43 protein-coding genes and 1 riboswitch (2 of these 44 running past the window's edge) are annotated in these 57,671 nt (G+C 43.6%); of the genes, 32 read left to right on the top strand and 11 right to left on the bottom strand.

Annotated features, from left to right (window positions below):
• Positions 1 to 1,830, top strand: the 3' portion of a protein-coding gene (locus MHH63_RS20495) for a HEAT repeat domain-containing protein (protein ID WP_341172053.1). Its footprint begins 1,536 nt before the window's first position; the window shows 1,830 of its 3,366 coding nt (coding positions 1,537–3,366); its start codon lies beyond the left edge, outside the window; the stop codon is at positions 1,828 to 1,830.
• Positions 1,831 to 1,911: 81 nt separating this feature from the next.
• Here the strand turns inward: MHH63_RS20495 and MHH63_RS20490 are convergent, their stop codons facing one another.
• Together MHH63_RS20490 and MHH63_RS20485 are read right to left on the bottom strand one after the other, a co-directional pair.
• Positions 1,912 to 3,687: an ABC transporter ATP-binding protein gene (locus MHH63_RS20490; RefSeq protein ID WP_036684845.1), complete on the bottom strand. Its 1,776-nt coding sequence runs from the start codon at positions 3,685 to 3,687 to the stop codon at positions 1,912 to 1,914.
• Positions 3,674 to 5,485 (bottom strand): ABC transporter ATP-binding protein, encoded by a 1,812-nt coding sequence (locus MHH63_RS20485; RefSeq protein ID WP_341172052.1) that lies wholly within the window; start codon positions 5,483 to 5,485, stop codon positions 3,674 to 3,676. Before MHH63_RS20485 ends, MHH63_RS20490 begins: the two co-directional genes overlap by 14 nt.
• Before the next feature lie 238 nt (positions 5,486 to 5,723).
• On the opposite strand from MHH63_RS20485, the gene MHH63_RS20480 reads away from it, so the two are divergent.
• The 3 genes from MHH63_RS20480 (at position 5,724) to MHH63_RS20470 (ending at position 10,218) form a co-directional block, all read left to right on the top strand.
• Entirely contained in the window at positions 5,724 to 6,425 is a 702-nt protein-coding gene (locus tag MHH63_RS20480) for an ABC transporter ATP-binding protein (protein ID WP_036684849.1), read from the top strand.
• Between the two features lie 13 nt (positions 6,426 to 6,438).
• Entirely contained in the window at positions 6,439 to 9,084 is a 2,646-nt protein-coding gene (locus MHH63_RS20475) for an FtsX-like permease family protein (RefSeq protein ID WP_341172051.1), read from the top strand.
• Between the two features lie 759 nt (positions 9,085 to 9,843).
• The gene (locus MHH63_RS20470) at positions 9,844 to 10,218 is read left to right on the top strand and encodes a hypothetical protein (RefSeq protein ID WP_341172050.1); all 375 of its coding nucleotides are present in this window, start codon (positions 9,844 to 9,846) and stop codon (positions 10,216 to 10,218) included.
• Positions 10,219 to 10,361: 143 nt separating this feature from the next.
• Here the strand turns inward: MHH63_RS20470 and MHH63_RS20465 are convergent, their stop codons facing one another.
• On the bottom strand, positions 10,362 to 10,808 hold the full coding sequence (locus tag MHH63_RS20465; RefSeq protein ID WP_076308491.1) for a GNAT family N-acetyltransferase: 447 nt from the start codon (positions 10,806 to 10,808) through the stop codon (positions 10,362 to 10,364).
• Between the two features lie 21 nt (positions 10,809 to 10,829).
• Positions 10,830 to 11,819, bottom strand: a complete 990-nt coding sequence (locus MHH63_RS20460; protein WP_340011924.1) for a DUF4003 family protein — start codon at positions 11,817 to 11,819, stop codon at positions 10,830 to 10,832.
• Positions 11,820 to 12,042: 223 nt separating this feature from the next.
• On the opposite strand from MHH63_RS20460, the gene MHH63_RS20455 reads away from it, so the two are divergent.
• Positions 12,043 to 12,885, top strand: coding sequence for an aldo/keto reductase (locus MHH63_RS20455; RefSeq protein WP_340011925.1), 843 nt, complete (start codon positions 12,043 to 12,045; stop codon positions 12,883 to 12,885).
• Positions 12,886 to 12,929: 44 nt separating this feature from the next.
• Here MHH63_RS20455 and MHH63_RS20450 read toward each other — a convergent pair whose 3' ends face one another.
• Entirely contained in the window at positions 12,930 to 13,496 is a 567-nt protein-coding gene (locus MHH63_RS20450) for a TetR/AcrR family transcriptional regulator (RefSeq protein ID WP_076305173.1), read from the bottom strand.
• Positions 13,497 to 13,688: 192 nt separating this feature from the next.
• Between MHH63_RS20450 and lpdA the strand changes: the two genes are divergently transcribed.
• The 3 genes from lpdA to MHH63_RS20435 are packed head-to-tail and all read left to right on the top strand — an operon-like array spanning position 13,689 to position 16,844.
• Entirely contained in the window at positions 13,689 to 15,083 is a 1,395-nt protein-coding gene (lpdA, locus tag MHH63_RS20445) for a dihydrolipoyl dehydrogenase (RefSeq protein ID WP_341172049.1), read from the top strand.
• The gene (locus tag MHH63_RS20440) at positions 15,080 to 15,709 is read left to right on the top strand and encodes an HlyD family efflux transporter periplasmic adaptor subunit (protein WP_076128586.1); all 630 of its coding nucleotides are present in this window, start codon (positions 15,080 to 15,082) and stop codon (positions 15,707 to 15,709) included. The genes lpdA and MHH63_RS20440 overlap by 4 nt, the downstream gene beginning before the upstream one ends.
• Positions 15,693 to 16,844, top strand: a complete 1,152-nt coding sequence (locus MHH63_RS20435; RefSeq protein ID WP_341172048.1) for an ABC transporter permease — start codon at positions 15,693 to 15,695, stop codon at positions 16,842 to 16,844. The genes MHH63_RS20440 and MHH63_RS20435 overlap by 17 nt, the downstream gene beginning before the upstream one ends.
• 20 nt (positions 16,845 to 16,864) lie before the next feature.
• Here the strand turns inward: MHH63_RS20435 and MHH63_RS20430 are convergent, their stop codons facing one another.
• Positions 16,865 to 17,317, bottom strand: a complete 453-nt coding sequence (locus MHH63_RS20430; RefSeq protein ID WP_081387515.1) for an NAD(P)H-dependent oxidoreductase — start codon at positions 17,315 to 17,317, stop codon at positions 16,865 to 16,867.
• Positions 17,318 to 17,499: 182 nt separating this feature from the next.
• Between MHH63_RS20430 and MHH63_RS20425 the strand changes: the two genes are divergently transcribed.
• Positions 17,500 to 17,721, top strand: a complete 222-nt coding sequence (locus tag MHH63_RS20425; RefSeq protein WP_341172047.1) for a hypothetical protein — start codon at positions 17,500 to 17,502, stop codon at positions 17,719 to 17,721.
• A gap of 2 nt (positions 17,722 to 17,723) precedes the next feature.
• On the opposite strand, the gene MHH63_RS20420 is transcribed toward MHH63_RS20425, so the two are convergent.
• Entirely contained in the window at positions 17,724 to 18,662 is a 939-nt protein-coding gene (locus tag MHH63_RS20420) for a helix-turn-helix transcriptional regulator (protein WP_341172046.1), read from the bottom strand.
• Between the two features lie 99 nt (positions 18,663 to 18,761).
• On the opposite strand from MHH63_RS20420, the gene MHH63_RS20415 reads away from it, so the two are divergent.
• From MHH63_RS20415 to MHH63_RS20380, 8 genes are all read left to right on the top strand, one after another.
• Positions 18,762 to 19,211, top strand: coding sequence for a VOC family protein (locus MHH63_RS20415; protein ID WP_076128596.1), 450 nt, complete (start codon positions 18,762 to 18,764; stop codon positions 19,209 to 19,211).
• Between the two features lie 240 nt (positions 19,212 to 19,451).
• Positions 19,452 to 21,149, top strand: coding sequence for a hypothetical protein (locus tag MHH63_RS20410; RefSeq protein ID WP_076302912.1), 1,698 nt, complete (start codon positions 19,452 to 19,454; stop codon positions 21,147 to 21,149).
• Between the two features lie 113 nt (positions 21,150 to 21,262).
• The gene (locus MHH63_RS20405; protein WP_076220374.1) at positions 21,263 to 23,143 is read left to right on the top strand and encodes a PAS domain S-box protein; all 1,881 of its coding nucleotides are present in this window, start codon (positions 21,263 to 21,265) and stop codon (positions 23,141 to 23,143) included.
• A gap of 233 nt (positions 23,144 to 23,376) precedes the next feature.
• Entirely contained in the window at positions 23,377 to 23,721 is a 345-nt protein-coding gene (locus MHH63_RS20400) for a YojF family protein (RefSeq protein ID WP_076128602.1), read from the top strand.
• Between the two features lie 23 nt (positions 23,722 to 23,744).
• Positions 23,745 to 24,398: a bacillithiol biosynthesis deacetylase BshB2 gene (gene bshB2 / locus MHH63_RS20395; RefSeq protein ID WP_038574105.1), complete on the top strand. Its 654-nt coding sequence runs from the start codon at positions 23,745 to 23,747 to the stop codon at positions 24,396 to 24,398.
• A 239-nt stretch (positions 24,399 to 24,637) separates the two neighbouring features.
• Positions 24,638 to 26,509, top strand: a complete 1,872-nt coding sequence (locus MHH63_RS20390; RefSeq protein ID WP_179088351.1) for a flagellin N-terminal helical domain-containing protein — start codon at positions 24,638 to 24,640, stop codon at positions 26,507 to 26,509.
• Between the two features lie 164 nt (positions 26,510 to 26,673).
• Complete coding sequence (locus MHH63_RS20385; protein ID WP_341172045.1) at positions 26,674 to 28,047, top strand: hypothetical protein; 1,374 nt, start codon at positions 26,674 to 26,676, stop codon at positions 28,045 to 28,047.
• Between the two features lie 80 nt (positions 28,048 to 28,127).
• On the top strand, positions 28,128 to 28,784 hold the full coding sequence (locus tag MHH63_RS20380) for a M48 family metallopeptidase (protein ID WP_038574107.1): 657 nt from the start codon (positions 28,128 to 28,130) through the stop codon (positions 28,782 to 28,784).
• Positions 28,785 to 28,841: 57 nt separating this feature from the next.
• On the opposite strand, the gene MHH63_RS20375 is transcribed toward MHH63_RS20380, so the two are convergent.
• A complete protein-coding gene (locus tag MHH63_RS20375; protein WP_076305179.1) occupies positions 28,842 to 30,539 on the bottom strand; it encodes a PucR family transcriptional regulator in 1,698 nt (565 codons plus the stop codon).
• A 541-nt stretch (positions 30,540 to 31,080) separates the two neighbouring features.
• On the opposite strand from MHH63_RS20375, the gene MHH63_RS20370 reads away from it, so the two are divergent.
• The 8 genes from MHH63_RS20370 (at position 31,081) to MHH63_RS20335 (ending at position 39,778) form a co-directional block, all read left to right on the top strand.
• Positions 31,081 to 31,791 carry a DUF2877 domain-containing protein gene (locus tag MHH63_RS20370; protein WP_341172044.1) on the top strand — a complete coding sequence of 237 codons (711 nt, stop codon included), beginning with the start codon at positions 31,081 to 31,083 and terminating at the stop codon, positions 31,789 to 31,791.
• Positions 31,792 to 31,794: 3 nt separating this feature from the next.
• A complete protein-coding gene (gene fdrA / locus MHH63_RS20365; RefSeq protein ID WP_341172043.1) occupies positions 31,795 to 33,339 on the top strand; it encodes an acyl-CoA synthetase FdrA in 1,545 nt (514 codons plus the stop codon).
• A 1-nt stretch (position 33,340) separates the two neighbouring features.
• The gene (locus tag MHH63_RS20360; protein WP_076098692.1) at positions 33,341 to 34,771 is read left to right on the top strand and encodes a YlbE family protein; all 1,431 of its coding nucleotides are present in this window, start codon (positions 33,341 to 33,343) and stop codon (positions 34,769 to 34,771) included.
• An 89-nt stretch (positions 34,772 to 34,860) separates the two neighbouring features.
• On the top strand, positions 34,861 to 36,402 hold the full coding sequence (locus tag MHH63_RS20355; protein ID WP_341172042.1) for a xanthine permease: 1,542 nt from the start codon (positions 34,861 to 34,863) through the stop codon (positions 36,400 to 36,402).
• A 34-nt stretch (positions 36,403 to 36,436) separates the two neighbouring features.
• Positions 36,437 to 37,702 carry a tetratricopeptide repeat protein gene (locus MHH63_RS20350; protein WP_339281685.1) on the top strand — a complete coding sequence of 422 codons (1,266 nt, stop codon included), beginning with the start codon at positions 36,437 to 36,439 and terminating at the stop codon, positions 37,700 to 37,702.
• Between the two features lie 36 nt (positions 37,703 to 37,738).
• On the top strand, positions 37,739 to 38,689 hold the full coding sequence (gene arcC, locus MHH63_RS20345; protein WP_076105343.1) for a carbamate kinase: 951 nt from the start codon (positions 37,739 to 37,741) through the stop codon (positions 38,687 to 38,689).
• Between the two features lie 192 nt (positions 38,690 to 38,881).
• Positions 38,882 to 39,463 carry a hypothetical protein gene (locus MHH63_RS20340; protein ID WP_076128618.1) on the top strand — a complete coding sequence of 194 codons (582 nt, stop codon included), beginning with the start codon at positions 38,882 to 38,884 and terminating at the stop codon, positions 39,461 to 39,463.
• A 21-nt stretch (positions 39,464 to 39,484) separates the two neighbouring features.
• Entirely contained in the window at positions 39,485 to 39,778 is a 294-nt protein-coding gene (locus MHH63_RS20335; protein WP_076128620.1) for a transposase, read from the top strand.
• 69 nt (positions 39,779 to 39,847) lie between these two features.
• Here the strand turns inward: MHH63_RS20335 and MHH63_RS20330 are convergent, their stop codons facing one another.
• Positions 39,848 to 41,569 carry a cellulase family glycosylhydrolase gene (locus MHH63_RS20330; RefSeq protein WP_341172041.1) on the bottom strand — a complete coding sequence of 574 codons (1,722 nt, stop codon included), beginning with the start codon at positions 41,567 to 41,569 and terminating at the stop codon, positions 39,848 to 39,850.
• A 341-nt stretch (positions 41,570 to 41,910) separates the two neighbouring features.
• Positions 41,911 to 42,111, top strand: a riboswitch (cobalamin riboswitch).
• 163 nt (positions 42,112 to 42,274) lie between these two features.
• Here MHH63_RS20330 and MHH63_RS20325 point away from each other — a divergent pair.
• The 6 genes from MHH63_RS20325 (at position 42,275) to MHH63_RS20300 (ending at position 53,727) form a co-directional block, all read left to right on the top strand.
• The gene (locus MHH63_RS20325) at positions 42,275 to 47,896 is read left to right on the top strand and encodes an S-layer homology domain-containing protein (RefSeq protein ID WP_341172040.1); all 5,622 of its coding nucleotides are present in this window, start codon (positions 42,275 to 42,277) and stop codon (positions 47,894 to 47,896) included.
• A gap of 71 nt (positions 47,897 to 47,967) precedes the next feature.
• A complete protein-coding gene (locus MHH63_RS20320) occupies positions 47,968 to 48,957 on the top strand; it encodes a DUF4430 domain-containing protein (protein WP_076190128.1) in 990 nt (329 codons plus the stop codon).
• Positions 48,957 to 49,847, top strand: a complete 891-nt coding sequence (locus tag MHH63_RS20315; protein ID WP_076130087.1) for an energy-coupling factor transporter transmembrane component T — start codon at positions 48,957 to 48,959, stop codon at positions 49,845 to 49,847. The genes MHH63_RS20320 and MHH63_RS20315 overlap by 1 nt, the downstream gene beginning before the upstream one ends.
• Positions 49,820 to 51,490, top strand: a complete 1,671-nt coding sequence (locus MHH63_RS20310) for an ABC transporter ATP-binding protein (RefSeq protein WP_341172039.1) — start codon at positions 49,820 to 49,822, stop codon at positions 51,488 to 51,490. Before MHH63_RS20315 ends, MHH63_RS20310 begins: the two co-directional genes overlap by 28 nt.
• Positions 51,472 to 52,200, top strand: a complete 729-nt coding sequence (locus MHH63_RS20305) for an ECF transporter S component (protein ID WP_036684891.1) — start codon at positions 51,472 to 51,474, stop codon at positions 52,198 to 52,200. The genes MHH63_RS20310 and MHH63_RS20305 overlap by 19 nt, the downstream gene beginning before the upstream one ends.
• Before the next feature lie 510 nt (positions 52,201 to 52,710).
• Complete coding sequence (locus MHH63_RS20300; protein WP_339281691.1) at positions 52,711 to 53,727, top strand: Abi family protein; 1,017 nt, start codon at positions 52,711 to 52,713, stop codon at positions 53,725 to 53,727.
• A 184-nt stretch (positions 53,728 to 53,911) separates the two neighbouring features.
• Here the strand turns inward: MHH63_RS20300 and MHH63_RS20295 are convergent, their stop codons facing one another.
• Together MHH63_RS20295 and MHH63_RS20290 are read right to left on the bottom strand one after the other, a co-directional pair.
• Positions 53,912 to 55,108, bottom strand: coding sequence for an MFS transporter (locus MHH63_RS20295; RefSeq protein ID WP_341172248.1), 1,197 nt, complete (start codon positions 55,106 to 55,108; stop codon positions 53,912 to 53,914).
• A gap of 147 nt (positions 55,109 to 55,255) precedes the next feature.
• Positions 55,256 to 56,167: an ArsR/SmtB family transcription factor gene (locus tag MHH63_RS20290; RefSeq protein ID WP_076190133.1), complete on the bottom strand. Its 912-nt coding sequence runs from the start codon at positions 56,165 to 56,167 to the stop codon at positions 55,256 to 55,258.
• Positions 56,168 to 56,486: 319 nt separating this feature from the next.
• Here MHH63_RS20290 and MHH63_RS20285 point away from each other — a divergent pair, with 319 nt between their 5' ends.
• On the top strand, positions 56,487 to 57,671 hold the 5' portion of the coding sequence (locus tag MHH63_RS20285; RefSeq protein ID WP_256721082.1) for an MATE family efflux transporter. It continues 168 nt past the right edge of the window; 1,185 of the gene's 1,353 nt are visible here — the first part of the coding sequence; the start codon lies at positions 56,487 to 56,489; its stop codon lies beyond the right edge, outside the window.

Below are 57,671 nucleotides of genomic sequence, written 5' to 3'. Positions count from 1 at the left end.
TTGGAGAAGAATTTACCCCGGGGAGTAGAAGAGATTATCTTCGACGAAATTTATACATTAGCTGTACAGGCCAACAAAAGAGAAGATTACAATCTGGTGTTAAGCCTAGCTAGCTCTTTCGGTAAAAGAGGTTACGGCATCATAAAACTTCAGAATCTGTTAAAGGAAGCAACGAGGGCAAAGGCGGATTCTACAGCCATACAAGCGGCCAGATACTGGCTTGCGCCTCGTACAACGCGTGATGCCAGAGTTAAGGAATTATTAGATTTAGATAAATCGTATATTACGATCCATGAAGTGTTCCAGCATCTGCATCTGAAGCGTCAGGAATGGCTCGATCCTTTTATTTCAGGAGCTGTCATTAAGGGCAAGTTCCTATCAGGCAAAACTATCTATCTTGTGCCGGCCGCGGATGGATTCTACAGATGGCTGCCACGTCAGCAACAAGCTTTAAGTGCCTTATTAGAAAAAATTGCATACGATGCCAAACGTAATCTTTGGGAGCGTGCAAGCGTTATTAAGATCATGGCAAGCATGCCTGATCTCGGTTCGGATAGGTTACTTGGGCTTATGCAGGATAAGGAAGTAACTGTAGTAGAAGCTGCACTTCATGCCTTTTCGCTTATGGAAGAACCGGAGAAGGCACTTCCCGTTCTGCTGGAGAATCTGGATGGGGACCGGGCCCGTGTAGCCATGTACTCGATACCCAGATGCATCCGCAGGGTGAATCCGGTGTTACTGGTTACCATGCTGAAAGAGCTTCTGAATCGGGATAAGCTGAAGATCACTGTCAGAAAAGAAGCCATCCGCTTACTGGGCGCTTATAGAAGCGATGACAGCCTTCCGCTATTAATGAATGAGTTCGAGAAACCCAATGCACACAAGGATGTAATCATAGCCATAGGGCATGCTGCGAAACAGCTTTTAGATGATGAACGCGCTTGGGATATGTTAAGTACAATGGCTTCTTCATCAGAAAGTGACATTGCAGGAAGTTTATTATCTCAACAGCCTAATGCTCTTCCGCTAGACTTTAGACCACGTTATCTAGGATTAATCCTTGAAATCGCAAGGCACCAAGATGCGTATATTGGCAGATATGCTTTCATTTCTATGATGCGGTGGACAAATGGAAATGAAGGGATTGTTGCAGCTGCCACCGCTCAGTCTATTACGGATTTGGAAGACAGCACTAGATGGGAAACTGCTATGAACACGCTGGTAGAAACCTGTCGCGATGGTAAGATCAATGAGGTTGTAGTTGGTGTATGTCAGAGACTGGTTAGTGCAGCGATAAGGGATGAATGGAACGCCACTGCCAAAAGAGATTTGCCTCATCGGCAACGTCTACTGAAATTAGTCAACCAGCTGATAGCGTTGCCAAAAATCACCCGGATGCACCTTATCCCTTTGTATACGGATCTGATTGACTGTCTGGCATCTGATGAGACCTTACAGCAAGCTGTGATGAAATTGTATATAGCAGCAATAGATTGGAATAATGTGAAGGAATCCGCCAATTATCTCAATCGGATGGTTACCACTATTTCAAAGCAGCCCCAGCTATTAAGCGATGTCTATAAGCAGGTCGCGTATAATTTAGAAGAGAGCACGGGATACTGGAGTCCGGAAACTTTATTGGAAATTGTAGATGTTCTAGGGTCTGAGAGCCGTTATGAATCTCAGTATATTGGACTTTCGTTGCTTGAAGTTGCCGGAAGTGCTCTATTGTGGAGTCCAGAGCCTGCAGAGCGTCTGCGGTTGTACAGAAATCACACGAACCTTGCGGTTCGCTCACTTGCGCTAAATATTTGGACGGCGATAGATTAGTTTTTGATATTTTTTGAAAATAATAAAACATCAAAAAGCTCAGGCTGCAAATCGGCCTGAGCTCTTTTGGTGTTTATTCGATTAAGCTTCCATCTTCTGTGCTGTGTAGAGGCGGTAGTAAAGGCCCCGCTGTGCGATAAGCTCATCATGTGAGCCGCTTTCCGCGATGCCTTTGTTAGATACGTACATAATACGATCGCAGTTTTTTACGGTGGAGAGGCGATGCGCGATAATGAACGAGGTGCGTCCCTTAAGCAGTTCATTCAGCCCTTTTTGCAATAAGCGCTCAGTCTTCGCATCAATGGAAGAAGTGGCTTCATCCAAGATGAGAATGCGCGGATCTGCCAAAAGTGTTCTTGCGAACGAAATGAGCTGCCGCTGTCCTTGAGACAGCTTGGAGCCACGTTCATTGACCTCTGTCATGTAGCCTTGATCGAATTCACGGATGAATTCGTCGGCGCAAACGGCCTTTGCAGCGGCGATTACTTCTTCTTCGGTCGCATCCAGTCGGCCGTACCGAATATTGTCCAGAATGGTACCGGAGAAGATGAAGCTATCCTGTAACATAATCCCCATCTGGCTGCGAAGAGATTTTAACGTCACCTGCGAGATATCCTGGCCGTCGATCAGAATCTGACCACTGGAAATGTTATAAAAGCGTGAGATCAGATTGACGACGGTTGTTTTGCCCGCACCTGTGGGTCCTACCAGCGCGATGCTTTCTCCCGCTTTGACCTTGAAGGAGATATTCTCCAGAATATTAAGCCCCGGGTCATAGGCGAAAGTTACATCGTCGAAGGTGACATGGCCCTGTACAGATGGCAGTGTTTTTGCATCCGGGATATCACTGACGGTAACCGGTTCATCCAGCGTTTCGAAGATACGCTCAAGATAGGCAACGGCGTTGATGAAGTTATTGTACAGGTTCGAAAGATTCAGAATCGGCTGCCAGAAGCGGGCAGCGTAGCTGCTCATCGCCAGAATGACACCGAGGGTCATGTCTTGAGGACTCAGTGTTAGTAGGCCTACAAGGAAAATTAATGATGTAACGATCGTAGACAAGTTGTCTACAGAGAACGGAATAAGTAAGTTGTAACGTTGAGCCTTCATCCATTCTTTACGGAAATTACCCGCGAGACGTGTGAAGATTCCTTCGTTACGTTGTTCCCGGGAGAACATTTGTGTCACACCAATACCGCTAATGCTCTCTTGCAGATAGGCGTTCAGGTTGGAGCTTTTGTTGGACACTGCTTGCCATGCCCGGCGTTGCCGGGTTTTGATCAGCAGCATGATGCCAAGGAAGACTGGCAGTCCGGCAAGGATGACAAATGAGAGTCGTACATCGACAGCGAACATGAAGGCTGCGATAAAGAGCAAATTCACGATTTCTAGAATAAAGTTGATAATCCCGTTGGACAGCACATCTGAAACGGCGTTGACGTAGTTTACGACCCGGATAAGGATCTTGCCCTGTGGACGGTCGTCATAATATTTAAAAGGCAATTCTTGCAGATGCTTAAACAAATCCGTTCGGATGTCAAAAATAATATCCTGCCCAACACTCGTCATGATGCGCGAGCGTATCGTAGCCAGATAAACGCTGACCACGATGGTCACAAGCATCAGTGCAGCCCAACCCAGCAGTGCAAGCTTCTCTTTTGCCGGAATGGTCACGTCGATGACATGTTGCATGATCAGCGGAGCCGACAGTGAAATGGCTGCTGAAAGTGCACTGAGCACGAACGCAACAATCATTGGCGTTTTCTTTCGTTTGATATATACCATCGCACGCCGGAAGTGTTTTATATTAAACGGCGATTCAAGATTTTCATCGACGTCAAATTTATTCCTTGCCACTTGCGGTCACCTGCCTTCCAATACCCTCGTTCTGCAGTTTAAACACTTCGTAATAGTAACCACGTTTCGCTAGCAGTTCAGTGTGTGTCCCTTCCTCAACTAGCTTCCCGCCATCCAGAATGAGAATACGGTCGGCTTGCGAGGTAGTAGATACACGCTGCGCAATAATAATTTTCGTACAAGGATAGTCCAGTTCACGTAGACTTTTTTGGATATGCTCCTCCGTCTCAAGGTCGACCGCAGAGGTCGTATCATCGAGAATCAGAATAGGACGGTGTACCGCCAAAGCACGCGCTAAGGCAATACGCTGCTTTTGCCCCCCCGACAGTCCGACTCCGCGTTCCCCGACAACGGTATCATAACCTTCAGGCATTTTGGTAATGAAGTCGTGTGCGGCTGCGAGCTCTGCATAACCCATTGCATCTTCTTCCGGAAGATCAGGATCGCCATAGGCGATGTTTCCATCAATGGTATCAGAGAACAAGAGTACATCTTGGGTCGCCATGCCGATATTTCCACGAAGTTCATCAAGCTCCAGCTGCCGAACATCAACACCGTCTACGAGTACGCGCCCTTCAGCTACATCGTAGAAGCGAGGGATGAGGTTGATGATTGTTGTTTTGCCTGATCCTGTCGCGCCCATGATTGCTACAGTTTCACCGGGTTCAACGGTAAAGCTAATATCGTCCAGTACGATAGCGCTATCATATTTGAAGCGGACATGATCGAATTCAATACGGCCTTCATAACGGCGTTTGTCAGTGATAGTATGCTCGTTAACAATATTTGGCCGGGCATAATAGATATCTACGATTTTGGACAAGCTCGCAAAAAAGCGCTGAATGTCGTTGATAATGATACCGATGTTGCGCATAGGGTTGGATATAGCCCAAATAAGTGAAGAGAAGGCCATAAACTCACCGAAGGTGATCCGGCCGTTCATAAGGAACAAACCACCAACCAACATAAGGATTACGTTGAAGCCCTGAGCGAAGGATTCCAGATAAGGAAAATAATCAAGCCATACAAGGGCAGCCTTTTTGTTCGCTGTAGAATAGTTGACATTCTTCTCTGTGAATTTTTCGACCTCGAAATCTTCACGGGCAAAAGCCTTGACCACACGGTTGCCTGAGATATTCTCCTGTGTAGTCGTGTTAAGCTGGGACAGCCGTTCACGCAGGTCAATATACATAGGACGGACGCGTTTAGCGAATATGTAAGCCACGATAAAAATGGGTGGTGACAGGATAAGCATCCACAGCGTCAGTTCCGCATCTATGGTGAAAAAATAGATAACGGCGGCAAGGAAGATCGTTAGCGATTCAATGATCGTCTTAAAAATCCAGGCCATAGAGTGACGGACCATGTCCAGATCGCCTGTCATCTTGGTCATGAGATCGCCGGTACGATTATGATCGTAGTATTTTCTGTCCTGTCCCTGAATTTTGTTGTACAAATAAATGCGGACATTGTACATCATATTTTGCGAGGATATCTCGTACTGCATGGTCGTGAAATATGCGAGACCTGTGCGCAGTAGAGAAAATCCGATCATGCCCAGACAGAGCATAATCAATAATTGCCGTTCTTGTGTAAGATTCTGCAGGGCGTTGTCACCGGCTATAAACGTATCGACAATGCGCTGACTGATGTACGGATTCACGATTGTAAGACTTGAGCCCACCACCGAAAGGCAGAGTGCCAGAATGTATCGCGTCCGGTTTCCCTCTAGGTTCTGCCATAGCCATTTCAGTTCGAACATCTGATCACCTGTTTCTGATTGTTCTTGTTCCTTCACTCTTGCCTGAAAAGAGTAAATAAAACAAAGTGATTATAACATTATCAAATGACTAAGTATCGTTTACGGTAAAATTTCCTTGTTACATTATTGTTACAAAAAAATGAACTTATTAATGATGTGAATTTCACCTTGTGTAATGAGGGTTTGCCATTCGGGCTTGGGCGTTCTAATTATGATAAACTGAGACAATGTAGAGTAATTAGACTTAGTTCGGATAGGGACAGGAGGAAGAGGAATGAGTTTTGTTGCTGTAAAAGGGGAGTACAAGCGTTACAAGATGGGCGAGAATGTAATTGTCGCGAATGACGGGATTGATTTTGAGATAAAAAAAGGTGAATTTGCCGTGATCGTCGGCCCAAGTGGTGCGGGTAAATCTACGGTGCTTAATATTCTGGGTGGCATGGATTCCGCCGATGAAGGTCAGGTCATTGTGGATGGCATTGATATCGCCAAGTTTAGTGCCAAGGAGCTGACAGGCTACCGCCGAAATGACGTAGGTTTTGTATTTCAGTTCTATAATCTAGTACCTAATCTGACCACACTGGAAAATGTTGAGCTTGCTTCGCAGATTTCCCCGCGTGCACTAGATGCACGTAAGGTGCTGGAGGATGTGGGTCTGGGCGCGCGGTTAGATAATTTCCCGGCTCAGTTGTCCGGTGGTGAGCAACAACGTGTCGCTATCGCCAGAGCGTTGGCTAAACAGCCGAAGCTGCTGCTCTGCGACGAGCCGACAGGAGCGCTTGATTATAACACAGGCAAGCAGGTGCTGAAGCTGCTGCAGGATACTTGTCGTAACACCGGGACAACGGTCATCGTAATTACACATAATCTGGCGATCGCCCCGATGGCTGACAGGGTTATAGAGATTAACAACGCTAAGGTACGGAAGATGGTGATCAATCCTTCGCCGGTATCCGTTGACGATATTGAATGGTAAGGAGAAGGCATCTATGAAAAAGCGAGCATTGTGGGAAGATATTTTTCGTGAAATTGGGCATACCAAAGCCCGGTTTATTTCGATTTTTGCAATTATTATGTTAGGCGTCAGCTTTTTTGCCGGAATCAAGGCCACTGGGCCAGATATGCTGAATACAGCTGGAACCTTTTACAAAGAGCAGCGCTTGATGGATCTGAAGGTGCAGACTAACTACGGCCTGACCGAAGACAACATCGGGTTACTCAGAAATGTACAGGGGATCGATGAGATTCAGCCGAGCTATAGTGCAGATGTATTCATAGGTGATAATGCCTTAATACTTAAAGTCAATTCTTACAACACGGATAAACCACTTAATCAATACCGTATTATTGAAGGCCATCTACCGGAGCGTTCCGGTGAAATCGTGCTGGACGATAAGCTAGCGGAAGAATATGCGTTGGGTGACAAGGTATCTTTCAGTGGAAACGGTACGGATGCGGAGTTGTCGAACAGCTTCGAGACATTGGAGTATACCGTAGTTGGCTTTGTTAGAAGTCCACAGTTTATTGAGCAAAGTACCCGGGGCACCAGTGGGATCGGCAAAGGTACGGCGGATGCGTTCGCCGCGATCCCGGAGTCAGATTTCAAGCTTCCGGTGTATACGGAAGCCTATCTGTCCTTTAAGGATACAACCGGGGTGAAGGCTTATTCGCCGGAATATGAAGATCTGATCGAACAGCATACCCATGCTGTAGAGCAGGCGATGTCCGGCGTGCCGGAAGCACGGCTTGCTGAGCTGCGGGCGGAAGGCGAGAAAGAGCTTTCTGGTGGCCGCGCAAAGGTGGCCGCCGCCGAGCAGCAGCTTGCGGATTTGCAGCGCCAGCCGGAGGAAGTGCAGCAGGAACAGGCTGCAAGTATGAAGGCAATTGCTGCCGGACTTGCTTCTGCCAAGGAGGAATTGGCGGCAGGGGAGCAAAAGCTTGCAGAGCTGGAGCAGCTTAAGGTCTACGTTACTGACCGAAGCGCTAATCCGGGATATGCCGAATATAAAGATAACGCTGATCGGTTGTCGGCGATTGCCAGTGCGTTTCCTGTGTTCTTTTTCCTGATTGCTGCGCTGGTCAGCTTGACGACCATGACACGGATGGTTGAGGAGCATCGCCTGCAGATCGGGACACTGAAAGCACTTGGTTATGGCAACCGCGACATTATGGCCAAATTTCTGGTCTATGGTACGCTTGCCAGTCTGGCGGCTTCAATTGCGGGTCTTGCGGTTGGTTTTACCCTGTTTCCGGGTATTATCTACGATGCGTATAGTGCAATCTATAATTTACCGGATATCACGAAGAACTTCTATCTTTCGTATTCGATCATATCCGTTATCGTAGCGTTAATATGTACTACGTTGACGGCGTGGATTGCTTCACGGGTAGAATTACGCAGCAATGCTTCCGTATTGATGCGTCCGAAGGCACCAAAGAGTGGCCAGCGTATTTTACTGGAGCGGATCACTTTTATATGGAAGCGATTGAGCTTTGTCCAAAAGGTTACCGCACGGAATCTATTCCGCTATAAGCAGCGGATGTTCATGACTGTATTCGGCGTGGCTGGCTGTACAGCGCTGATCCTGACGGGATTTGGTCTCAAGGATTCAATTGGCAGCATCGCCGGGTCGCAATTCGGCACGATTATGAAATATGATGCACTTGTGGCACTGCATGAAGATGTGTCTGCCGATGTGCTAAAAGCCTACGACCAACTAATCACTGGTGAATCTGCAGTAACTGGGACGCTGAGTGTGGCGCAAGAACGGATGACCGCACATGCTAGTGGTGTAAATGACCAAGAGGTTCATCTGTTCGTTCCTACCTCCGTTAACTCTTTATCCGATTTCGTGGAGTTGCGTGATCGAAAAAGTGGAGAAGGACGGATGCTTACGGATGATGGGGCTATTATCTCAGAGAAGCTAGCTAAGCTGTATGGGCTGGAGTCTGGCGATAAATTGACCGTGGTGGACAAAGATAATGAAACATTCGAGATTGAGGTCGCGGCGATTACAGAGAATTATGTAATGCACTATGTTTATATGACACCGGCGTATTATGCTTCTGTGTTCGGAGAAAAACCAGTATTCAACACAGAACTTCTGAACTACACCGCACATGATAAAACATGGGAAGACAAATTTGGTGAGAAGCTGACGGCTAATGAGGGCGTCGCTGCCATCAGCTTTTCCAGCAGTGTAGGCTCCGCCTTCGATGAGACTATGAAGAGTATGGACGTTGTAACCTTGGTGCTCATTGTTTCAGCGGCGGCATTGGCTTTTGTCGTCCTCTACAATTTGACCAATATCAATGTGTCCGAGCGGATCCGGGAGCTGTCAACCATTAAGGTACTGGGCTTCTACGACAAGGAAGTAACCATGTATATTTACCGCGAAAATATGCTGCTTAGCCTACTCGGTATTGTGGCTGGATCGGGTCTCGGCATAGTGCTGCATAGCTTCGTCCTGAAGACGGCCGAGCTGGATGCGACGATGTTCGCTCCGATCATCAAGTGGCCAAGTTATATTTATGCGGCGCTCCTAACCCTATTGTTCTCCGGTATAGTCATGGCGTTCATGCATATTAAGCTCAAACGAATCCATATGATAGAGGCTTTGAAGTCGGTGGAATAGCATCTAAAAATGCCATAGCTGCGGCTCTTTCTATGAAATAGCTTCACTGGAGTCCGAAACTATGCCTCAAAGGCGATAAATGAGCAAATAGCGTCCTCTGAGTCCGCAAGGAACAGGGGATGGTTAGGACCCGACGCTATCGTTCGCTATCGTTCGCTATCGATGCCATCCGACGATTTCTGACGATATTGGATGCTATCGGAAAACTATGCCTGACGCTATCGGACGCTATCGGACCCAGATGACCTTAAACGCCGGATTATCCGCCATTTGGGATGTTATCGGACTCCATAGCAGCTATTGGCATAAAAAACGCCAGAAATGAGGCTCTTTCTATAGAATAGCGACACTGGAGTCCGAAACTATGCTTCTAAGGCGATAAACGTGCAAATAGCGCCCCCTGGGTCCGTAAGTAACTGGAGATGGTTAGGACCCGAAGATATCGGAGCCATCAGCTGCCATCCGACGTTTTCTGACGATATTGGATGCTATCTGAAACTATGCCTGACGCTATCGGACGCTATCGGACCCAGATGACCTTAAACGCCGGATTATCCCCCATTTGGGATGTTATCGGACTCCATAGCAGCTATTGGCATAAAAAACGCCAGAAATGAGGCTCTTTCTATAGAATAGCGACACTGGAGTCCGAAACTATGCCTCAAAGGTGATAAATGAGCAAATAGCGTCATCTGAGTCCGGAAGCACAGAGAGCTTTGATTTGGCGATGTGCATGAGGGTATATGCGTAGATTTAGAAGTGGTTGCAGAAGTAGAAGTAGAAGTAGAAGTAGAAGTAGAAGTAGAAGTAGAAGTAGAAGTAGAAGTAGAAGTAGAAGTAGAAGTAGAAGTAGAAGTAGAAGTAGAAGTAGAAGTAGAAGTAGAAGTAGAAGTAGAAGCAGAAGCAGAAGCAGAAGCAGCAGCAGCAGCAGCAGTAGCAGTAGCAGCAGTAGCAGTAGCAGCAGCAGAAGCAGTAGAAGTAGAAGTAGCTGTAGCAGTAGAAGTAGAAGTAGAAGTAGCTGTAGCAGTAGAAGTAAATGTAGATGAAGAAGTAGAAGTAGATGCAGATGTAGATGTAGATGTAGATGCAGAAGTAGATACAGCTGAACCGAATACTCGGAGCCGTTTCGCCTAGCTCCTCCTATCCGCTCCTAGCTTCGCCAACCTAAACTGCAGACAACTAAACAACAGAGCTGCGTTCTCAAACGAGAGAATCGCTGCTCTGTTGTCTTTTTACAATATTAAAATGCATTGAACTGTCTCCTGCATAGGAAAAAGCTACTTAAGCGACATGTGCAGGATAGGAAAAGGATTACCTTGTTCGTCGAGTGCTGAACGCTCAAAAACCTGAAATCCCATATGCTCATAGAAACCTAAAGCTTGGGGATTTTGCTCATTCACATCCACGAGGTGTACGGCGAGTTTCTGCATGACATAAGCTACTAGCGCTTTTCCAACCCCTTTTCCCATTGCAGTAGGTTCTACGAACAGCATTTCAATCTTTTTATTCTGAACCCCTATGAAGCCAAGCAACTGTTCCTCATCATCTGTAAAAGCAAACAAATCGCTTATGCCCTCAAGCGCCTGCGTGACCAGCGGCCGCAAAGCATCAATATCCTGCTCGGATAGAAAAAGATGAGTATGCCGCACGGATGATTCCCAAATGTTCAGTAGACGGTTTAACAATTCTTCATTTCTAGTTGTGAAGATTTTTATTGAGTCCATATCTTTCCCTCACGATTCAATCTAATTCGAAGAAGAAGCTGCAGCCGCAGCTGATGCAGCCGCTGCCCCGGCAAGAGCAGCCTGTTGCGCAATTACAATATTGGTAATGTTGGTAGAAAGCATCGTAGTTAATACGCCGTTTTGCACATCCTCCACAGATCTGAAGGCTACCAGTGCAGAAGACAAGAGCAGTAATTCCTGCTTGCCAATAGACCAGTTCCCGAAGCCCTTTTTTATACGCAAAAATTCGTAAGTCTCCGAGACATCAGTAACGATGTCCTCCTTGTTGCAAGGGAGCAGGGATAACACGCCCAGTGAGGAGAGGGTATATTCCTTGTCTAGCCGGATACCCTGTGCACGAAATGCATCTCTTAATGCCAATACACGGTCCGCTGCTTGAGGGGCTTCTTCCCCAAGAACCAATACCTGGGTCAGGGCTTGCACACTGTTGCCTGACATAAACTCGGGCTTAAGCGTTACATAGAGCTGCTCCATGCGGTCCACGCCACTCTCAACATCGATATCGGAAAGACCAAGCATCGCGGAGAAGATATAATCGTCCTGTCCGGTAAGGAAACGATGTTTTGCCTTCATACTATCGTAAAATAGCTTTGCCCGTTCTACCGTACGCTGATATTGATCCGATGTTTCATTAGCAGCGATTTGATAGGCAGCAACGACGAGATAATCAGAGGCTCTGAATTTGGCTTCCTTCATTAAATCATACACGGCAAGTGTGTTTGCAAGCAGAGTTTCCTTCTCGTCAGAAAGAGAGAGCAGGGCAGCAATGCTGATCACCGAAGTCCCTCTAAATTGAGAGAAAATCCCGGTACTCTCCTTAATTAGCTCATAGCTGGCACGGATGGCTTCGTCATCTGCAACTTTGTCTTCTACAGCATACAATAGTGCCGCTAACCGATTAACCATTGCATTTTGCCATGGGAAAGCTTTTTTGATCCTCTGAGCGTTGTCTGCGAACAATTCAAGCCTAGCTGGATATTGCTCCTTCATTGGATACACCTCTTATCTCTACTTTTAATTCATAACATTACGAAAATCCTGTGTTGTAGATTCATTTTACTATAAAAAATAAATCGGATGCCCACGAAAGCGGCTTACTAATAGGCTAGAGGTTGTTCAGGTGACCCGATGATTGAGTTTACTATGAGAATGTTATAATAATTATAAGATGGATCGACAGAGGTTTAAATGACAACAAAGGAGAAGAGCGACGATGACTGAGAGAATACCTGAAATCGTATTGAACGATGGAGTGAAGGTGCCTGCGATTGGTTTTGGTACCTACGCGTTAAACGGAACTGAGGGAGCACAAAACATCACTAAGGCGATTGATGTTGGCTATCGTCTGATCGACACTGCGTTTAATTATGAGAACGAGGGTGCTGTAGGCCAGGCTGTTCGGCAAAGTTCTGTGCCTAGGGAAGAGCTACTCATTACTTCCAAACTGCCAGGACGCCATCACTCTTATAAAGAAGCGTTGTCTACTATACAGGAGTCTTTATTCAGAGCCGGATTGGATTACTATGATTTCTATCTCATCCACTGGCCTAACCCTAGAGTGAATTTATATGTTGAGGCCTGGCAGGCGATGATCGAGGCACGTAAGCAAGGGTTGATTCGCTCCATCGGTGTATGTAACTTTTTGCCGGAGCATATTGAACGTTTGATACAAGAAACTGGTGTAGCGCCGAGTATGAATCAGATTGAGCTGCATCCTCACTTTAATCAGGAAGAGCAACGTGCATGGAACAGAGAGCATGGGGTAGTGATTGAATCGTGGAGTCCATTGGGACGGGCTAGCAGCATACTGGAAAATGAGAAAATAGCGGAAATAGGCAAGGTTCATAATAAATCGATATCGCAAGTTATCTTACGTTGGCATATACAGCTTGGGGCTATTCCCATTCCAAAGGCTTCTTCTCTAGAGCATCAGCGTGATAACCTGAATATTTTTGATTTTGAATTATCGGAAGCTGAGATGACCGTTATTTCCGGATTAACCTCGCCAACAGGTCGCATAGCTGATCAAGATCCCGCATCGTATGAAGAATTTTAATAAATTTAACTACAACACGCCATTTATTGGCGTGTTTTTTTATATTAGACTCTTACTAGCGCTTTGGCATACTGTTTGCCAGATGAGAGTAGGTTGTCGCTCAGTTCAGGATCTTTAACCGTCCGTGCAAGAACAAGGGAGCCAACCATAGTACTGAACAGTGCGCTACCTTTGGACGCGTCAATTCCTGCCAGATCAGAGATAAAAGCAATCATCCGTTCCAGTTCCTGCGTGAATACCTGCCGAACTTCTTCTGAGGAACGGGATATTTCGCTAGAAAGGGCAGGGATAATGCAGCCCATCTCCATTTTGTCGCGGTGATACGGACTTAAATAATAATCAATGACAGCATCGATTTTGGGGTTCTGCTCTTCCTGGTCAGCGACCTTCTGCAGAAGTGCGATGGTATCGCTGATGGCATACCGGCAGGCTTCCGCGACAAGCTGTTCTTTATTGTCAAAATGGGAATAAAACCCGCCATGAGTTAATCCGGCCCCCTTCATAATGAACGGAACGCTTACATCGTGAATACCGTTGGTGCGAAAAGCCTGAGCAGCACTTTCAACGATTTTATTTCGAACTTTTATTTTATGACCTTTGGGATACGGCATTGTAATCACTCCACAGCTTCATAGTTCTACTTTTAAAATATTATAGGCGTCATAATAAAGCCTGTCAATTTAGCGATTCTGAGAAAGTTAGCTCGTGAAAGGCGAGGTAAGGTTATTGACTGTTTTAAAATATGATGGTAATAATATATTACGATCATCATATTTAAAAAGTTCAACAGGAGGTATCAGGAGATGAGTAAGCTTGAAGCCGTAGAAACATTAGTCATTGGATCAGGTCCGGGAGGTTATGTGGCGGCGCTGCGATCTGCACAGCTTGGAATGAAGACAGCGATTGTTGAACGCAACCAGCTTGGCGGAGTCTGCACGCATGTTGGATGTATCCCATCCAAAGCATTAATTGCTGAATCACATCGCTATGATTTGCTCAGTCCTTTCAATTTTGCAAGTGCGTCAGCATCTTTTAAAAATGCTCAGGATTTTAAACAAGGAGTTGTGAATAAGCAGGCAGGTGGAGTCAGTTATTTATTAAAGACTGCTGGGGTGAGCATTTTCGAAGGAGAGGCTAGCTTGGTTGATGAACATACAGTTATGATCAGTCAGTCTGGACAGGAGCAAACCTTATCCTTTAAAAACGCTATCCTGGCTACAGGATCTCGTCCGATTGAGCTGCCAGCCTTTCCTGTTGGCGGACGTATTTTGTCTTCCACAGAAGCGCTGTCGCTCCCTGAGATTCCAACTAGCCTAGTAGTTATAGGTGGGGGCTATATTGGTGTCGAGCTGGGGCAGATGTATGCCAAATTCGGAACAAAGGTAACGATTCTGGAAGGGGGAGAACAAGTGCTGCCTGGATTTGAGGCGGAGCTTGTGAGCCCTGTTGGAAAGCAGCTGAAAGCCGATGGCATGAAGATTATTACCGGAGCGACAGCTGTGAACGTAGTAGAGAGTGCAGATACCATTACACTGCATTATTTAAAAAATCAGGAACAGCAGCATGTTACAGCGGAATATGTGTTAGTTACTGTGGGCAGAAAACCAAATACAGACGGCAATTTAGGACTAGATCGCATAGGCTTGCCAGTGACGAGTAGGGGATTGATTGCGACGGACGAACAGTGCAGAACAGCTATCCCGCATATTTTTGCAATTGGAGATATTACGGCAGGCCCGACTCTCGCTCACAAGGCATCCTACGAAGCCAAGATTGCGGCAGAGGCCATTGCAGGTCTCTCCTCCGAAGTTGATTATCGAGCCATCCCGCTCGTTGTTTTTTCGCACCCAGAGCTGGCCAGTGTCGGCTTAAGTGAAACAGAAGCAAAGACAAAAGGCATTTCGCTGGTTATTGGCAAATCCTCCTTTGGGATTAACGGGAGAGCCTTGGCCTTGAGGGAGACGGAAGGTTTCGTCAAGCTTGTAGCGGACCTAAATTCAGGAGTCGTAGTGGGTGCACAAATCGTTGGAGTAGAGGCATCCACACTCGTGTCGGAGCTTGCTCTTGCTATTGAGATGGGAGCCACTGTGGAGGACTTGGCGATGACCATTCACCCTCATCCCACATTGGGAGAAGTAATTATGGAGGCTGCTGAAAATGCAGTTAAAAAAATGGTGATGAAAGAGAGTGGAAAATGAAGATAAAAGCAGGGCTATATATAGGAATTGCGATTGTGCTGATTGTTGGAGGGGCGCTTCTTGCTGTAAAAGGAAAGGATGCAGTCAGTCAGGCTGAGAGCAGGAAACAAGGGATTCTGGATGCGGAGCAGAAGACAATATTTTATCAGAATAGTCCAGGGTCAATTGTCGAGGTCGGTGTGGCTGCAGGTGATTCTATAAAACAGGGAGAGGTGCTGTTTAAGGTTAAATCTGCTGAAGGAGAAACGGATGTAGTTGCGCCGGAGGACGGATCAGTCAACAAGATTATTGTAAAGCCGGGGGATCTAGTCCAGCTAGGAATGCCAATGGCGGTTTTGCAAAAAAACAGCTTTTATACAGATCTCTACATACAAGAAAGTGAAATCCAAAAGCTAGAGGTGAATCAAAGTATTGGCGTTCATTTTCCATATTTGGAGCACCCAACGGAGGTGACAGGTGTAATTACATCTATCGCAGCCGCGCCTCAATTTGCGAGCTTACGTATGTCACGTGAAAAAGGGCAAGCCGATTTAAGCATGTTTCTTGTCCGTGTAACTATGGATGGGAATGCTGATTTGCTTCCGGGGATGACAGCGGAGGTGAAGCTCGATGAAGTCACTGATTGACGAATGGAAGTACGTGGTGGGCAGTAAGTATTTACGCCTGATTTTTATAGGTCCGCTTATTGCGGCCCTGTTTTTTGGCTTAATGTTCTTGAAGAACCAAATCAGCGAATCGCATGTTATTGTCATTGATGAGGATCACAGTTCGTATTCACGACAGCTGATCTCAAAGATAAATGCCTCTCCATATATGAACGTAACAAATGTGTACTCCAGCCGCCTGAACCCAGAGACGTTACTGGCAAATGAGCAGGCTGTAGCGGTCATCATGCTTCCCAAAGAGTTGGGGCAACATCAGCAGCAGGGGATATCAACGAATATTGGCATCTTAATGGATAATACAATGCCTTCAGGGCTAACAGGCATCCGAACTGCGATTCAGGAAGTCATCCAGACGGAAAATGTGACTCTTTCTATGACCCGGCTCCTCCAAAAGGGGATGGATGCCGAAACCTCTAAAGGGCTTGCTTCTCCGTTATCTCTCCAGCAGCGGATGTTATTTAACCCGACCACAAGTTATGTGGGTTTTATGGTCATTGGATTTGTGAATATTGTGGTGCTGATGATTACAACAAGCGCAGCGGGTTCAATTGTCCCTCGGTTGCGACAGGAGGGGAAACTCTTTGCAAACGGGAAGTCTCCTTGGCAGATTTGGGTTCGCAGTGTACCTTACGCTGTTTTGACCACTATTTCGCTGCTCCTATGTTACGGCTTATTAAAGCAGGTGGGGGGAATGCGCTTTGAAGCGGAGCCTTATCTGTTTATTATTCCGCTGTTTGTATATGCCTTTGCCTTGTCGCTTATGGGCCTGTTGATTGGTTATACTGCCAAAGACGTATCCAAAGTTAATTTACGAACCAATTTCGTGTTGTATCCGTCGTTTCTTGCTACTGGAATCCAGCTGAGTCCACTTGCCTTTCCAGAGTTCTTTCAAATTTCCGCATGGGTATTACCTATGAACTGGCTTAATCGCCTTATACGTGGAATGGCTTTTCGGGATGGTGCGCTAACAGCCTACAGTCAGGAGCTGGGGGCGCTGCTGATTATTATCGGCGTTGTATCCTTATTCATTGGATTGCTGGTGCTTAGGGAGATGAAGAAACCAGAGATTCAGTTCTTAGAATCAGTCAGCGCTTGAGTAATTTGATCTAGTCTAGTTTAGTCCAGTCGTGCAAACCGTTGTTCTGTTTTATCAAGATGTTTCACCCGTTCTTCTAAGCTGCGATCTGACATCCCGGCATAATTATACCAACGAAGATTCTTACGTATTCCCATTTTGCGAAAGGTGCCTCTGAATAGAATTTTGGTGATGGGGTTGCCAAAAATCCAGCGATAAAAGAAGTCGGGCGTGTTCATTACGGTCAGCAGGGACACTCCTTTAATATTCGGGAGCAAGCATTTGAAGGGCCGCCCAGGTTTAGTTTCTTCGTAGACAATGCCTTTTGCGAATACCTTATCAAGAAAACCTTTGGTAAGAGCGGGCATGGCTTCCCACCATATAGGGAAAATGAAGACAATATGATCCGCTGCTATAAGACGCTGCTGATAATTGGCGACTAGCGGGTCGGGGGTTCTCTTTTGCCGCCAAGCAGTGAGTTCTTCGTGCGACATGACGGGATCAAATCCATCGGCATGCAGATCGTATTCGCACGGAGTTTCTCCCCGATAATAAAAAAGAAGTGCTTTTTCTTACAACACCTCTAGGGAAAGAAATATTCGATTTGCATTTAGCCCTACATAAGCAGATGAATAAAGGGATAAACCGGTTTCTACAGAGATATAACACAGATGAATTGTTATTTATAATCCAAGCCTTCGAGGATACTTTGGAAGCGTCATGGGTTCATTCGGAATCGGTTGCTGAAGAAGAACTATTAAACACTGGAGAATCTCTTGAGGCAATGAAAAACGATGAAATGAGTCAAATCGTAGACATGCTTAACCAACTGGATACGCGTAACCTCAAAAAGGCTAAGGCAGTTCTACAAGCTATGTTTTTTACCCCTTTTGATTAGCTTTATATTTTTTGATAGTGATTTACGAGTTGCTCTAATTTATCTTTGATTATTTGTTTTAAGGCTTCAGGTTTCACGGATGTAACAGCATGACCATATCGCATAAAATAATTAGCCAAGAAATCCTCTTCACCTGGATTATAGAATCCCTTAATGACTGTTTTCGGACCCACCTCTATTTCCATAGAAGGATAATGTTCTTTATAAAAAATATCCTTTGCTTGTTCCGCAATCCCAACTTCAAAGTCAATACTTTTCGCAGACTGATAGATTTCTAATGAACGACTAAGAAGTTCTTCTATAGAATAACGAGTTTTGTTTTCCTTTTCTTCAATGAAGGTTATTCGATCACATCTAAAAACTCTATATGTATTCGTCGTAAGCTCTATTCCAGTGGCATACCATTGACCAAACTTAGCGGAAATCCTAAAGAATTGAACAGGGTAGCTTTTTGTTTGGTTTTCTTTTGTATATTCAATGTTACAGGCACTCTCATTTAGAATACTTGCTAGGATTTTATCTAAAAAACGGCTGACATGCTTATGCTGATACATTTCGAATTGCAGGACCTTTTTCATTTTGTGAATCTGGTTGATTTGTGTACTCGATAGACAGTGCTCAAACTTTTCGTTTAGCTTGTTAACACTTAAATGAAAGGGTGTAGATTGATAAGATTCTAATGTCAGCATGGCAAAATACAGCGCATAGACTTCATCTATCGTGAAAATAATAGGGGATAACAATCTGTTTTTTAAAAGTCCATAACGTCCGTGTCTTCCATGTTCCGCGAAAATAGGCATACCTAATTGTTCTAATGAACTGATATCGCGTAGAGCTGTACTTTTTGAAATAGCGTATTTATCCATGAGATCACTTAAATTAAAGAATTCTCGATTGTTTAAGTACCTCATCATGTCATTTAATCGTTCTGATTTTTTCATATATAAAACTCCTTATAAAGGTGTCATGTTTTGATACCTTTATATAGGATAATAAGTTTAAGGCCAGATATCAAATATATAAAAGGAGAGATTTATACTATGAGTACAACACTAGAAGTAGCTATTTTTTTATCGATGAATGGAAGAGCTAAGGAAGCTATAGAATTTTACAAAGAACATTTTAACGCAGAGGAATTGCTACGTGTCACCTATCAACAACTAGCAGAGCGTGACAGCTCCATACAGCTTACGGATGAAAATAAGGATTATATTACTCACTCTGTCCTGTTAATCGGAAAAACAAAAATAATGATAGCAGAAGATACAATGAATACGAATGAGAAATATACAGTGGGCAATAACACTTCATTATGTATTCAAAGTGCTGACTTAGAGGGGATTGAAGGTTTTTATAAAAGCTTAATCACAGACGAGCGCGTGAAAATTATTGCTCCTTTATCTAGCAATGTGTTTAGCAAAGCCTACGGTATCATTGAAGATCCCTTTGGTATTCAAATCCAACTCATGTTTGATGAAAGATTACATTAAAAAAGCTTCCTACTTCTAAAACAAACTAAGTTTAATATTCAGCCGACTAAATTTCAGGTGTATTGTCCTGAGTTTGGCCGGCTTTTTTCTTGAGAGACGGGTTGTCCCAACCAAACGATAGAACGCAGATCGCGAGACTGTGCAGATTGTGCTTTTTACGTTCATTTCAAAATTAAGGCGGCACAGCAAATTACCGATAAATATAATAGCTAATGATTATATCTAATGGAGGAAAGACGGATGAAGAGGATTTTTAGTATATTGCTGATGTTATTACTGGTTACACCAGCACTCGGCACTACAACCTTTGCGAGCAATACGGTGAAGGCTAAGGTAACCGAGAGCAGTACATATTTTGATGGAGAACAGCGGAACCTGAATGGGTTCAACATATCGAATAACAATTATTTCAGACTACGCGATTTGGCAGAGTATTTCTCGGGAACGAGCAGCCAGTTTGATATCACTTGGAATAAAGCGAACAATGCGATTGAGATCATAACTGGACAAGCTTATACGCCCGAGAAGAAAACAACAAGTAACTATTATAGCCGCAATAAAAATTATGCTGCTACGCTTTCAAGCTCTAAGGTGCTAGTCAACGGACAGTTACAGTCTATTACGGCGTACAATATTGATGATAACAATTATTTTCAGTTGAGAGATTTGGCGGGTAAAATCCCGTTCGATATTGAATTTGACGTTCAGTCTGACCGCATATCGTTATTTTCCAAAATCCCAGATCATGCTTACCGGGTAAAGACGGCGGCTGTAGCTGAGAGTAACGGGGAATCTTCTTATTTTCCTAGATGGAAAAGTACGGCCTCTTCTTATCTTGTGAATAATAAGGATGGGACTGTAAGTGTTATTGAGGCGAACAAAGAGTTTACGATTGAAACGTACAATGAGAAGTACGAACTAACAGGCAATAAGAGCATTCCTTTTGAGCTTCCGGTGTTTGGTGGATTCTTTAGTGGGGAGAAGTATAACTATATTGCTTTTGGCCAAGAGAACCGCGAAGAGAATGATAGCAAGGAAGTCATTCGTATTGTCCGTTATGATAAAAGCTTCAATAGAGTAGACAGTGTCTCCATAAAGGGTGGGGAGAGCTATACCGTTAGCCCTTTTGATTCAGGCTCCGGCAGGATGGCTGAAGCTGGAGATACGCTTGTATTTCACACTTCACGTACAAGATACACGACAGAAGATAAATTAAATCATCAATCCCAGCTTACCATTATTGTAAATACTAAAACCATGACCGTGACCAATGATCTGGGAAGATTCCAGAAGAATCATGTCAGTCACTCTTTTGACCAATATGTATTGTTTGATGGTACTGCGCATGTTCTAGTCGATCATGGCGACGCTTATCCCCGTTCGATTGTTCTGAATAAAGGAGACGGAGCCAGTTATAACGAAGTGGATTTATTTAATATTCCCGGCAAAATCGGAGCGAACGCGACGGGTGTTTCTATAGGCGGATTTGAGATGTCCCCGGCGAACTATATAGTCGCTATGAATTCGGTAGATCATTCCCTAGTCAAAGAGTATACATCTTTTGAGATGGTGGGTTTAGAAACGGACCAAAGGGATGTCATGCTTAGTGTGTTGCCCAAGTCCAACCTGAGCAGTAATTCGGTGAATCACATTACCTTGGCTAAATATGTAGGCACGAACCTGATCGCGTCCATCCCTAAGCTAGTAAAAATCACAGACGACAAAATGATGGTGCTGTGGCAGGAGTTTGATAAAGAGAATCATCCGGGTGATCTGAAATATGTTCTTATAGATGGAGCGGGAAAAGCTACTAGCGACATCCAAACGATCAAGCATTTTGCCTTATCAGAGTGCAGTCCTATTATTAGTGGAGACAAAATCATTTGGTATACGAACAATAAAGGATCCAGAGTGTTCTATTCGATCCCGTTAAATTAACGGATTCAATTAACAACAAAGTGGGTAAATTAGACTATAAGCTATAAATAGGACCTTCTAAATAGAAGGTCTATTTTTTCACGCAAAAATTACATCATCCCATGGAGGTCGCTATGCATCGCGTAAATCTAAACCAGGAACAATTCAACCAACAGGTGATTAATCACGCCTCCTTTGGGATCGCCCTTTTATCGCCAAATGGTTTGATTCTGACCGTAAACCCGGCCTTTGAGCAGACTTTTGGTTATTCCACTGAAGAGTTTGAGGGTATGCGGTTAGAAGACCTTTCTCACCCCGAGGATTTCGGCAACCTTCATGATTTAAAAGCAGTTTTGGGTGAGGAAACAGAAGTTCAGATGGAAAAGCAGTTTATCACAAAAAATGGAGATTATATTTGGGGACAGCTCACGCTCCACCTATTCAGCGACGAGTCGAACCAGCCAGCATACTTCATTTGCCAAATCGTTAACATTACAAAGCAAAAGGAATCCGAGCAACGCCTTCAGGAGTCTGTTGAACGGTATACGTCGCTTAAAAAATATAACCATGACGCCGTCATTTCTTTTGACCTTGACGGTCGAATCATTAACACCAATAGTATGGCGGAAAAGATAACGGGCTATGCCATCGAGTCCGAGTTGATCGGGATGAAGCTTGCGAGTCTGATTGGAGAAGAGAATGTCCAGCGCATTCTGGAAAGAGCCCTTTACGATAATACAGTTGAGCAGTATATCAATAAGCTTGTCACTAAGGACAGCGAAGTCGTTGAAGTGCTCACCAGTATTGCACCTATTTATGTGAACAATCATAATATCGGATTTTATCTTATATGCAAGGACATTTCCGAGCAAAGGCAATTGTCGCTAGCTAAGGAAGCCGCAGAGTCCACGAATAGAGCTAAAAGTGAGTTCCTGGCTATGATGAGTCATGAAATTCGCACTCCCATGAACGGGGTGATAGGCATGACTGATATTCTGCTTGAAACAGAGCTTAATGAAGAACAACGTGAATATGTAGAAATCATTCGCAAAAGCGGAGGAATCCTGCTCAATATAATCAATGATATTCTTGATCTTTCAAAAATTGAGGCAGGCCGCAGCGAGCTACAAGAGGATACATTCGATCTGCGAACTTGCCTCAAGGACAGTTTTTCTGTTATTGCAATAAAAGCTGAACAAAAACATCTGGAGCTCACCAGCATCATAAATCATGATGTTCCTGACTTTATTTACGGTGACGAGGAACGCTTGAAGCAGGTGTTCTTGAACCTGCTAGGGAATGCTGTGAAATTCACACCCGCGGGCAGCATATCGGTAAAAGTGAGGCTTGTAAAGGATGATCCCTTCCTGCTGGCCTTTACGGTAACCGATACTGGCATTGGAATTGATCCTGATCGACTTACTGATATTTTTGAACCGTTTGAGCAGGTGGATAGCTTTATGATGCGGAGACATGAAGGCACGGGTCTTGGCCTTGCCATCAGCCGCAGAATTGTCGAAATGATGGGTGGTGAGATCTATGCGGAGAGTGACGGCAAGAGCGGTACGTCGGTTACCTTCACAATCAGGCCCAAGAAATCAGTGGTAATTCCTAGCCAAGAGGCTAACATTAACAAGCTTCATACCGCACGTGAGGCAAGAATTTTACTTGCTGAAGACAACTCTATCAATGCGCTAGTGCTGACCAAAATACTCGAAAAAATGGGTCACAGTGTTATCGCCGTCACAAACGGCATAGATGCGGTTGAAGCAGCACGGAAAGAACCCTTTGATCTTATTTTATTGGATCTTCACATGCCCGTTATGAACGGTATAGAGGCTATGAAGATGTTAAGAGATGAGCATCAAGAGAAATGTCCGCCCATCATCGCGGTCACGGCTAATGCTTTGAAGGGTGACCGTGAAAATTGTCTAGCTGCCGGAATGGACGAGTATATCAGCAAGCCTGTAAAGCGTGAAGTCATCATAAAGATGTTAGATCAGTTTGTGATCTAATATAAACAGCATAACCTCTCAGTGATATTATCCCCTTCAGGTGAACAGTAAAAAGCCAGTCCATTACTGTTACACTTGGAGGGGATCGCTCTATCCATTGAATTACATAGCATTGCACGTTATACTTTGAAAAGAAATACGGACCCGCTTATCATATAACAGATCCGTCCTTCTATAAGGTATGGATCTTATTTTTTGTATGTATATATTCAGTCAGAGACGGAGGCGCAACATTGCAGCTAATCAATCAATCGGAAGTACAAGATAGGATCGACCTGCTTAAAGATCAGGATCTATATATCCATCTTGAGATGACAACGGGAGCCTACGCTGCCCATTTAGATAGTTCGAAGCATCCAGCCGCTACTTTTATTACCAATGCTGTTATTCGATATTCCCATGGTTCGATTTCCGGCAACGGTCCTTATCGGGTCGGCTTAAAAATGTCGCAGGGCTGGGTTTACTCGGAAGGGCTAACTCACTATGAAGAGAGTGAGACAGGCAGATTGATTATGGCTGGACATGATGCTCAAGGCAAACTGATCGTATCGTTACAATTAAGCCGAGAGCCGTTCTAATGGAAGAGGAGATGAAGAGTTCTGTGGAAAAACATATTCTTGTTATTTTGCCACATCCGGATGATGAGGCCTTCGGTATATCAGGTACCCTTGCCAAACATATACAAAATGGGACCCAAGTTACCTACGCATGCCTAACGCTTGGAGAAATGGGCCGAAATATGGGCATCCCGCCCTTTGCGAATCGGGTAACCCTCCCGGAAATACGTAAGAAGGAGCTGGAGGAATCCTGCGAGGCTATTGGCATACAGGATTTAAGAATGCTTGGTTTTCACGACAAGACGATAGAATTCGAAGATCAAGTCTTGCTCGATGGGCAGATTGATGCGCTCTTGAAAGAGCTTAAACCTTCGTTGATCATCACTTTCTATCCAGGGTACAGCGTACATCCTGATCACGATGCTACTGGAGCCGCAGTGATCCGAACCGTTGCAAGACTTCCAAAGGAAGAAAGACCTCCTGTTCACTGTATAGCTTTTGCTAATAATATTGTAGAGATTGGGGAGCCAAAGGTTATCAATGATGTGAGAGATTTCCTCAAGCACAAGATGGCGTCCATTCAGGCGCATCGTTCCCAATTCCAAGCTGCTGAGCTGTTGGGCAGCAAACCTTTAAATGATAAAGAGATCCAAGCTCGTTTTGGAACAGAACATTTCTGGATTTATCCGTTTGAATGATAATGATCTAGTCAGAATTTTAGCGGTGATCTGTTGTCGGTGCTTAACCGGTGATAGATCGCCGTTTTTGTATGTGAATATTCAACTTTTCAGCGGGGGACGGTGGGAATTTAAGGCGAGGCCTTAAGACACGGGTAATTTGACCTAAAAAATTACTAAGGACTATCCGATATAGAAGATACTAACAATTGAAAGGTGATTAAATGCGAATCGGTCACAACATCACGTCTTTAAATAGTTTGAACAGATTAAATAAAAATAATAAATCTATTACAAGTTCACTAGAGAGGTTATCTTCTGGACTTCGGATAAATATAGCGGCAGATGATGCTGCAGGATTAGCAATTTCTGAGAAAATGAGAGCACAGATTCGTGGATTGTCTCAGGCAGCAAGGAATACACAGGATGGTATTTCACTAATTCAGACTGCTGAGAGTGGACTTGGAACTATACAAGATCCTAATCTGCTAAGACTACGGGAGCTTGCAATACAGGCTTCAAATGATACCTTAACAAATTTTGATCGAACATTGATTCAAAAAGAAGTTGAGCAGATAAAGCTTGGGATAAATGATATTGCTAATAACACTCAATTTAATGGAATTCATTTATTGAATAATGACCTCGAAGTAAACACGAATATTACCCCAGTACAGGGCAATATAAGTACGAACTGGACCGCTAACATACCTGCCAGAGATTTATCTAAGACTTCAGATGGAGGTTACGTCGGAATAAGAATTCCCGGTAATAATCCCTTCAAATTAGATAGTATGGGTAATCTGGTTTGGTCACAAGCAATTCCTAATATGGATGTGTATAGTATTAAGGAATCTAGTGATGGTGGTTATATTTTATTAGGAAATGATTTCTCAGCAGGGGCAATTTCCGATCAAAGGATAAATATAATTAAATGGGATGCGAATTTGAATGAGCAGTGGAGTACAGGGGTATCTGGTGTCTACTCCATTATGGGGAATGAAGTAATTGAGACTAGTGACGGTTCCTTTATTGTGGCAGGGACGGGTTCCGGTATTCAAAATTGGGATGGCCTTATGGCTAAATTTAATAGTAGTGGTGTGCAACAATCCACCTCGATAGTGGGTTCTTCACAATCCAATCCGGTTGGCTATGGAAGCGAAGAATTTAATTCTATTATTGAAACTGCTGACGGCGGTTATTTGGCTATTGGTTCATCAAGTCTCAAACTAAACGGTTCTTATACCGATAAGTCAAGCTGGGTTGTGAAATATGATAGTAACTTAAATCCGTTATGGGACACACGAGTCGGTGCTGCTGGGGATGATGAAGGTTACCGGGCCATCGCAACCAGTGATGGAGGGGCCATAATTGTTGGTTCTTATAACGACTCTACTAAAACTAGTGGATTAATCTATAAACTAGACAGTAGTGGAAACGTATTGTGGGAGAAGAATATCTCAAATGAAACTTCCAACTCCAGTCAACTTACTAGCATTACAGAAATGAAAGATGGGAATTACATCGTTGGAGGAATAGTAGATAATAATTATCGTCTTTCCATCTTTGATCCACAGGGTAATGAATTGGCTAATGTTAATCTAAATGGTGGGGGCTCTACGGATAGACTAAATAACATTATTAGTAATGATGACGGAAGTTACACTTTTTCAACTACAACTGGGATAACCAATTTCAATGTATCTTACGGATCAAACCCTGGTACCACATATGATTACAAAACAGTAAATCTTCAGGTGGGAGCAAACTCTGGGAATAACTTCGCTGTTAAATTAACAGATGCTAGAACTACTGCTCTGGGAATTGCGGATATAGATCTTTCAACTAGACAAGGTGCCGAATTAGCGATTTCGAAAATAGACAAAGCTATAAATACCGTTTCATCCAGGCGTTCAATGTACGGCGCGTATCAAAATGCATTAGAACATATCCATAATAACCTAACCAATTACGAAGTAAACTTAACAGCAGCTGAATCACGAATAAGAGATGCGGATATGGCAAAGGAAATGATGAAGCTTACCAAATACAATGTCTTATCTCAAGCATCGCAAGCGATGTTGGCTCAAGCTAATCAACAGCCTCAAGGCGTGTTAGAGTTGTTAAAATAGGGCTATACATACAGTCTATGCATTTCAGTGCATAGGCTTTTTTAGAATCTATGATGATATAAGAAATGATTTACAAAAAAATTTCCAGAGACTATTATATTTCTATGCGTAATATTTTCCTTTTTTAACTAGATTATTGTAAGAATTTATCTTTGGAGGTTCAAATGAAAAAGCACGACAAAATCATTTCCTTCATCTTCATGTTCATTATGATGGTGACGGCTATTTTCTGGGTAAACTCGACCACTAGTTGGTCTATGATGGGTACCCTTGCTTCCGTGGCCTGTTTCGTACTTTTTGTATTATTGGGACTCCGCACTATACCTGTTTTGACAGATTTTGTTCTGACAAATCCAGCACCTGAAGTAACTCTGGAAAATAAAACACGGGACAGAAAGCAGGCTTGGCTATATATTATCGGCTGGGTAGTGGCTAGTCGGGTCTTGCTTATGATTATCGGTTATATATTTTTGATCATACAGAATGGCTATTCCGGTGGTTTGTTTAGCAAAATAGCTGAGACCTGGCATATATCGGGGATCGACGCTTCACATTATTTGGGCATCGCGGAGAATTGGTATGTGACGGAGGGAGATCCGAAATACCATATTGTGTTTTTTCCTTTTTTTCCAAATCTAATTAAAGTAGTTCAGGTATTTGTAGGGAATTATCTCGTCGCTGGATTCATCGTTTCTAATATTTGCTCGCTTGTCGCTGCCTTGGTCGCCTATGAGCTTGCCGCACTAGACATGCATCGAAAGAGTGCTATGCGAGTAGTAAAGTATATTTTTATATTTCCGGCTGCGTTCTTTTTCTTCATCCCAATGACCGAATCTTTATTTCTGGCCTTATCGCTGTTGTGTTTATATTTTGTGAGAAAAAAAGAATGGCTCATCGGATGTTTATGCGGTGCACTTGCAGCGTATACGCGTTCTCCAGGGGTACTGTTGATTGTACCGGTTGCGATTGAATTTGCACGAGAACTTATCGGGAATTATAAATTACTAGAGAAAAAAGCGTTTATACATAAACTGACCACCGCCATTGGCTGTCTTGCTATCATATCGATGGGTTTGCTGGCTTATCTTTACATCAACTACTATGTTACGGGAAATGCTTTTCAGTTCAGTATTTACCAGAGGGAGCATTGGTCACAGAAGTTCTATCTCTTTTTCGATACCGTAAGATATCAGATGGAATATGCGGTGGGCACCTTTAAAAGTGGAGATAGCCGTTCTTTTCTCGGCATGTGGCTGCCTAATTTAATCGCTATATTCTCAGCACTAATTATCATGTTTATGGGAGCAAGAAAACTACGGCCATCCTACACTGCTTATTTTATCGTGTATTTTGCTTTCGTAGTGGGAGCTACCTGGCTGCTGTCAGCCCCGCGTTATTTGCTTGTTGCATTTCCGCTAGCTTTTGCTGCCGTTGCGCTCACTAATGAAAAGCCGAAGGATGTTGCACTCACTGTTATATCTGTTGTGGGTAGTATACTGTACTTGGCAATGTTTGTAGCGGGATATCCGGTGTATTGAGGAATCGTGTTAAAATAGGAGAACGCCTAGGTGCGTTCTTCTTTTTTATTGCGAATAATCTTATAGAAACGATGGTGGGTATGAAGATTGATTACGACAATCAGGTGATCGAGTTTAATGTTCAATATGGAAACGGGAAAAAAATCTCCATTCATATAGATTCGTCAGGGCGCATAACACTCAAGGTACCTAAGAAAACATCTGAAGAGACGATTAAAAGTGTGGTTGAGCGTAATGGCAAAATGATTGTGGAGAAGCTGCAAAGTCTCGAAGCGGCTCGTGAAACGCCAAAGATGATCAGAGCGTACGAAGATGAAGGAAAGTTCCTGTATCTAGGCAAATATTATTCTCTGCATGAGCTTATAGAGACAGCGGAGCTAAGTGAAGAACAACTTCAGTTAAAGCTGAAAAAGTTCTATTTCTCTAGCTGCAAGAAGCTTATAGGAGAGCGGATCACTAGGTACCAGACGCAGCTTAGAGTAAAACCTAAGAGTATCGAGATTGTAGAGTCCAGGACCAAATGGGGAAGCTGCAGCTCCGATAAAAAGCTAACCTTTAACTATCGTCTGGCCATGGCTCCCGTGGAGGTTATCGATTATGTGATCATCCATGAGTTATGTCATTTGCTGCATATGAACCATGATCGCTCCTTTTGGCGACGGGTTGGAAGCCTAATGCCGGATTATAAGGAGAAGGAAGAATATTTAGCAAGATATGGACGGGCTATGACGTTATGAAAAAAGGGTATTCCAGTGCAACTAGAGTAATGGTTGCCGGGAATACCCTTCGTTATTTTAACCCCTTTGCAGCAATCGATAGAGGTTAAGTGCCAGTTGAATCTCGAATAGCTCATCTGAGTTTTTCAGATCTATATTTAGCAAATCTTTGATTTTATCAATCCGGTAAATAAAGGTGTTGCGGTGAATAAACATCGCTTTGGCGGCTTCGGTTACATTCTGATTGTACATAAAATAATACTCCAAGGTAGACATGAATCTCGTGTTCATCGTCTGGTCATGTTCATGGATGCCTCCCAGAACTTTGTTAAAGAATGTCTCCATTTCCGTAGGCTTAATATTGGAATCCAAAAAATGATAGACAGAATAATCCTCGAAGTGAGCAATGCTCCGGCTGTCTTTATTAAACCGCTGCATGAGCCGCATAGCTTCTTGGGCCTCGAAGAAGCTTCGATGGAGCGAAGCAAGTGTCTTATACTGACTGCCAATGCCGATGAGAAAATGATTTTTAGTCATTTCCTGAGCCAGCAACTGCAGCACCTCTTGAGCAAAGGCTTTCGTATCGCTTACGGAAATTGGCGGTTTATTTTCATTTTTTCCGATCAAGATGATGATTTGCTGATTGCGATAGTAACAGATTAGCTCTCCACCTGCATTACTGGACAAGCCATAGATCAAATTGACACATTTTTTGACCATATGCTCCATTTCGTATTTTCTATAAACCATGTCCGTGTAGTTTTCCAGCTGTGTAGCTTCAATATGGATAACTGTACAGTAATACGCATAGTTAACTTTAAGCCCATGCATAGCAGATAGGGAATGCAGTGTTTCTGTTGAAGTAATATTGCCAGCTAATAAGTCGTCGAAGAAGTCCTGCCTAATTTTATGCTTTACCTCTTCGATTTCCTTGGCTTTGATCCGGTCCAGTGCAAGCATCGTGGATACATGCTCTAACGCGGTGTAGTCAAATTCAACCAGCTTGCGTACCGTTTGCAGAACGACGATATACGCGTAAGCGTTACTGGATACAGAAACCGGCATAATGCAGCACTTGTACGGCTGTCCCTGAGAATAGTAGGTGCGTTTGATGGATTTTTTGATTTCAGTAATATACTTTGGGAAAGCTACCGTGAACTCTGGTGGAAAAACAGGCCTGTTCTTCACCAGTGGCAGGAATTCCTGAAGTGGAGATGGGTTATCCTTATGATCTGTATAGCAGAGTAGGTTCCAGTCTCTATCTAATATAAGAACAGGGTTATGGATCGTGTCGGACAATTCCGCCGATATTTGCTCAATACCGCCTCCTTCGAGTGCGATTTTGAACAGCGCATTATGAAGGTCGAGCGAGCGTCGGTTCACAGCATCGTAATCCGCGTTGGTCTTTTCGTTAATGATCGCAATGACTCTGGACAAGGTGTATTCAAAAGGGAGCTCCAGTAGCGGGAGTCCATGCTTATCAGCAAGCTCGATCATATTCTGCGGGATAGCATCGAAATATCGCTTCATTTTGATGCAGAGTCCTGCACAGTTATTCTCCACCAGCTCATGAATGAATTTGTTCTGCAGCTCCGTGCTGTCTTTGAAGATATATCCGGTGGATAAAAGCAGCTCGTTCGAGGTCAGCCAGTCAAATACGTCCGGATTCTCGATGATATTAACTACGGAGATTTGATTGTTTAGGCCAGAATGCCCCGCAACGATCTTTATGCCTTCGATGGATTTGATTTGTAAGATATCTTTTATCGTTAGCATCAATTCACACCTCTCATCTTCGCCCATTGTGCAATGTGCATAGTGATTACTTGTTGTTTTTAGTGTTCTTGTATGATGACCCCCAGTGTACGGAGGACTACAATAAGGGTGTCAGGTAACGTTTATCCGTTAAACTGTGATATATTTCACAAAAATATCCTTTTTCACACAGAAAGCAGCTCAATCTTCATCATTCTTGGAATTTTATGAACTGAGTGTAACATCTTCTATCATTCATCATCAACCGTTAAGGTTTTTTTATGAGAACGCTTTCTATATAGGATAACCTGACAGTAAGTGACCAAACCATTATCTACTTCCTTCTCAAGGGGGCGATCAAACGGAGCATTCTCAGAGCAAGTGTACCTCTTATTTAAAAGCTGGGATATCCAGTGATAGCGCGTTCTTTCATCGGATTCGAGAATCAAGATTTTTCGGAAATGTACACAGCATATTTGAGCGGACGATAAATGTAAGGTGCAAGGCAACTGATGAATTATATACCATTGCGAGCAGTAGGATAGATAATGCGCCTAATACTTTGATCACAGAGGTTAGTAGTTTTTCGGATCTTGGACTGGTTGTGGGAGATGAAGTTTTTGCGGAGAATGATCAATTATATATTGGCACTAAGCTTTCAATATCGATCAAGGAACTGACAGTTTGGCAGAGCTCTTTATCTATTTTTCCAATAGAACTAAAGACGCTAAGAGATAATTTGGCTGCGGCAAGGGCTTATATCAATAGCTATGGAAAATCAGGCGGTATGAAGCAGTTTGCGGGTTCTAGCAGCTTTGAGAGAGAAACGATGCGGCTGCTGGAAGAGCGATCTTCAGGTCTTCTCAATGCCTTGGCGAATGACAGCATGGAAGAGGCTACTCATTATGCAATTCGACTAATGGGGTTAGGCTCAGGGCTGACTCCGTCGGGAGATGATTTTTTAGTTGGATTGTTTGCTGCGATCCATCTGCCTCAGAGTCCTATTAGTAAATATCAGCCGTGGTGCAGGGAAGTCGTGAACGAAGCAGCTGAATTAACGAATGAAATAAGCTATATGGCTCTGAAAAAAGCGGCTTGGGGTCAGGTGAGAGAGTCAATGGGTCAGATGCTGCATTCGCTCATGTATGAGAGTAAGGAAAATATGCTTCTTGGCTTATCGGCAGTGCTGGATATAGGTTCTTCTTCCGGAACAGATATTGCCTTGGGGATCATTAGCGGTTTGAATCTTAATCTAGAACAACGTTGGAGGTAAGATATGTCGACTAAAATAGTAATTAAAAGAAACACATACTTTGATTCCGTCTCGCTCATGTCGTTGTCGACCAAAGCGAATCAAATAGAGGGTGTCGAACAAGCTTTTATCGCAATGGCTACTCAAATGAATAAAGAGGTATTAGCGAATGTAGGGCTGATAACCCCTGAGCTAGAGGAAGCTAAGAATAGTGACCTGATGATCGTAATCAAAGCAACATCCCCTGAACTGGCTGAAGTTGCCTTTGAAGCAATCGAAGAGCTGTTTATTAAAAAAGACAGTGCAGTTGGCGGTACAGCGCTTAAATATCCAACAATTGAGTCGGCAGTGAAGAATATGACAGCAGCTAATCTTGCAGTGATTTCAGTCAACGGAGCGTTTGCAGCCAGAGAAGCAAGAAAAGCGCTGGAGAATAATCTCCATGTCATGATGTTCAGTGACAACGTAAGCGTAGAAGACGAAATTGAATTAAAAAAAATAGCACATGAGCGTGGATTGCTGATGATGGGGCCGGATTGCGGAACCGCGATCATTGGAAATATGGCCTTATGTTTTGCCAATAAGGTTCGTAAAGGCAATATCGGCATCGTGGGTGCATCCGGCACAGGAAGTCAGGAAATCAGCGTGCGGATTCACGATTTTGGCGGAGGCATCTCACAGTTGATTGGCACAGGCGGCAGAGACCTAAGTGTACGTGTCGGCGGAGTAATGATGCTTGATGCTATGAAAGCGCTTAACGAAGACGAAGCCACTAAGGTCATTGTGTTGATTTCCAAGCCACCCGCCAAAAGTGTGGAACAAAAAGTGCTGAATGAAATCAAAAATATGCATAAGCCTGTCGTGGTCTGCTTTATCGGAGGAACGGAGGAAGCTGTTCTGGAAGCAGGTGGACATTTTGCCAAAACAACCAAAGAGGCCGCGCTAAAGGCGGTAATTCTATCCGGCATTGATGAGAGTCAAATTGACAAGCATCCGCTAAACCTTCCGCTGATTGAGGAGATTAAGGTCAAGCTGAAGCCAGAACAGAAGTATATTCGTGGGTTATTCTGCGGCGGTACTTTATGTGATGAAGCAATGTATCTAGCGATGGAGAAATACGACGATGTCTATAGCAACATTCCAAAAGATCCGGAATATCAGCTGGCTGATATCCATATCAGCCAAGGACATACATTTATTGACTTTGGGGATGATGGGTTCACTAACGGCAAACCACATCCGATGATTGATCCTTCTTCACGGATTGCCAGATTCAAGCAGGAAGCAAAGGACCCGGCGGTGGGCGTGATCATTATGGATTTTGTATTAGGCTATGGATCGCATGAGGATCCAGTAGGTGTTATGGTGCCTGCAATTATTGAGGCTAAGCAAGCAGCGGAACAAGAAGGCAGACATTTGGAGATTGTCGGCTATGTACTTGGAACCGATCTGGATACACCTTCCGTCCAAGAACAGCTTGATAAGCTGGTATCCGCGGGCGTTACCTATGCAAGCAGTAATACGAATGCAGGACTTCTTGCCAGAGGTTTTGTAGAGAAGGGAGTATAACATGAGCAGAATCAATGAGTTATTTAAGAGTGAACTTCACGTAATCAATGTCGGCCTAGAAATGTTCAAGGATGATATCCTGAAGCAAAAAGGCAACGTAACCCATCTGGAATGGAAGCCACCTGGTGGAGGTAAGCCCGAATTAATTGCCGCACTGGATGCGTTAGAGCAAGAGGGGATTGCTGCAAAGATTGAGGCTGCCAACAAGCTGGCTGTAGAGCGAATCGTGAATTCACAACCGGTATTGGTTGGTTTTGATCAAGCGATCAATGTCGTACCAGGGATGACTAAGACTACGATATTACATGCAGGGCCTCCGATTACCTGGGATAAGATGAGTGGTCCCATGAAAGGTGCAGTTACCGGCGCTTTGGTCTTTGAGGGCTTGGCGAAGGATCTGGATGAAGCTGCCGAACTAGCGGCATCAGGTGAGATTACGTTCTCCCCTTGTCACGAGCATAATTGTGTAGGGTCCATGGCAGGGGTAACCTCAGCCTCTATGTTCATGCACATTGTAGAGAATAAAACGTATGGCAACATCGCTTATACGAACCTTAGTGAGCAACTGTCGAAAATCTTGCGGATGGGTGCAAACGATGAAACGGTCGTTGCCCGTTTGATCTGGATGAGAGATGTGCTTGGACCGATGCTGCGTGAGGCGATGAAGTTCTCTGAGAACGGCATTGATCTGCGGCTCATGTTATCACAGGCGCTCCATATGGGAGATGAATGCCATAACCGCAACAACGCTGGAACGACTCTTTTGATTCAGGCATTAACGCCGCTTATCCTGAGAACGGATTTTACTAATGAGCAGAAAATCGAAGTGTTCGATTTTGTGGCAATGAGTGATTATTTCTCCGGACCAACCTGGATGGCTCTTTGTAAATGTGCGCTTGATGCTGCCCATGGCATCGAGCATAGCACCATCGTAACAACGATGGCCCGCAATGGCGTGGAATTCGGTATTCGTGTCAGTGGAATGCCAGGCAATACCTGGTTTACCGGCCCTGCGCAAAAGGTTGTCGGACCGATGTTTGCAGGGTATAAGCCGGAAGATTCGGGACTCGATATCGGTGACAGTGCGATTACCGAAACGTATGGTATAGGTGGCTTCGCCATGGCAACCGCGCCGGCGATTGTAGCATTAGTTGGGGGAACCGTAGATGATGCCATGAACTATTCTGTGAAAATGAAGGAAATTACTACGACGGAGAATCCAAATGTGACGATTCCTTTGTTGAACTTCCGCGGAATTCCTACTGGAATCGATATTCGTAAAGTGGGTCAAACCAGCATTATGCCAGTGATCAACACGGCTATTGCCCATAAGGATCCAGGCATCGGAATGATTGGAGCCGGAATCACTCATCCTCCAATCGAGTGTTTCGAGCAAGCCATTCTCGCTTTTAGCCAGAGCATGCATTCATAGAACCACCCGCCCTTCAGGCCTATTCAAGGGCCTGAGGGCTTCATAAGCCATTGGTATGTAAGCGCTAACGATCTAGGGGGAGATTTATTATGGATCAAGTATTTATGAAGATGTTCTGGAAAAAGGGAGATTGGGCTGCATTTTTCGGGTTGCTTGCTAACAATTTAACCAATCTGCTTACGATGATTTCACTGTTAATTTTTGTAGTAGGATTTCCGGAAGGTATGGTTTACGGCAGAGTCGTTCCTGCGTTTGGACTCGCGATTTTTATCGCAAGTATTGCTTATGGCTGGTTTGGATATCAGCTAGCCAAAAAAACAGGCCGAACGGATATAACCGCATTACCTTCAGGACCTAGTGCTCCATCGATTTTTACGGTAACTTTTCTAGTGTTAATTCCCGTATTTAGAGAAACCAATGATGCATCATTTGCGCTGCAAATTGGTCTCGTATGGTGCCTGTTCGAAGCTTTGATCCTTATTGTCGGCTCATTTCTGGGAGATGTGCTGCGTAAGGTTATTCCAAGAACCGTACTTTTATCTTGTTTGTCTGGACTTGGATTGTTATTGCTGGCCATGAACCCGATGCTGCAATCCTTTGAAACACCAGTGGTTGCCTTTGTTGTACTTGTGATCATCTTTATTAACTGGTTTGGCAAATCGCCGATATTCAAAAAAATTCCTACAGGATTTCTGCTGCTGATTGCTGGAACCGCACTGGCTTGGATATTCGGCTTGCAGAATCCAGAAGCGATCACAACGGCTCTTTCAACACTGGGGTTTAATCCACCTGAGGTGCATATTACCAGCTTAATTCAAGGGATTCCGCATGCCTTGCCATACCTGGCTTCTGCAATTCCATTGGGACTGGCGAATTATATTTTTGACCTTGAAAATATTGAGAGCGCACATGCTGCGGGAGATCCTTATAACACTCGTAACGTCATGCTAACGAACGGGGTTGCTTCAAGTATTGGTGCTTTTACAGGTAATCCGTTCCCGGTAACTGTGTACATTGGTCATGCAGGCTGGAAATCTATTGGGGCTGGACTTGGTTATACCATAGCTTCTGGTTTCTCCATGTTAATTATTTGTCTCTTTGGTATAGGGGCACTGCTGTTGTCTATCATACCTGTTGTGGCGATTGTTCCGATTCTGGTCTATGTCGGAGTCGTTACGGCGAATCAGGTGGTTCGAGAGACACCTAAAAATGAAGTGCCCGTTATCTTTATCACCTTGTTCCCATGGATTGCTAACTGGGCTTTAACGCTTGCGAACAACATTTTTAATGCGGCTGAAACTTCGGCTTCTAAGGTGGGGATTGATCTCTTATTAAGTAAAGGGGTTTATTACAACGGCCTGATGCATTTAGGAAATGGTGCACCGCTTAGCAGCTTGATTTGGGGCTCCATCACTATTTTCTCTATCCTGAATAAACCACTGCGGGCTGCTGTCTTTGCTGTAATCGCGTCTGGCCTATCTTTATTTGGGATCATTCACGCGCCGACTGTTGGATTTGCTCAAGCTTCACTTATGCCGTTCGTATACTCCTATTTGATGGTTGCAGGATTATTTGTTTATAAGCATTTTTCAGACCTTCGTGACCCAGCGAACAAGCTGCAATCCGAATAAATAATTGATAAAAAGAAATAGGAGAGCTAAAGCCATGACTAATCAAACTCTGTCAGAAGATTTAATTCAAGCAGCGGATCGCGGGGATTTAGCTGCCGTAGAACAGCTTTTAGCTCGTGGTGCCGATGTTCATCATAAGGATGCCAGTGGTCGTACTGCGCTGATGGCGGCAACGCAAAAAAATCATATTCCTCTCGCTCAAAAGCTGATTGAAGCAGGCAGTGACGTGAATGCAAGAGATATCACTATGTTATCACCCTACCTGTGTGCCGGTGCCAATGGATTCCATGAGATTCTGTCTTTAACTCTTGCCGCAGGTGCGGATACAACCAGTGTAAATCGTTTTGGGGGAACTACACTGCTTCCTTCCAGCGAGAAGGGGTATCTAAGAACTGTTCAGAAATGCTTGGAAGCAGGCGTTGCAGTTAACCATATGAACAATCTGGGATGGTCTGCCTTGTTGGAGGCAGTAATTCTCGGGAATGGTGGCCGTTTATACTCCGATATTATTCAGTTGTTGGTGGATGCTGGAGCGGATGTTCAATTGCCGGATCGTGACGGCAAATCATCGTTGCAGCATGCAGAAGAGCTGGGACAGGAGAGGGTCATCCGTATTCTCAATAAAGAAAAGCTAACGATTCATCCAAGTATTCAAAGCGCTCAAGAGCTAGCTCGGGCAGAGGATTTCCTGAAAGCAAGTTTGGTTATGGAACATGCAATGCAAGAGGACAGTAATAATTCAGACTTCTATTACTATAAAGGATACTTCTTAGGGGAACTCGGGAGATATGAGGAAGCTCTGGCAGCCTATCAACAGGCACTTACTATCGAACCGGATGACCTTGATTTCTATTTCTATACCGCAAATGCCTACCGAATGATGAAGCGATCCGAGCAAGCGTTAGCAGAGTATGACAAAGCGATAGAACGCGATCCTGGCGAAAGCTTCTTCCGCTATCATAAATCCAATTATTTAAGAGAGTTGGGCAGGCATGAGGAAGCGGTTAAAGTTATGGATCAGCTTCTGGAACAGCAGCCTGAACGGTATGATTTCTCGTTTCATAAGGCGAACAGCTTGAGATCACTTGGCCGGCATCAAGAGGCAGTTGAGGCGATTGAGAACGCAATTGCTAACGATCCGAGCAATCCTTTATATCATCATCATAAGGCACAGTCACTTGGTTTACTTGGTGATCATGAAATGGCCATTCAAGAAATAGATATTGCTATCAGCTATAATCCTGCCAATCCGGATTTTCACTCCGCGAAGGAACAATTTCAGCTGGCCCTTAAACGCTAATAAATGAGGATCAACTGATCCGTCAGGAGGAATGGAATGAGTAAATTTATAGTTGTAGCCATTGGCGGTAATTCATTGGTGAAAGACAATGGCCGCGATTCTATAGAGGATCAGTCTGAGGCAGTACGTGAAATTGCTGTGAATATCGCTGATCTGGTGCAAGCAGGCAACGATGTGGTGGTTACTCACGGCAACGGTCCACAGGTTGGATTCGAGCTGAGACGAAGCGAGGTGGCTTCGGAAGTCACTGGAATGGATGTTACCCCGCTGGTCAATTGCGTGGCGGGCACGCAAGGGGGCATAGGCTATTTAATTCAGCAGGCCTTAACAAATGAATTCATTCATCGCAGATTAGACAAAAAGGTTGCCACAGTCATTACTCAGGTCGAGGTTAGCAAAAATGATCCGAATTTTCAGTCTCCCTCGAAACCAGTGGGCTCCTTCTTCACGCTTGAGCAAGCAGAGGAGATGAAGCGTGCCAAGCCAGATTGGGTCATCATTGAGGATTCAGGACGAGGTTACCGCCGTGTTGTTCCATCGCCTAAGCCGATTGATATCGTTGAAAAAGACGTCATTAAATCACTCATTGAGACGGGTTATGTGGTAATCGCTGTTGGCGGAGGCGGGATTCCTGTGATCAAAACCGAAAATAATACCTACGAAGGTATCGATGCAGTCATTGACAAAGACTTTGCTACAAGTCTGCTGGCCGAACAGATCGATGCAGAATCTCTTATCATTACAACAGGAGTTCCTCAGGTATGTGTGAATTTCGGTACGCCTGAGCAGAAGGCTCTTGAAGAAGTTACAGCGGCAGAAATGTTGGTATATGCGGAGCAGGGTCATTTTCCTGCTGGCAGTATGCAGCCTAAAATTGAAGCAAGTCTTAGCTTTTTGAAAAAAGAGGGACGTAGAGTTATCATTACCAATCCGGAAAATATGAAAGCTGCGATGAGCCAACAGGCTGGCACACATATTGTAAATTAATAAGATCTAATTTATCTCATCATTTCATGGAGACCGCCACTGATCTAAATCAGGGCGGTTTTTTGACATATTCATGAATTGTTATCTAACTGTTGCTTTCAGATGGCCATATTCTGGTGAATAAAAGGAAGATAAGAGGTAAAACTATGTCCACTATAGAGAAAAAAATACATTAAAATGCGGGGGTAAAAGATGATATCGAATAAAGGAACAACACAACGTTTTACCAGGGCTACAATTCTTTGTTGTATTTGTGCATGTACGGTATTGCTAAGTGGATGCACTAAAGCAGCGGATGAGACTCAAGTGCCTACTCCAACAGCTCAAGTAGAAACCGCAGCACCTTCTGCAGAAGCTACTACACCTGTACCTACGAATAACGCAACAGAACAACCTCTAACATCTGCGTCACCCGGCTCAAATACTGGGAAACTTCCAGAGGGGGTTAGCGTTCAGAGAGTTATCAAGGAGGTTTCGTTAAAAGATAACTATCATAAAAAGGTTGAGCTGCTAACTGACGGAGGCAAGCGGGTCACCATTACAGATCCGAATCAAAAGATTGTTTTGCAGCAGATTGAATATGACGGAAGGATCACTGCGGTTAAGGGTAAACAGGTTACCGTTCAAGTGGAGGGCGGTAAAGAGCAAACCTTAACGATTCCTGATCATATAGTCATTGAAGATGAAGACAAGCTCGGATTGAATAATGGCGTTGAAATCGAGTGGACGGTAAATGCAGATGGACAAATCGAAAGTGTGGAATTGGACGATTAAAAATTTACCGAGGTGAGCTGGATGAAATTTCTAATCGTACTTGGTAGTATTCTTGTTCCCATTGTTATGCTGATGTTACAGGGGAAATCGATAAAGTGGCGTATGGTTTTTAATGTTGTTTCGGTCTTAAGTGCGATTATCTTTGGAAATATTTCCGCCTTGGCGATTTACGAGATATTAAGAGATCGCGCTGTGTTTATGACCTCGATCCATGCGATATTTTTGAATCCAATGTTTCTTATTACCGGAGCCTATCTTGGCGTATATTTAATTTATCGGTTGATGATAATTTCGTATGATGAGGTTTATATGTGATAGGTAGAATACAAATAGGGATGTTCCCTGAAGGGACACCCCTATTTGTGTTGTTAACAGGACCGATGCTTAAGAGGACTTTCCTACAACGTTTGTTCCGCTCTTCGTGATCTTGTAGGTGATAATATCCCCATTCCAGAAGTGGAACTTCAGGGTAACCTCGCCGTCTTTAACATCTTTAAAGAACGCGGGAAGCAGCTTGATTTCTTTAGTGTTATAAGAAGGTGAGAAGGTATTGCCGAATTCCTTAAATGGAGTCCAGTCCTGCGGACCTGCATTGCCACCAGCGGTATATACAGCTTCCATTGTGGCAAGCTGGTTACCATTAAAGGTGGTCGGAATGGCAAAGGATTCAGTCGTGCCTTTTGCATCGCTTAATTTAGCTGTGTCATACACAATGACCTTAAGTCTCCACGCAACACCCTTGTTGAATTTCAGAGTCAGCACGGCATTTTCACCGTATTTTTGGGAAGCTGTGAGCTTTTTGAGTTGGGTGGCTTTGAGGGTGAGCTCCTCACCATTTAAGGTGTAATCTTTACCTTTGGTCAGATACTTTCCGTTGGCACTAATGGTGGTTAGCTTATTGCCGTTCAGGTTTAGCTTAACCTTGGTATCTTTGATTTGTGCACCTTTTTTTAGGTAGACCAAATCGCTTTCGGTGCTGGAGGAACGCTCCTTCAGACCAGACATTAATACATTGTGGAGTTCAGGATCAGACCACTTATAAGTTTTACGGTTGAAATGCTGCCCGTTATCCCAGAGCATGGAAGTCATTTTCTTTTCTTTCAAATAATAAGTCAGATACTCAAAGAATTTAAGCTTCTCGCCCTGTTCAATCACACCCGTGTCTTTATCGAAACCTAATAAACCAAATTCGCCGACGATGACAGGGATGCCTTTAGCTACAAATGTATTGTAAACGTTATCAAAAGTTTGAGTGATATCGTTTTTTGTATCTTTTTCAAACGTGGTGTAGCCGGCAATGTTCACACTAAAAGGCCAGAAGCCATAGAAGTGAACGGTCGCAATAATATTTGGATCGTTCAGAGCCGTAATCGTCTTATAGAGATGATCCATTCTTGTTTGCGTAGGTGAAGACTCTAATGAAGGTAATACAAGTGGGCGGAGGTCGTTTTTCCCGCCGGATTTCCGCACGATTTGATAGAAAGAGTTATTAAGTTCAGTAAGCATTTGCTCCATTTTTGCTTCGTCTGTGCTTCCACCATCGGTGAACCGAGGCTCATTTATGCTCTCGAACATCAGCTTATCGGATTTGTCCTTGAAGCGATCGGCAATTTGAGTCCAGGCTGCATTATAACGTGCCAGCGTTTCATCGTGTTTTTCTTCCATATGGCTTACCCATAGCCAGGAATCATGATGGACATTAATCATGACATAAAGCTTGGCGTCCAGTGCCCAGCCGACAACTTCTTCCACACGGTCGAGGTAGGCCTTTTCTAGGGTATAGTCTGGTGCCGCACCCATGTGAGTATCCCAGGTCACAGGAATCCGAATGCTTTTATAGCCTTGAGCGGCGATCTTTTTAATAAGATCTTGGGTCACACGTGGATTGCCCCAGGAGGTTTCATCCTCACCTGTAGCATCTAAAGTATTGCCAAGGTTCCATCCGGGCTGCATTTCGTCTACATAGGATTGGATCTTACTCTTTGGCGCTGCCTTAGCTTGTTGCTCGTCCTTAGTTGCAGCTGCGGCCATGGATGAGAACAGAGAGAGCAGAAGAGCGGTGACAAGTGTCAATGATAAGAAGGATTTCTGGATTCGCGTAGTCATTGAATTCTCCTTTGTGAGATAAATTTAGGATGCTTGGACCTGGCTTTGACGCTGTACTCGGTGGTTAGATGAACACAAACACCTCCAGTTTTATTTTGTAAACGCTTTCTGAATATACCCTAACATAGAATACACTTAGCGAGTACCTTACTAATTTGTGGTAAATTCATATAAGAATTAGTGATTTAAATTAATTTACCCCACAGTTGGATAAAGAAATTATTTAAATAACCCTACTCATAGAAATTGGTTATTCAATAGGATTATCTCTAGCTGCCCGTTATACAAAAAAGAAATATAACATGACAAAAGCATATATATTAGTTATGATGAAGCATGAAAATTTAAAATTAGAAATAGGTGCCAACTATGAATGTTGCGGAAGTACAATCATAGATTGGTTAAATGGAAAGCGGGTGTGAATCCCGCGCGGTCCCGCCGCTGTGAAAGAGGAGTCCTTGCAAAATGCCACTGGGAAACTGGGAAGGCAGCAAGGGTGATGATACTTGAGCCAGAATATCTGCCTTTTTCTGTTACACCATCAAACTCTACGATCGATAGAGAGGTGCTTGAATAGTGTTTGCCAGCTATTATTGTGGTTCACTATCTTAACCTCTTGACGTTTATGTTGAGTGGTTTTTTTGTGGTTATGAGAAAGTTTATTCTGTTTTTTATCATAGGTATGAAGGGAAGGGTTATGGAAAAATGAAGAAAAATAAGTTTTTAGCGTGGTTACTTATTGTAGCTGTATTTATTACGACATTCTCTACAAGTGTAATCCCGGCTCAAGCAGATGGAGCAAGCTCTACCCTTAAAGGGTATGTATCTGTATCCGTAGAGAAATTCACCTTAGGCCAAGGGTATATTAAGGAACCTATTAAAGTTCCGATTTATGAAGGCGATAATGGCGCATCTTTAATAACACGTGCGCTAGGTGATGGGAATTATAGATATTTAGGAAATATAGATAGTGGTTTTTATTTATCAGAAGTTAAAGATAGTGGCAGAAGCGAAGTCAATATTCCACAATATATTTTAGATATGATTTCAGCCGATGGGAATACAGTCGGCACTAAAGCAGACCCCGAGTGGTTAAGTCAGTTTGACTACACCTCCATGTCGGGTTGGATGTATGCAGTAAATAATGTGTTTCCTCCGTTTGGGATGACCGATTATAAGCCTCAAGACGGTGACATCATTCGAACTCAGTTCACCACTTATGGCTATGGTTCTGATCTTGGCGGCTGGGGGGAAATCCCAGTTCAACTTGCCAATAAGGATGCTTTAACTGCGGAAATCGCCGAGATTAACAGTGCCCCTAATAAAGAAACTATTTTGGACAGACCAGTAGTGCAATCGGCAGTTTATGAAGCCTATTCCGTGCTCGAAAACATGGCAAGCTCTCAAATAAGTGTAGATCATGCGCTTGTCGGTCTTAATAATGCATTAGACATAGAACCCCCTGTTATTACAGTAAGTGGCATACAAGATAAACAGGAAGTATCCAATAAAGAAATAAGCTTCAAAGTAGCTGTCACAGACAATGTATATAGTGACATTACTCCAGAAGTGAAGCTGAATGGAGTTACTTTATCACCTGCAAATGGGGAGTATAAAGCTACTCTGAATTCAGGCAGTAATGCAATTACTGTAACGGCTCTTGACGGAGCTGGAAACAAAACAAATGTAACTTATCAGGTTACTTACAAACTGGAAACTTCAGTTGCCGTCAAACAACAGTTAGATAAAAACCTTGCTTATATTTTAAATACTGTAAAGAATCCAACGTTTGGAACAGGCAGTGGAGAATGGTCAATCCTTTCTCTGGCCCGGGCGAACTATACAGTACCTAACGGTTATTACGATCTTTATTACAACAATGTAGCAACGAAAATAGCATCAATCATTAAAGAGGATGGAAAACTCGACGCCAATAAAAGCACAGAGAATTCCAGAGCAATATTAGGACTTACCTCTATCGGAAAAGATATCACAAATGTTGCGGGATATGATCTGAGAAAAGCACTCGCTGATTATCAATATATCCAAAAGCAAGGCAATAATGGTCCGATTTTTGCTCTGATCGCGTTAGATAGCCATAACTATGAGATCCCTGTAGTTGATGGAGTTACAGAACAGACCACAAGAGAAAAACTAGTTCAGTACATTTTAGATAAAGAGGTTAAAAAAGGTACAGCAGAAGCTGGTGGCTGGGCATTAGGCGTAACCAAAGCCGATGTCGATATGACTGCGATGGCGATGCAAGCTCTTGCACCTTATTATGCAACCCGTGATGATGTAAAAGCTGCCGTGGATCGGGCCATCCAATGGCTGTCCGATAACCAAAACAATCAAGGCGGATTTACAAGCTGGGGAAGCACTAGCAGCGAGAGTATCTCGCAGGTAATTGTAGCCTTAACTGGTGTAGGTGTAGATCCGCACACTGACGCTAGATTTGTTAAAAGTGGAAATTCGCTTATTGATGCATTACTTAGCTTTGCTGCACCTGAGGGTGGATTTAAGCATATCCTCACAGGCAAAGTAGACAATATGGCAACGGACCAAGGTACGTATGCACTTGTGTCCTATGATCGTCTGATCAATCATAGCAACCGTCTCTTTGATATGAATGATGTGCAATTAGAACAACCTACTGCTGTTGTAGCCAAACAACAATTAAATAAAAGCCTTGCCTATATTCTAAACACTGTAAAGACCCCGTCGTTTGGAACAGGAAGCGGAGAATGGTCGATCCTTTCTCTGGCACGGGCGAACTATACAGTACCTAACGGTTATTATGATCTCTATTACAATAATGTAGCTACGAAAATAGCATCAATCATTAAAGAGGATGGAAAACTCGACGCCAATAAAAGCACAGAGAATTCCAGAGCGATTCTAGGACTTACCTCTATCGGAAAAGATATCACAAATGTTGCGGGATATGATCTGAGAAAAGCACTCGCTGATTATCAATATATCCAAAAGCAAGGCAATAATGGTCCGATTTTTGCTCTGATCGCGTTAGATAGCCATAACTATGAGATCCCTGTAGTTGATGGAGTTACAGAACAGACCACAAGAGAAAAACTAGTTCAGTACATTTTAGATAAAGAGGTTAAAAAAGGTACAGCAGAAGCTGGTGGCTGGGCATTAGGCGTAACCAAAGCCGATGTCGATATGACTGCGATGGCGATGCAAGCTCTTGCACCTTATTATGCAACCCGTGATGATGTAAAAGCTGCCGTGGATCGGGCCATCCAATGGCTGTCCGATAACCAAAACAATCAAGGCGGATTTACAAGCTGGGGAAGCACTAGCAGCGAGAGTATCTCGCAGGTAATTGTAGCCTTAACTGGTGTAGGCGTAGATCCGCACACGGACGCTAGATTTATTAAAAGTGGAAATTCGCTTATTGATGCACTGCTTAGCTTTGCTGCACCTGAGGGTGGATTTAAGCATATCCTCACAGGCAAAGTAGACAATATGGCAACGGACCAAGGTACGTATGCTCTTGTGTCCTATGATCGTCTGCTCAATCATAGCAACCGTCTCTTTGATATGAATGATGTGAAACTGGAACAACCAGAAGAACCGGGGCCTGGGCAACCAGAGGGTCCGAAAGAACTTCCGTTACCTTCTGGGGAGAACCCGAAAGTTGAAATCCCAAATGACGCTAATGATTATATCGTTCCGATCAGCACTGGAGATAGCAACAAAGAAATCACAGTAGCTATTTCGGAAGAAAATCAATCGAAGGTTAGTGTCAATTTACCAAGTAACAGCGACCTTCCTCAGATAGAGGCCATAAAAGGTAACGTATCTGTAGTCATTCCTAAGGGTGCAAAAGTTACAAGTGGGGATGCCTCTGCGATTGAACTGATTTCAGCTTTAACCGGTGCAGAATCTGCACTAAAAGATAGTGTGAATCAGATTATTCCTGGGGACAAGAAGCTTGATAACATTCTTCAAGCATTTTCCATGGGTGGTAGTGCAAGAGTAGAATTCAGTCAATTTATTACGTTAACCTTTAAGGACCTTAAAGGAAAAGAAGCTGCTTATATTCAAAATGGCACCCCTCATGCCATTCAAAAATTTGCAAGTGATGACTTAGGTTTTGCAAGCGGTAAGTCTGAGTATGCCTATGATAGTGGAAATGACTTAATTGTAAAAACCAATCACTTCACTGACTACATTGCGTATGCTTCCAGTGCAGTACAAACACCTGGCGGCGACGGTGGTAATGGTAATGGCGACGGTGGTAGCGGAAATGGTGAAGGAAATGGCGGCAACAATGGTGGCAACAATGGTGGCGAAACCACTCCATCGAAACCATATGTAACCCTGTCCGTGGATAAGCTTACAATTAATAAGGGATATGTTGTTCCATCTGTACAGGTAGAGCTCCAATCTGGTGACACGGTGTGGTCTGTACTAAAAAGAACATTAGATAGCCGCGGTATCGAATATCGAGATTCTTGGAGCGGTAAATATGGAAGTGTGTATGTAGAATCGATCGCAGGCGATGGAGAATTTGACCATGGCAGCGGCAGTGGATGGATGTATAATGTGAATGGAGTCTATCCTGATTATGGTGCATCTTCATATAAACTAAGTGCCGGGGAAAGAATTCAGTGGCGTTATACTACGAATTTGGGTTTGGATCTAAATGCACCGATACCAACTACAAGCCCTACTCCAACCCCAACGCCTAAGCCTGGTGCTACTCCTGCTCCTGGTGGGGGAGCTAATCCGGAAGCCGGCGTTGATCCAAATGTGAGTCCATCTCCAACAGTGACTCCTAAGGATCCTAACCAGACAAATGATATTAAACAACTGTATACAGATGCTGATAAGATCTCTTCCTGGGCTTATTCAGCGATTGAAACAGCTACAGTAAAAGGATATATCCAAGGTAATAATGGTCAGGTGAATCCGAAAGCTTATATCACAAGAGCGGAGTTCACTAAGATTCTGGTTTCTGCATTAGAACTTGATATTAAGAGTGATAAAGGTATTACCTATAAGGATGTCGCTCTAGGCGATTGGTTCTATCCATATGTGAATGCTGCGCATAAGGCAGGTCTAATCACAGGCTTTAATAATGAATTTAAGCCAAATGACAAGATTACTCGTGAGCAGATGGCAGCAATTATCGTCAGAGCATTGGCCATCCCGGCGACGAAGCCAGGAACAGCGATTAAAGATATCAACACCGTATCGGCATGGGCCAAAGCAGATGTAGAGACCGTTGTTGCGACTGGTTTGATGTTAGGTGATGATAATCAATTTAAACCTAAAGAGCTTGTAACTAGAGAAATGGCGGCCGTTGTAGCTACCAGAACCCATGATTATAAGAGTGGGAACAAAGTGGTTAGTCCAACTATTCAGAATAAAGCAGTTAGTTCTTATATTCAGAACACAGCTGCCTTTTTGCAAAAAACAGTAACAAACCCGGTTATCTCCTCGGTTGGCGGGGACTGGACAGTGTTCGGGCTGGCACGTTCAGGCGTGAAGGTTCCAGATAGTTATTACACTAAGTACTACGCGAATGTAGAAGCAACTCTTAAAGAAAAAGCTGGGAAGCTGCATAGCGTAAAATATACGGAATATGATAGAGTTATTTTGGCATTAACTTCAATCAACAAAAATATTGATAAAGTGGCGGGTTATAACCTACTGGAACCGCTCGCGGATTTTGATACTGTAATTAAGCAAGGTATTAATGGACCTGTGTTTGCTCTCATTGCACTGGACAGTAATCATTACGACATTCCAGTGGTTAAGGGTGTAAAGACGCAGACGACTAGAGAGCTGCTCATTGATTATATTTTGGGCAGAGAGATCAGCGGCGGTGGATGGGCACTAGGCAGTAATGCTACAGCGGCTGATCCAGATATCACGGGGATGGTCATTCAAGGCTTAACGCCTTATTACAAAACCAACGCCAAAGTAACAGCTGCTGTGGACCGGGGGATTGCTTGGTTATCCAAAACACAGACTGCAGACGGTGGTTTTGCAAGCTGGGAATCTACAAATTCCGAAAGCATCGCTCAGGTGATTGTAGCTTTAACTGGTCTTGGTATTGACCCGCATAAGGATTCCAGATTTATCAAAAATGGACATTCCGCAGTAGACGCATTGCTTAGTTTTGCTGCACCTGAAGGTGGCTTTTATCACGTGAAGCAGGGTGGAGTAGGCAATGGAGGCGCGCAACCAGGAGAAGTAGATCTTATGGCTACGGATCAGGCGATGTATGCACTGGTTTCCTATGATCGACTCGTTAATGGCCAGACACGTCTTTATGATATGACAGACGTCAAATAGAATTTTATTTAGAGAGATAAGCAAGGGTAGCGTGTATACCCTTGCTTATTATTTAAGGTGGGACTAGAGAAATGAACAAGAAGAAATGGTTAACAGCGATACTAATCATAGGTGTATTGGCTATCGCCTTCTTTTGGGGCGGGGATTACCAGAAGAGCCCAAACAAGGTCGCAAATAGTAGCGTTGAGACACAGGTTATAGAGCCAGAGAACACTGCTTCCGCAACAAATGATGATGTTGAACCCACTGAGGCAATCGCTACCGAGACAACAGAGATAACACCGTCAGCTACGCCAAGTGAAACAGCTAAGCCCATTGAAACCCTAAAACCAAATGAATCGGCAACACCAACGGAAGCTGTAACACCAACAGGAACTGCAGCACCAACAGAAGTTGTAACGCCGGTCGCAACAACAAAACCTGCTGCAACGAAGCAACCGACCGCAACGCCGAAAGCGGCTAAAACGTCCGTGCCGGAAACGAAAGCGACGGCAAAACCCGTAACAAAACCTGATTCAAAAGTAGCGACAACAGAAACCAAGCAGGAACCGAAAAAGGATAAATTTCTTACCGATCCAGTGCCAAGCGGGAAACCTAAACCAGTGGAATGGCAAGATGCAACGGTAGATAAGAAGAAGCAATTAACGGCTACCTTGTCCGTCTCAGCGGCAACAATTTTAGATAACATGGATATTTTTAATCAGGATAAGCTTGAAGTATTGCCGGCAGATGGTATCATTTATAAAGCGCAGAAGGTAACCTTTTATGAAGGTGAGTCTGTGTTTGATGTTTTACTAAGAGAAATGAAAAAGAATAAAATCCATATGGAATTTAGCATGACGCCGATCTATAACAGTAATTATATTGAAGGTATAAATAATCTGTATGAATTCGATGCTGGAGAGCTTAGTGGATGGATGTACAAAGTAAATGGCTGGTTCCCTAACTACGGCAGTAGCCGTTATGTTCTCAAAGATGGAGATGTCATTGATTGGGTATACACTTGTGATCTAGGTCGAGATGTGGGTGGTTATGTAGCCACAGGAGGAGCTCAGAAATAATGAAGGATAGCTTTTCTACCTTTCATCCGTTTGTGAATTTTCTATATTTTGTTGTTGTATTGCTGTTTAGCATGGTGTTCATGCATCCTATATTTCAAGTGATTGCCCTTATTAGTGCTGTAGCCTACTCAATTATGTTAAAAGGAAAAAAGGGCATCCGATTTAATCTGCTTTACATGATTCCTTTTCTGCTGTTTATGGCAGTGATGAATCCTGTTTTTAATCACCAAGGGGTAACGATCTTGTTCTATTTAAACAACGGGAACCCTATTACGAAAGAATCGATTCTTTATGGCGTGGCAGCGGCGTGTATGTTTGTGACGGTAATTATTTGGTTCTCCTGTTATAACGTCGTGATGACCTCGGATAAGTTTATTTATATATTCGGAAAAATACTGCCGGCACTGTCGTTGATTTTTTCGATGGTGCTTCGTTTTGTTCCTAGATATTTAGCGCAAATCAAGGTGATTTCTAATGCTCAAAAATGTATAGGCCGGGATGTCTCACAGGGAAATCTCCTCGCGCGTGCGCGGAATGGCATTACGATCCTCTCCATTATGACCACCTGGGCTTTGGAAAATGCGATTGAGACAGCGGATTCCATGAGATCGAGAGGGTATGGATTGCCGGGCCGTACAAGCTTTTCTATCTTTCGGTTAGATGCCCGAGACAAAGTAGCCCTCTTGATCATGACAGGCTTAATTGCGCTGGTAGCCGTAGGGGCAGTGATGGGTGAGAACACCATGAGATTCTATCCGTCGATTAAAGCGAGCGCAATTACGCCTTTTAGTATTCTTATATATATCGCTTATTTTGCGTTATGTATGATCCCAGTGCTCATCAATATGGTGGAGGCAATGAAATGGAAATCTATCGAATCGAAGAACTAAGCTTTACTTTTCCTAAACAAGAGCAAGCGGCTCTTTCGAATATTAATCTTACGATTGAAAGTGGAGACTTCATTACTATTTGTGGAAAGTCAGGCTGTGGCAAAAGCACTCTGCTTAGACAACTGAAAACAATTCTAACCCCACATGGCAGTCGCCAAGGGGCAATTTATTATAAGGGTCAACCTGTAGAGGAGATTGATCAAAGAACGCAGGCAGCGGAAATTGGTTATGTACTCCAAAGTCCGGACAATCAAATAGTGACAGATAAAGTATGGCATGAGCTTGCCTTTGGGCTGGAGAGTTTGGGGTATGATCATTCTACTATTCGTCTGCGTGTGGCGGAAATGGCCAGTTTTTTTGGGATCCAGACCTGGTTTCATAAAAGTGTGACTGAGTTATCAGGCGGCCAGAAGCAGCTGCTTAACTTAGCCTCCATAATGGCTATGCATCCCTCGGTTCTAATCCTCGATGAGCCTACCTCCCAGCTAGATCCTATTGCGGCTTCCGATTTTCTGGAGACGGTCAAAAAAATAAATCGTGAGCTGGGAACAACCGTGATCATGACCGAGCATCGTCTAGAGGATGTTCTTCCGCTTACAGATCGGTTGATTGTGCTGAATGAGGGAGTTGTGATCGTCGATGATACCCCGCAAAAGGTGGGCGAGGCTTTAAGTAAGCTGAACCATCCGATGTTTCTGTCCATGCCCTCACCGATGCAGATTGTTGCAGGAGTAGATCATGACTTAGCGTGGCCTGTGACTGTGAAGGAAGGGCGCCAATGGTTGGATGCTTTTCTAAAGGGTAAGACTCCTGCAACGATGGCAGAAACTCAGCCTAGCACGAAAGAGGCCGGCCCTGTAGTCATAAAGTTTAAGGACGTATGGTTTAAATATGATAAAAATGGACCGGATATCATTAAAGATTTGTCGTTTGAAGTGAAGCAAGGGCAATTTTATTGTATTGTTGGCGGGAATGGAACAGGGAAGACATCGACGCTGTCGCTGATGAGCGGGATCCTTCAGCCATACAGAGGGAAGGTTCTTATCGGCGGGAGCAACCCTGCGAAGATGAATGCCAAAGCGTTGTTTACTAACAATCTGGGCATCCTCCCGCAAAATCCGCAAACCTTATTTGTGAAAAAAACAGTCGAGCTAGATTTATATGAAATGTTATCCCAGCTCTCTTTGACGAAGGAAGAAAAAACCGCCAGAGTTGAAGCTGTGGTAAAGTTCGCAGAACTGGAACATCTCCTCTCCATGCATCCGTATGATCTCAGCGGGGGAGAACAACAGCGTGCAGCGTTGGCGAAGGTGCTTTTGTTAGAACCAAAGATTCTGCTGTTGGATGAACCGACCAAAGGACTGGATGGACCCTTCAAAGAGAAGCTAGCCGTATTCCTGCAAAAGCTCAATGCCGAAGGCGTTACTATTGTAATGGTCTCGCATGATGTTGAATTTTGTGCCAAATACGCTGAGGTCTGCGCCATGTTTTTTGATGGAAGTATCATCACTACGAATGAAGCACAGAAGTTTTTTGCGGGAAACAGCTTCTATACAACGGCCGCCAACCGTATGGCGCGTCATGTATGGAATGAGGGAGTAACGATAGAGGGTGTGATTGATTTATGTCAAAGAAGCAGATAACGGATCGTCGTTTGAGTCGTCGAACTTTATTAGCGGCACTACTAATCCTCATAGTCATTCCAGCTACGATTTTATTAGGCATCTTTGTGCTAAATGATCGGAAGTATTATTTTATCAGTCTATTAATTGTTATCTATACGATGATTCCTTTTGCGATGGTATTCGAGAACCGGAAGCCGCAGGCGAGGGAGCTGATCGTTATAGCGGTGTTAGCAGCCATTGCCGTGGCGGGACGCGCAGCCTTTTTTATGTTGCCGCAGTTTAAGCCAGTGGTTGCTATTGTCATCATCGCAGGGGTAAGCTTGGGTGCGGAGGCAGGGTTTCTGGTTGGCGCTGTTGCAGGCTTTGTCTCGAATTTCTTCTTTGGGCAGGGGCCTTGGACGCCTTGGCAAATGTTTTGTTTTGGCATCATTGGCTTCCTGGCGGGCATTTTCTTCAAGAAGGGTCTGCTTAAAAAGAATAAGCTGTCGCTGTGTATATTCGGAGGCTTAGCGACGTTTTTCGTATACGGAGGCATTATCAATATAGGCTCGCTGATGATGTTCACTTCAGAGTTCTCATGGCCGGCTTTAATGACCACTTATATTTCAGGTTTTTGGTTTGATATGGTGCATGCGATCTCGACGGTGGTGTTTTTGTTTTTTATTGCTAATCCTATGATTGAGAAGTTGGATCGGATAAAAACGAAATATGGGTTGATTGAGCCTTAGGTTCTTGGTGTTAGCTTTTGGACGTTGTGCGCTGTGGGCTTTTTACGCTGGCGGACGCTCCGCTTTTCCACAATCAGTCCGTTCTCTCCGCTGCTATCAGCGCGAATTCCAAAACACCAACACACAAACACAAATACAAACTAAAGGCTCAACGCCTCCCGCTTCGGTTTTTACCGGAAGGGGGAGGGGAACTAGTGGCTACGAATCAAGCCACTGTGACAAACCACTGAAAAGAGAATATACCTAGTAGCGATGCTCTTAGGTGAAGACTTATAAAAACAGGCGATGTTCCGGTATCCGGTATCGCCTGTTTTTGTCGATTCTGTGGAGTATCTCATTCATTATGCCAAACGTCCTAGAAGTTCATATCCCTATTTTTTTATTTAATGTATAATTCAGAGTGGTTTTTAACATTTTCTTATGAAAAATGGAAGTAAACTAGGTAGCTCGCTCATTTAGAAAATTATAGAACCTTTAAATAAATAGATTAAAAATAATGGGGAGATTTATTTGAGCACACATGTTACCAAAACATTCAAGTCTTTACACCAACAAATTGATTTATTAAAAGAAAGAAAACTAATTATTAGAGATGAAGAAAAAGCTAAACGACATTTATTAGAAAAGAATTATTTTGACTTGATAAATGGATTTGAAACATTGTTATTAACTGATTCAAAAGCTACTAATAAAGAATACAATGGTCTTTTTTTTGAAGACTTTTTATTGTTGTATGATTTTGATAAAAAATTGAATTTAGAGATTTTGAAAATTTTAGATAAATTTGAAATCCGTTTGAAATCTTCTATGGCATATCGGTTTTGTGAAAAACATTATTTAAATGCTTCTGATTCTGCATGTTACATTGATATTAATAAGTATACGAATCCACGTTCAAATCATTTGAGTTTACCTAAAGATTTAGCTAAGAATATTTCAGGACATAAAATATTTCAGACAAATATTTATTTCAATGGGGCTACGTATAGTAATTTCATTGAGCATTGCAGAGCTAAATATCCTTATATATCTACTTATGATCACCCGCCGTTCTGGGTGACTATTAAAGTCCTTGAGTTTGGTTCTCTCTTTAGTTTATTATTAGGATTTGAAAGAGATGTTTTTGAAAAGGTCATTGAAGATATGGGGATGAAGTACATTGATAAACAAAAGTTTATCAACTCAGTACGAATTTTTATTGAATTAAGAAATACTTGTGCACATTTTCAATTAGTTAATAGATTTCGGACATCGAATCGTTTAAGGATTGATTCGGGTTTGATAAATGATTTAGGTTTAAGAACCAAAATTAATACTGCAGGAATTTCAACTTATTATGAAATAAGACTATATGACACTTTATTAGTACTTTCCCAGTTTGAAAGTCTAAAAGATATAGAAAAGCTATTTAAAGATTTTTATTTTAGACGTTGTAATTCAAAACGTGAAAAAAGCTTAATGGTAAAGATGTTCGAAAGAATGGGGCGGGGAAAGCATTCAGATTGGTTTAAACTAGGTATTAAATGATTTTTTCTTTATTAATTTTAGAATATATGTTATTATTTATACATAAAATAATCGTGCGTGACGGCGAGTTATCCGAGACAAAGGTTAACTGTATAGTCAAAAAAAGAGATGCTTATAAGCATCTCTTTTTTTTATTCATTTCATCATAAATAATTAAAATGAATTTTTTTAAGCCTATTACCATCTATCGCTCAGTTACAACACTTTGCGATGAACTTTGCACCACGGGGCGCCGATGAGTGGCTTCAAGTGTGGAGAGGTCGCCGTCCAGTGTTTTGAGTCCGGGGAGCAGCAAGGCTGCGCTGGCGCAGAGCATTGGAAGCAAGCCGGCGATGACAAAAAGCGCAGGCACACCATAGAGTTCAGCAATCGCGGCGCCGGCAAAAGCACCAAAAGGCTGTAAACCGCCACCGATTAAAAAACGGATGGAGTTGACTCTTCCTTGCAGATTGCTCGGAACCAGACGTCCATGGAGTGAAGAGCTTAAGGAGCCGAAGAAGGGGCCTATCGTTCCGGTGGCGAATACGGCGGCGAGAGCAAAAGAAAAACTAGGAAATAACCCCCATAATGTTGTAACTAAACCGATGGTCCCCAGACTTCCGAGCATGACAAACCGCCTCTTTTTAATTTCCCCTATCATGGAAATGACGCTTAGCCCGACTAAGGTTCCAAGTGCGAAAACTGTACTAAGTGTGCCCATCGTCGCCGCATCACGGTGGAGCACTTCGCGTACAAAAGGAACCATCATGGTCCAGACGGCAATGGAGCTTAGATTACTAATAGAGGCCATCATCATTATCGTAAGCATGGCGGGGAATTGTTTATAGAAGGTAAAGCCCTCAGCTATTTCGCGAACGTAGATGGCAATGGAGAAACGGCCTGGAGCTGGAGAGGGCTTGGGTAGCTTCTGCAGGCACAGCAAGGTAGTGATGGCCGCAACGTAACATAACATGTTGATGCTAAGGGCTGGCAGCGCGCCACTGGCAGCGGTCAACGCCCCAGCCAGGGCGGGGCCCAGCAAGACTGCTGCGCTTTTGCTGCCATCGATGATAGCAAAAGCCCGCACCAGCTTCCGGCTATCGGCAACGCCGGGAATAACAGCCATGGCTGTTGGCATGAACAGGGCGGCGCAGGCCCCGCTGAGACCAGCGGCGACAAACAGATGCCACAGCTGCAGTTGGCCAGCCAGACCCATGCCAAGTGGCAATGCTATAGCCAGCAGGCGAATGGCTGCCAAGCAGGCCATAAAGCGTACCCGGTGGAGTCGGTCGGACAGCGGCGAGCCCAGCAAGCGCAGCAGCAGCTCAGGTATGCCGGAGCTGAGTGCGAGTGCTCCCATCGCTAGTTTGGAACCCGTCAGCTCATAGACGAGCCATTCCATAGCCAACAAGCCAAAAGCATCCCCAAAAGCACTTAAAGTTATGGTTGAGAGTAAACCATAATAGCTGCGTTTTATCATAGCCTGTTCGCTCCTTTCTTATATTTCTCGCATATACGCTTACCGTCCTTATAAGGACGCTTAAGGCGTTTATGCTTGACTCTCTAGATATGACCCAATCTGTTGCGGTAGCCCATTTAAGGCTTCCAATCGCAGGCTATACGATGTGCTTTTAACGTTGGTATGGACAATGACCAGCCCTGCTGCGCGCAGCGCGATCAGATGGTAGTGGATTGTACTTTTAGAAAGTCCGACTTCCCGCACGATTTCCGTGAAATTCAACTGCTTGCCTGTAAGCAAACGAAGGATATACAGCCGCGTCTCATCCGAGAGTGCCCGGGTAAGGCGAAGTAGTGCTGGAGCAGGCCGGCCAGCTTCCGGAGGGAGAACATCACAAGAGTAGCTAGTGAACACGAATTCATCAAACATAGAGGTGGTGACCAGTGGGCGGGCATGATATTGCGGAATGATAATGACCTGCTTCAGACGTTCGGTTGGATAGAGGCGCATTCCGTCGGTTGCTGCTTCAAAGACTTCCATATCATTGTTCCCATTCAGTGTCGTTCGTCTTGACTCAGCTTCCTGATCAAGCCCTTTGAGGATATTAGGTTCGATTCCATTGAAGTAACCCGCGTTCCATTCGCGCAGGATGTCAGAGGCAGTGTCCCTTAGCTCGGAAAGATTAGAGGGGACCGATTGGCCGAAACGTCCAGATATTTCATACAGTTCACCCGAAGTTAACCCATCAAACCAATCCAGAAAGCTGCTAACCGAACGTTCTACTGGACAGCACCAAATGTAGGGAGCCAAACTGAAATCATCAAGTTTCTTAACGACCTCTTGCATTTTACGAAGCAACATCGGGGCAAATCTTGCTTGGACTTCACGTACCCAGAGCTTACCGGAATCCATAGCAGTATGGTTCTGCTTGCTTAGAAAAGCAGTCATACTGTTCACACATTCATACATGGGGGCAAAATCGACTTCTACTTTATATTCCATGAGCTTCTCCATCCTTTAATTAAGTTACTGAAACATTAATTAGTTCTATAATTATAGAACTTTTTATTGGTTTTATTGTAAACGAACAATATTCCATTTTCAATAGCTTTTCGACTGAAAAACAAAAGAAATTTTAATTACGAAAAAAAGACAGTTCCGTTGGGCACATTTTGTGCACTAGGAACTGCCTTTTGATGTCTACACAATTCATATACTTTTTAGGAGTTCTGAGTAGATTACTCAAATATAATCAATTGATTATATAAGTGTTTGGTTATATAATAAATCTGAAAATCAGATGAAGAAGGTGTTTTTAGATTTGAAGGAATTGCAGGGCATGAATGATTTGACTCAGGGTCCTATTATGCCTACCTTAATGAAATTAACGCTTCCCATTATTGCGACGAATTTCATCTCCACAACCTATGGCCTCGTCGATATGATTTGGGTTGGAAGATTGGGAAGTGGTCCTGTTGCCGCGATTGGCACGGCGAGTTTTTTCATTAATCTAGCGATTGCATTGTCGACTATGATTACGATCGGTACAGGGATTAAGGTTGCGTTTTGTATGGGATCTGGTCAGATAGAGAAGGCTAAATCTTATATGAAAAACGGGTTTACGATGTCTATTTTATTAGGACTTCTCTATATGAGTTTAGTTCTGTTGACCAACAATCAGTTGATTGGTTTTTTTGATCTTGGAAGTGATGAAGTTGAACGGATGGCACGACAATTTTTAATGATTTCGATCTTCGGGACGGTATTTTCCATCGTAAATACTTTGTTTGCCACACTCTTAAACTCGATGGGAAATAGTAAACAACCGTTTCAGATCTTCTCTGTTGGTCTTATGGTTAATATCGTCCTTGATCCATTTTTAATTTTTGGCTGGGGCAGTTTTGAAGGTTGGGGAGTAGCGGGGGCAGCCACGGCAACATTGACAGCGAACATCTTAGTTACGGCTCTTTTTATCATAAAGACAAGAAAGTCAGAAATCATTTCGAACACATCAGCATGGGACATTCGTCAAATGAAAGAAGTAATTCGTATGGGACTTCCGATCACAATCCAACGGGTCACCTTTACGCTCATATCGATCGTCATTGCTAAGATCATAGTACGTTTTGGGGCGGATGCGATTGCGGTGCAAAAAGTAGGGATTCAAATTGAATCTATTTCTTATATGACTATTGGAGGACTACAGGGAGCTATTGCTGCCTTTTTTGGACAAAATTATGGAGCACGCCGATTGGACCGTATAGGGCAGGGATATCGTAAGGCTGTGATCTTAACCTCCATCTTTGGCGTGATCATATCGCTTATATTTATTGCGTTCCCGCAGCAGCTATTTTCCTTGTTTTTATCAGATCAGACAAGCCTGGAATTAGGCACTGATTATATGCGCATCATTGGCTACTCTCAATTATTTATGTGTATGGAATTAATGACAGTAGGTGCGTTTAACGGCATTGGCCAAACTCATATCCCGCCGATCTTCAGTATT

It is taken from the genome of Paenibacillus sp. FSL H3-0310 (genome assembly GCF_038002785.1).
In the GTDB taxonomy this organism is placed as follows: Bacteria; Bacillota; Bacilli; order Paenibacillales; family Paenibacillaceae; genus Paenibacillus_AQ; species Paenibacillus_AQ odorifer.
The sequence above is the reverse complement of the archived record's forward strand: the minus strand, read 5'-3'. Positions and strand labels throughout refer to the sequence as shown.

Bases quoted from the DNA above. Each gene is read 5' to 3' on its own strand.
- MHH63_RS20385 (WP_341172045.1), top strand. From the start codon at position 26,674: ATGAAAAAGCACGACAAAATCATTTCCTTCATCTTCATGTTCATTATG.
- MHH63_RS20340 (WP_076128618.1), top strand. From the start codon at position 38,882: ATGATATCGAATAAAGGAACAACACAACGTTTTACCAGGGCTACAATT.
- MHH63_RS20435 (WP_341172048.1), top strand. From the start codon at position 15,693: ATGAAGTCACTGATTGACGAATGGAAGTACGTGGTGGGCAGTAAGTAT.
- MHH63_RS20430 (WP_081387515.1), bottom strand. From the start codon at position 17,317: ATGTCGCACGAAGAACTCACTGCTTGGCGGCAAAAGAGAACCCCCGAC.
- MHH63_RS20410 (WP_076302912.1), top strand. From the start codon at position 19,452: ATGAAGAGGATTTTTAGTATATTGCTGATGTTATTACTGGTTACACCA.
- MHH63_RS20315 (WP_076130087.1), top strand. From the start codon at position 48,957: ATGAAGGATAGCTTTTCTACCTTTCATCCGTTTGTGAATTTTCTATAT.
- MHH63_RS20325 (WP_341172040.1), top strand. From the start codon at position 42,275: ATGAAGAAAAATAAGTTTTTAGCGTGGTTACTTATTGTAGCTGTATTT.
- lpdA (WP_341172049.1), top strand. From the start codon at position 13,689: ATGAGTAAGCTTGAAGCCGTAGAAACATTAGTCATTGGATCAGGTCCG.
- MHH63_RS20480 (WP_036684849.1), top strand. From the start codon at position 5,724: ATGAGTTTTGTTGCTGTAAAAGGGGAGTACAAGCGTTACAAGATGGGC.
- MHH63_RS20330 (WP_341172041.1), bottom strand. From the start codon at position 41,569: ATGACTACGCGAATCCAGAAATCCTTCTTATCATTGACACTTGTCACC.
- MHH63_RS20405 (WP_076220374.1), top strand. From the start codon at position 21,263: ATGCATCGCGTAAATCTAAACCAGGAACAATTCAACCAACAGGTGATT.
- MHH63_RS20350 (WP_339281685.1), top strand. From the start codon at position 36,437: ATGACTAATCAAACTCTGTCAGAAGATTTAATTCAAGCAGCGGATCGC.
- MHH63_RS20455 (WP_340011925.1), top strand. From the start codon at position 12,043: ATGACTGAGAGAATACCTGAAATCGTATTGAACGATGGAGTGAAGGTG.
- fdrA (WP_341172043.1), top strand. From the start codon at position 31,795: ATGTCGACTAAAATAGTAATTAAAAGAAACACATACTTTGATTCCGTC.
- MHH63_RS20335 (WP_076128620.1), top strand. From the start codon at position 39,485: ATGAAATTTCTAATCGTACTTGGTAGTATTCTTGTTCCCATTGTTATG.
- MHH63_RS20310 (WP_341172039.1), top strand. From the start codon at position 49,820: ATGGAAATCTATCGAATCGAAGAACTAAGCTTTACTTTTCCTAAACAA.
- MHH63_RS20460 (WP_340011924.1), bottom strand. From the start codon at position 11,819: ATGAAGGAGCAATATCCAGCTAGGCTTGAATTGTTCGCAGACAACGCT.
- MHH63_RS20305 (WP_036684891.1), top strand. From the start codon at position 51,472: ATGTCAAAGAAGCAGATAACGGATCGTCGTTTGAGTCGTCGAACTTTA.
- MHH63_RS20375 (WP_076305179.1), bottom strand. From the start codon at position 30,539: ATGCTAACGATAAAAGATATCTTACAAATCAAATCCATCGAAGGCATA.
- MHH63_RS20320 (WP_076190128.1), top strand. From the start codon at position 47,968: ATGAACAAGAAGAAATGGTTAACAGCGATACTAATCATAGGTGTATTG.
- MHH63_RS20475 (WP_341172051.1), top strand. From the start codon at position 6,439: ATGAAAAAGCGAGCATTGTGGGAAGATATTTTTCGTGAAATTGGGCAT.
- MHH63_RS20360 (WP_076098692.1), top strand. From the start codon at position 33,341: ATGAGCAGAATCAATGAGTTATTTAAGAGTGAACTTCACGTAATCAAT.
- MHH63_RS20440 (WP_076128586.1), top strand. From the start codon at position 15,080: ATGAAGATAAAAGCAGGGCTATATATAGGAATTGCGATTGTGCTGATT.
- MHH63_RS20355 (WP_341172042.1), top strand. From the start codon at position 34,861: ATGGATCAAGTATTTATGAAGATGTTCTGGAAAAAGGGAGATTGGGCT.
- arcC (WP_076105343.1), top strand. From the start codon at position 37,739: ATGAGTAAATTTATAGTTGTAGCCATTGGCGGTAATTCATTGGTGAAA.
- MHH63_RS20465 (WP_076308491.1), bottom strand. From the start codon at position 10,808: ATGGACTCAATAAAAATCTTCACAACTAGAAATGAAGAATTGTTAAAC.
- MHH63_RS20450 (WP_076305173.1), bottom strand. From the start codon at position 13,496: ATGCCGTATCCCAAAGGTCATAAAATAAAAGTTCGAAATAAAATCGTT.
- MHH63_RS20290 (WP_076190133.1), bottom strand. From the start codon at position 56,167: ATGGAATATAAAGTAGAAGTCGATTTTGCCCCCATGTATGAATGTGTG.
- MHH63_RS20415 (WP_076128596.1), top strand. From the start codon at position 18,762: ATGAGTACAACACTAGAAGTAGCTATTTTTTTATCGATGAATGGAAGA.
- MHH63_RS20420 (WP_341172046.1), bottom strand. From the start codon at position 18,662: ATGAAAAAATCAGAACGATTAAATGACATGATGAGGTACTTAAACAAT.
- MHH63_RS20380 (WP_038574107.1), top strand. From the start codon at position 28,128: ATGAAGATTGATTACGACAATCAGGTGATCGAGTTTAATGTTCAATAT.
- MHH63_RS20295 (WP_341172248.1), bottom strand. From the start codon at position 55,108: ATGGAATGGCTCGTCTATGAGCTGACGGGTTCCAAACTAGCGATGGGA.